This window comes from Reyranella sp. CPCC 100927 (assembly GCF_007859315.1).
Taxonomy (GTDB): Bacteria; Pseudomonadota; Alphaproteobacteria; order Reyranellales; family Reyranellaceae; genus Vineibacter.
In genome coordinates this window covers 112540-167524 of sequence record NZ_VOHA01000014.1, presented here as the reverse complement: position 1 = coordinate 167524, position 54985 = coordinate 112540, and the positions used below count along the sequence as shown (strand labels likewise).

The window sequence follows — 54985 nt, the reverse complement described above, 5'->3', positions numbered from 1 at the left end:
TAGATCGCGAGCTGCACGTCATCGCGCAGGATCTCATAGCGGCGGCGCAGGCCAGCGCCGCCACGCTGGGCGCCCATGCCGAAGGAGTCCGGCTCCAGGGTGTAACCGGCGACGCGGAACCAGTCGTAGTCGAGATCCAGCGACTCGACGGGCGCGTTGGAGCAGTTGCTGAGCGGCCCGTCGACCGCATCGCAGCCGTCGGCCGATTTCGAGCCGCCGTAGCCGCCGCCGAAGATCTCGAGATAGACCGAGTAGCCCGCCTCGCTCAGCCGCGACAGGCAGAGCGCCGTCGTGGTGTCGAAGCCGCAGGCGATCACGCGCTCCGGCATGGCCTGGGCCAGCGCCTTCATGACGGCGTTGAAGGCGCGGAAGGCCGGCACCATGCGGGCGCGCACCGGCGCCGGCGGCCTGGGGTTCATCAGGCTGCCGTACGGCACCTTGACCTTGATCGGCCGCGCCATGCCTTCGTTGTAGGGAATGTCGGGGCTGGTCAGCACCGACTTCACGCACGACAGCACGGCGCTCAGGGTCGACGAATACGGGCAGTTGAGGTTGCGCTTGACCTGGGCACAGGTGCCCTCGAAATCGACCTCGACACCATCGTCGGCGATGGTGACCTTGGTCTTGATCACCAGCGGCGTGTCGCTGAGCCCATCATCGTCGACGGCGTCCTCGCCGTAGTAGACGCCCTTGGGGGCCTGGGCGATGGCGGCACGCACGCGACGCTCGCTGTAGTCCTGCATCTCGCGCATCACGTCCATCACGACGGCGGCGCCGTAGCGCGCGCAGAGCTGCTTCACGCGTGCCGCGCCGATGTGGTTGGCGGCGAACTGGGCGTTGAAGTCGCCGATCGTGAGGTCGGGCACGCGCACATTGGCGGTCACCAGGCGCTCGAAAGCGCCGCCGCTCCAGTCGCGATCGAAATTGTACTTCGAGGGCGGGATGCGCAGGCCCTCCTGATAGACGTCGCTGGCATGGATGTTGAGCCCCGGCGCGCCGCCACCGAGATCGAGGTGGTGCGCCACGCTGGCGCCGAAGCCCACGACCTGGCCGTCGACGAAGATCGGCGTGAAGATGAAGACGTCGGGGATGTGCTGACCGCCCTCGAAGGGATCGTTGTTGATCAGGAAATCGCCTTCCTGCAGCGTCTCGACGGGATAACGCTTGAGGCAGGCACGCAGGGTCTCGCCGATCGGGCCCAGCTGCATGGGGATCAGCTCGGCCTGCGCCACGGTGTTGCCGTGGCGGTCCATCAGGCCGGCCGAGCCGTCGCGCGCCTCGCGCAGGATGGTCGAGTAGGCCGAGCGGATCAGCTTCACGCCCATCTCGCGCGCGCCCGCCACCAGCGCCTGGCTGATCACGGCATAGTCGATCGGGTTCATGGACATAGACGCACTCCGTTCAAACCGTCATCCCGAGCGCAGCGAGGGATCTTCTGACGCAGGCGCACAGTGCGCCGTTCGCCGAAGATCCCTCGCTGCGCTCGGGATGACAGTGTGTTCGTTGCGGGGGATCATGACTTCGTCACCACCATGTTGTCCGCGGCATCGATCGTGGCCGACCAGCCGGATGGAACGTACGTGGTGGCGGTGTAGCCTTCGACGACGGCGGGTCCGGCGATCGCCTGGCCGGCGGTCATCGCCTCGGCGGCGTAGCGCCGGCAGTCGACCCAGCGCTCGCCCTCGAAAATGCGTGCCGTCTCCGGCGCGCGATCGGGCTGGCGCTCGCGCTCCAGGGTCGGCAGCGATTCGATCGGCAGGGTGGCGCCGACGCGCAGCGCCACGATCTCGACCGGCCGGTCGAGCCCGGCGCCGTGCATGAAGACGCGATGATGCGCATCGGCGAAGCGCTCCGCGAGGTAGGCAGCGTCCAACGATTTGATGCGCGCCGGCTCGATCTCGACCGGCACCTCGAACGCCTGGCCGACGAACCGCATCTCCAGGGTATGCGTGTAGGTGAGATCGCCCGCCAGCCCCATGTCGCGGAACTGGGCCGCGAGCCGGATGCGCATCTCGCAGAAGCGGTCGCTGACATCCTCGGCCGCCGCCTCGTCCAGGCGCATCTTGCGGGTGATGGTGTCGTACTTGGTGTAGTCGGACGCCACCAGGCCGTAGGCCGAGATCACGCCGGGGTTGGGCGGCACCACGATGGTGGTGATGCCGAGATCCTCGGCCACCTTGGCAGCATGCAAAGGCCCCGCGCCGCCGAACGGCACCAGCACGAAATCGCGCGGATCACGCCCACGCTCGGTCGACACGAGCTGGATGGCGCGCACGATGTTGGCGTCGGCCAGACGCAGTACACTCGACGCCGCCTGCTCGATGCTCATGTCGTACTTGGTGGCGATGGGCTGGAACACGCCGTGCGCCGCCGTGGCGTCGAGCATCATGCGCCCACCCAGGAACGAGCCCGGCCGGATGGTGCCGATCACGACATGGGCGTCGGTGGTGGTCGCCTCGCGGCCGCCCTTGCCGTAGCAGGCCGGTCCGGGCTCGGCGCCGGCGCTCTGCGGGCCGACCCGCAGCATGCCGCCGTCATCGATCCAGGCGATGCTGCCACCGCCGGCGCCCACCGACACGATGTCGAGCACCGGCGTGCGGATCGGCAGGCCGTCGATCTCGGTCTCCGACGCAAGCGATGGCCGGCCGTTCTCGACCAGGCACACGTCGGTGCTGGTGCCGCCCATGTCGAAGGTGACGAGGTTGCGAAAGCCCGAGCGCTCGACCTGGCGCGTGGCGCCCACCACGCCGGCAGCCGGCCCGGAGTACAGCGCCGTGATCGCGCTCTTGCGCATGGCATCCGCCGGCAGGCGCCCGCCATTGGACTGCATCACCGTGAAGCGGCCGACGAAGCCGTCCCCGGCCAGGGTGCGGGCGAAGCGATCGAGGTAGCCGTCGATCACCGGCTGCACGTAGGCCGACAGCAGGGTGGTCGAGGCGCGTTCGTATTCGCGAAACTCGCGCACGACCTCGTGCGAGCAGGTCACCAGCACGTCGGGCAGTTCGGCGCGGATCAGCTCGGCGACACGCAGCTCATGCGCCGGGTTGGCATAGGCATTGAGCAGGCAGACGGCGACCGCGCGATAGCCGCCGGCCTTCAGCGCCGGCACCAGCTGCGCGCGGACGGCCGCATCGTCCAGCGCCGTCGCTGCCGTGCCGTCGGCCAGCGTGCGCTCGGCCACCTCGAAGCAATCGCGCCGATAGAGCGGCGGCGACGGCTTCTGGTAGGCGAGGTCGTAGATGTTGCGCCGGTCGTGGCGTTGCAGGAACAGCAGGTCGCGAAAGCCCGCCGTGGTGATGAACGCCACCTTGGCGCCCTTGCGCTCCAGCACGGCGTTGGTGGCCACGGTCGAGCCATGGCCGAGGTCGGCGATACTTTTGAGGTCGAGGCCGGAGGCCCGCAACGCGTCGAGCGCGCCGATGTCGGGACTGCGGGGCGTGCTGGGCACTTTGGTGACGACGACGCGACCGCCGCTGACCGCGACCAGATCGGTGAAGGTTCCGCCCACTTCGACGCCCACGCGCATGCCTGCCCCATCCCTGGTGTGAACCGCCGTTCAGTGTGGCCAAGGTCGGCAGCCGGTGCAAACGGTATCGGTGCCTGCAAAGCTGCCAGAAAACGCCGCCGCGACGGTATCAGTCCTGATGGCGTGGTGCGTCGGGGTAGTATTGCGGCGCCTCGCGGCGGTCGAACATCCCATAGTCGCGGATCACCCTGACATGGCGATGGCGCAGCGTACCGCCCGGCGGCACGCGTGGAGTCCATCGGCTGGCCGCCGCGGCATTCGCCCACGACACCAGCAGCAGGATCTTGCCAGGCGTATAGATGCTCTCGAACACCTCGCGATCGACGACGCCCTGCGTCGGCAGGCCCAGTTGGACCGCCTGATCAGCATCACCGAGGCTCCCGTCCGTCGGCGGCGACAGCTCGCTCAGCGTGATGACCTTGGCCGCACCGACCTCGGTTTCATCCAGACGCTGCTGCACGAGCTGATGGCCCTGCGGGACCCGGTCGTCGGCGGTGATCTCGCCGACGCGCAGATGATAATCCGCGAACACCTCGAAGCGGCCTTTCTCCTGCACGCCGTGATGGATGGCCAGCGTGCGCCAGCGGACGACCGCCTTCTCGTCACGCCAGGTCGACAGCGACACCAGCCGGCCTTCGGTACGCCGGCTGGCGAAGCGCTCGTTGTCGATGAAGCCGTCGATTTTCTCGAGCTCCGGCTTCAGGAGCTTGGCGAGATCGAGATAGTCGTCCCAACGTTCCTTATGGGGCTGAACCTCAAAGATGACGGCGAACATGGGTGCCTCCATCGTATCAAGCGGCCGTCCGTGGCCGGTCGTCACCGCGTAGAAAGGTCTCCGCTTCGCGATAGAGCGCGACACGGTTTTCCTCCAGATGCATCAGATGGGTGGCCCGCGCGATCTTGATATCGCGCCGCACCGGCGACGCCGTCAGGGCGTCGAACAACCACCGCGCATCGGCATCCGTCACCAGACTGTCCCATTCGCCGCGAATGATCGCCAGCGGCGCCTGGATCAACGCCGGATCATAGGCAAGATGGCCGGCCCAGGCATTGGCTATATCCTGCGACGGACCGCCGGGAATCTTTACATTGGGCGGTGTGCGATCGCGGCCATGTGGATCGCTGTCGAGATAGAGCGGCGCCCACGCATCGAAGTGACGCCGGGACAGCACGGCCGGCTCGCCCCCAGGGACATCCTCGACGAAGCGTTTCCATTGATCCTCGATCGATACGAGGCGCCAGGCAGGGGCGCGCGGCGGATCAGCCTGGTGTGGCCGCCAGGTGACCGGCCCGAAGAAGACCAGGCGATCGACCAGTTCGGGGCACTGCGTGGCAAACCGGCCCGCCGCGATCGTGCCCCAGGAATGCGCGATAATGCTGACGCGCGCCACCCGCTGGCGATCGCAGATGAAGCGCACGGCTTGCTCGATCTGGCGGCTCGCGGCCTCGGCGTCGCCCACGGCGGCATGCTGGTCCGCCGGATCGTCCATCTCCGGGTATCGATCCGAATTGCCGAAACCGAGGAAATCGAAGCCCCAGACATCGAAGCCGGCATCGTTCAGATCATCACGCCAGGCGTGTCCGTCAAAGCGATGCGCGATGGAGAGCGCCGACGGAAAAGTCGCACCGTGCACATAGAGCACGACCTTCGGTGCATCGGCCCGCGCTCGCGCAGTCGGCAGGAAGCGCAGGAACAGTTGCAAGCCATCCAGAGGGCTCGCGATCCGGAACTGTTCTTCCCGCGGATCGAGAGGATGGGTTGACCTCGGCATAATATCTCCATCGTGTCGGTACGACGTCGCGACCCTGGATATGGACCGCACGAGCGCGGACGACGACGACCGATGGTTCGGGCTTGATCGAAGGGTGCAGCTTGGCTGTCGCGGCCATGGAGGGTCGGCGGATCAAGCTGAAGCATGCGGCGACTCAGGGGCGCCGCAGCACGTCGCTCACCTGGCGCAACGCCTCAATAGTGCGGTGGGGTGATGACCCAGACCACTTTGGTCGCCAGCTCTCCGGGATTACTGCAGCGATGAACACTGGTGCTGTCGAAGGCGAAACTGTCGCCTTCCTCCAACCGGAAGGAACGGCCACCCACGACCAGATCAAGCGTCCCCGAGATCACGATGCCTGCCTCCGCCCCGTCGTGACTGTAGTCACCACTGTCGGCGCCAGGCGCGATCGTGCTGAGCAGCAACTCCAGCGGGCCACTGAGGTTCGGCGACAAAAGTTCCTCGACGATGCCAAGACCCGTGAACGTCAGCTGGCGACGATTGCCCTTGCGCACGATGATGTCCCGCTCCTCGGGCGTGCTGGTCGCATTGGCCTGGAAGAACCAGTTCATGTGCACGCCGAATACGTCGCTCAATCTCTTCAGGACTCCGATGGGGAGCCTGGATCGATTTCGTTCGATCTGACTGAGATAGCTCACCGAGATCCCGGCCCGGCTCGCGACCTCGTTCAACGTCAGGCGCTTGAGTTTCCTCAGTTCACGGATCTGGCCGCCGATGGCCTCCTCCGGGTCAGGGGCGTTCTCGCCTGCAGCGTTGACTGACCACTCTTTGGCGTTTCGCAGCGCACGTACGGGCATGCAGCGGCACATTCCTGGTTCGCAGTCCTCATGGGCAGTATCACGATACCCGCGCTACCGCCCAGAAAAGACTTCATTGGCGAAAAGTGCCTTGACAGTACATTTGTTTGTGAAGAAATTACAGAAAATTACACAAATAGAAAATTCCGGGATGAAAACGTGCCAGCGAGCCTTCCCACATCGCTCATCTGCGGTTTTCTTGGCGCGGGCAAGACCACGCTGATCAACCGCCTGATCAACAGCCCTTCTGGCGAGCGTTTGGGGATTCTGGTCAACGATTTTGGTGCCCTGAACATCGATAGCGATCTGATCGACGCGCGGACGGAGTCGAAGATTGCACTGAGCAATGGGTGCATTTGTTGCTCGATCCAGGATGACTTTGCAGCAGCCATCGTCCGCATGTGCGAATCAGGGGACGCCTTGAGCCGCCTTGTCGTCGAATGCAGTGGCGTTTCGCACCCTGCCGGTTTCCTGTCTGCTTTCGACTCGCCCCGCGTGGCTGCATGCGCCCATGTCGATGGTGTGTTTTGCGTCGTCGATACCGTCGGTTTCATGGATTTGGACTACCCATCGACCGAATTGGCCATCGACCAGGCTGCCATGTCCGACCTCGTTCTTCTGAACAAGATGGACATGGCTTCGGATACAGCAGCAACCGACGTTGAGCGGGTCTTGCTTGGTGCACAGCCTCACATGAGGCTACTGCGCGTTGCCAATGCGTCCCTTCCAGCGACCGTGTTGCTCGGCCCGCGCGCAGGAGCCCGCCGCAGCAGCGTGCGCCATCCGACCGACCATCGTCACGATGACGTTTTTGACACCTGGTCGTATGTGTCAGAGACGACGATTGAACTTCAGGATTTTCAGGCCCTCGACGCGGCGCTGCCCGTCGGCATCCTCCGAGCAAAAGGCCTGCTGCGGATACGTTCGCCGAGAAACGGTTCAGCCGAGCGCGCCGTCTATCAGCGCGTGGGCAAGCGTGCCGATCTCGCCTGCGATCAGCGGCAACCGCCCGCGTTGAGCGAGTTGGTTTTTATCGCGCGCGCCGGCGATGTTGATCGTGCGGCGATGCACACTGCACTGGCGCATTGTCCAGGGTTTGTGCCTTTCGGGCAGAGCGACGGCGAACGGCCGACAGACGTGCTCGCGGTGTCCTGATCCACCGCCATCGAGATGAGGTAGACGATGGATCGGATTTTTTTCGGCGGCACGATCCGGACCATGGATCCCAAGCGCCCCCACGTCGACGCCGTGGGCATCAGGGATGGGCGTATCGAAGCTCTCGGCTCGCTGGATGAGGTCAGCCGGGCACTCGCCGCGGATGCTGAACGGACAAACCTGCAGGGCAGGACGCTTTTGCCGGGTTTCGTCGAAGCCCACAGTCATCCTTTCATGAGTGCCGTGGCCTGGGGCGATCCCGTCGTTGACGTACGCGCTGTCCACGTTCCCACCTACCAAGCCGTCTTGGAGAAGATCAGACGGCGCGCAACCAAGGCCGACGCTGGGGAATTTCTCTGGTTCATGGGGCTGGATCCACAGCTCCATACGGGAATGAAAGAGCCGTCCCGCGAGAGCCTCGACGACCTCGCGCCGAACAATCCCGTCGCAATCCAGACCGCCAACTTTCATGGCGTCTATATCAACACGCAGGCGCTCGCCGCACTCGGTATCGACCGAACGTACAAGGCACCGCTGGGAGGAAGAGTTGCAGACGGCGCCGATGGGCTTCCGTGGAAATTCTCCGAGACCGCCGCTTGGGAGATCGGCGAACGCTTTTATAGTTTGCGCAGCCCGGAGAAGGTGAAGAATTCCTTCGAGGAGTGGATCGGCAAGTTCGTCGCCGCCGGCTACACCACGACCTCCGAGATCATGGTCCAGCCGGGTGCCTCTCAAACGCTGTACGCGGCAATCAAGTCGCGTCCCAATCCGTTGCGCATCGTGGGATATGAAGCGAAGCACTTAGGCGGAGAGGTATCCGTACCGCTCAATTTCGGCGACGACGACTATCGCGTCATCGGCACCAAACTCCATGCCGATGGATCGGTTCTGCTCGGCAATGTCTGGACGAGCAAGCCGTATCTCAACAACGAGATGACACTCAAGGGAATGGGACTTCCGCCGGACAGCACGGGGCACGCCAACCTGTCCGAAGAAAAACTGTACGAGCTCGTCGCCAAGTATGTCAGCGAAGGCTGGCAGATGTCCGTGCACGCACACGGCGATCGAACGATCGACATGGTCCTCGATGCTTACGAACGTGTCCTGCGGGAACAGACGGCCGTGAACGGCCCGCTTCGTATCGAGCATTGTGGCCTCATGCGCGAAGACCAGATCGACAGGGCCATCGACCTCGGCGTGGTCTGCAGCTTCTTCCTCCCCTACATCTACTTCTGGGGCGAAGCGTTGCGGGACCACTTGCTGGGAGAGGAAGCGGCGGCCCGGTTCGTTCCCTCGGGCTCGGCGACCCGGAAAGGTATGCGCACGTCATACCATTGCGACTCGCCGATGACCTGGCCCGATGCTCTCGTCTGCCTCAGTGTTGCCACCACACGACGCACATTGAAGGGCGCCGTTATCGGACAGGAGCAGGTCGTCGGCATCGATGAAGCCCTTCGCGCCCTCACCATCGACGCCGCCTATCAACTCAGAATGGACGACAGGATCGGCAGTATTGAAATCGGCAAGTTTGCCGACTTTACGATCTTGAGCGCTGACCCCAAGCAGTGCGACCCCGATCGCCTGCTTGAGCTGAAGGTGCTCGGCACGGTCGTCGGCGGTCGAAACACCACGGCTTTTGAACTCTCCTGAGCTGGGAAACGAACGGTGAGCGATACCATCCTGCCGACACAGGCCCGCGTTGTGATCGTGGGCGGTGGCATCGCCGGGCTGAGCCTGGCCTATCACCTTACGAAGCTGGGCTGGCGCGACGTGCTGGTGCTGGAGCGGCACAAGCTCACCAGTGGCACGACGTGGCACGCCGCCGGCCTGGTCGGCCAGCTGCGCGCGACGCACAACCTCACCCGGCTGGCCAAGTACACCGCCGAGCTTTTTGCGCGCCTGGAAGCGGAGACCGAGGTCGCCACCGGCTTCCGGCAGCGCGGCTCGCTCGCCGTGGCGGCCACGGAAGGCCGCTGGATCGAGCTGAAGCGCGGTGCCTCGATGGCACGCCATTTCGGGCTGGACGCCCACCTGCTGACTCCGGCCGAGGCCAGGCAGGCGTGGCCGCTGCTCAACGCTGATGACCTTGTCGGCGGCCTGTTCATCCCCAAGGACGGCCAGACCAATCCGGTCGACACGGCGATGGCGTTGGCGCGCGGTGCCCGCAACGGCGGCGCGCGCATCATCGAAGGCGTACGCGTAACCGGCATTACCACCCGCAACGGCGCCGTCGCCGGCGTACGCACGACGGCGGGCGACGTCGCCGCCGAGTTCGTCGTCAACTGCGCCGGCCTGTGGGGCCACGCCGTCGGCCGCATGGCCGGCGTCGCCGTGCCGCTGCATGCGGCGGAGCATTTCTATGTCGTCACCGAGCCCATCGCCGGCCTGTCGCCCGACACGCCGGTGCTGCGCGATCCCGACAACGCCAATTATTTCAAGGAGGATGCCGGCAAATTGCTGGTCGGCTGGTTCGAGCCGGTGGCGCGGCCGTGGGACGAGCGCGCCGCGCCCGACGATTTCGCCTTCGGCACCCTGCCGGTCGACATGGACCACATCCAGCCGCAGCTCGAGCTGGCCGCGACCCGGGTACCGCGCTTCGGCGAGGCTGGCATTCGCACGTTCTTCAACGGACCCGAAAGCTTCACGCCCGACGACCGCTACCTGCTGGGCGAAGCGCCTGAGCTGCGCAACTTCTTTGTCGCCTGCGGCTTCAATTCCATCGGCATCCAGTCATCCGGTGGCGCCGGCATGGTACTGGCACAGTGGATCGTCGACGGTCACCCGCCGATGGATCTGTGGGACGTCGACATCCGCCGTGTCCTGCCGTTCCAGGCCAACCGCGCTTACCTGCGTGAACGCACCGAGGAAACGCTGGGCCTGCTCTACGCCATGCACTGGCCGTACCGCCAGGTCGAGACGGCGCGCGGCGTGCGCCGCTCGCCGCTGTACGACCGGCTGGCGGTGCTGGGAGCCTGCTTCGGCGAAACGGCCGGCTGGGAGCGCGCCAACTGGTTCTCGGCCCCCGACGCGGTTGCCGAATATGAATACAGCTACGGACGGCAGAACTGGCACGACGCCTCGGGCAGCGAGCACCGCGCCGCGCGCGAGGCCGTGGCGCTGTTCGACCAGACCTCGTTCGGCAAGTTCCTGGTCCAGGGCCGCGACGCCGAAGCGGTGTTGAACCGCATCTGCGCCAATGATGTCGCGGTGGCGCCGGGCAAGGTGGTCTACACGCAATGGCTCAACCCGCGCGGCGGCATCGAAGCCGATGTCACGGTGACACGGCTGGACGAGGCGGCCTTCCTGGTCGTCACGTCGGCGATCTGCCAGACGCGCGATCTCGCATGGCTGAGGCGGCACATGCCGGGCGACGCGCATTGCACCGTCACGGACGTGACATCGGGCTACGCCGTTCTGGGTGTCATGGGACCACAGGCGCGCCGGCTGCTGTCCAGCGTGTCACCTGAGGATTTCGGCGCCGAAGCCTTCCCGTTCATGACATCACGCGAGATCGATCTCGCCCATGCCCGCGTTCGCGCATCGCGCGTCACCTATGTCGGTACCCTGGGCTGGGAGCTGTACGTCCCCACCGAGTTCGCCGCCCAGGTGTTCGACACGCTGCTGGAGGCCGGCGAAGCGGTCGAGCTGAAGCTCGCCGGCTATCATGCCCTGAACTCGCTGCGGCTGGAGTGCGGCTACCGTCATTTCGGCCACGACATCACCGACGAGACGACACCGCTCGAAGCCGGCCTCGGCTTCGCCATTGCCTTCGACAAGGACTTCATCGGCCGCGAAGCGGTGCTGAAACAGCGCGGCCAACGCCTGGCGCGCCGTCTCGTCTCCATCACCGTCGATGACCCGGCACCGATCCTGCTGCATGACGAGCCGCTGTGGCGCGACGGCCAGCGTGTGGGCATCACGTCATCCGGCATGTTCGGCCATACGGTCGGCCGCAGCGTCGGCCTGGGCTACGTGCACCACGACGCCGGCGTCGACGCGGCCTGGCTGGCCGACGGGCGCTGGGAGGTCGAGATCGCCTGCGACCGTTTCCCCTGCCGGGTGTCGCTCAAGCCGCCGGTCGACACCAAGGCGGTGCGCGGCTGATCAAAAAACGAAACCGCGCCGGAGAGGGAGCCGGCGCGGAGTCGGGGACCTGACGTTTCTTTCTTATACTTCGTACTACGCGCACCATGCTCTGCTACGCGTACTACGCACCGACGTGAGGGGGCGTCGGATCCTGGTTGACCCCTAGGCTTCTCCCACGGTTTGCAGGATGGAGGCGGCCAGCGCCTCACCCGGGGTCTTGCCGGCCCAGACCACGTACTGGAAGGCCGGATAGAAGCGCTCGCACTCGCCGATCGCGACATCGACAAGATCTTCGAGCTGTTCGGCAGACAGTCCCGCCGTCCCGCGCAGCGGGATGGAATGGCGGAACATCGGCAGGTTCTCCTCCGACCACAGGTCGAAGTGTCCCAGCCAGAGCTTCTCGTTCATCAGCGCCAGCAAGCCGTAGACATCACGATGCCGCTCGGGCGGCACCCGGACGTCGAAGGCGCAGGTAAAATGCAGCGCGTGCACGTCATCGCGCCAGGCGAAGAACAGCCGATAGTCGCACCACCGCCCGGCGACCTCGGCCGCGATCTCGCGCTCGCTGGTGCGGTCGAACGGCCAGTCGTTGGCTTGCACGACCCGCTCGATCAGATCCAGCGGATTGACCGGCCTGGGTCGGGTACGCTCCCGCTGCGACAACGCCATGCAGCCGATCTCCCCGGAATCCCGATGGCGACCCTCACCCGCCGTATCCGGCGGTTCGAGGATCGGAGAAGGGCCCATCAGGATGGTTTGAATTCCCCGTATCTTGTGGACAACCAAGTCGGCGCCACTCGATATAGCGCCAGCCTGCCATGCTGGGATTCAGGGCGCAAGAATCTAGGCTGTGGATTCTGTCGTTTTCTGATGGGGACAAAATACGGTCTACGAGTCCTCGCCCGCCGCCTCCCGCCGGATCCAGTCGCGAAAAGCGCGCGCTTCCGGCCGGGTCAGGCTCCAGCCGGGGTAGACGAGGTGATAAGCGAAATCGACCTTCAACCGCTGGGCGAACGGCTTCACCAACCGCCCCTCGACCAGTTCAGCCTGGGCAAACGACTCCCGTACCAGCGCCACACCCTTGCCCAGCAGCGCCGCCTGGATGGCGCCATTGCTGTCGGTGAACACTGGTCCTGACCGTACATCAACCGCCGTCGCTCCCACGGCCTCCAGCCACAGCCGCCAGTCGTCGCGATACTCGTCATGCAGCAGCGTGTATCGGGCGAGATCGTCGGGTATGGACAGAGGCGCCTGGGCGTCGAGGTACTGCGGACTGCAGACGGGCACCAGCTCATCGTCCAGCACCCGTTCGCTCTTCAGGCCCGGGTAGCGGCCCAGTCCGTGACGGACGGCAAAATCGACGCCGTCCTGCGCGAAGTCGACCAGGCGCTGGCTGGCGCTGATCCGCACATCGACCTGCGACCACAGGGCATGGAAGCGCGGCAGGCGCGGCACCAGCCATTGCACGGCAAAGCCCGTGGTGCAGCTCACCGTCAACGTGACAGGCCGGCTGCCGCACGCGACCTCCCGCGTCGCGTCCTCGAGCAGGCGGAATGCCGAGCGGGCGGCCCGAAAGTAGCGCGCGCCCTGCGGTGTCAGCGTGATGGTGCGCGGACGCCGCTCGAAAAGCGACACACCGAGCGCCCGCTCCAACGCCTTGATCTGAAGGCTCACGGCACCGGTCGTGACGCGCAGTTCGGCGGCACCCTGGGAGAAGCTCATGTGGCGCGCCGCCGCCTCGAAGGCGCGCAACGCCGCGAGCGGCGGCAGTGATCCACGCATAGTTTAATTTAATTAAACGCAAAGAGAGATGGAACTGGTTTGTCTGCCGCTCAAAGCGGCACTAACCCGGGAGAGAAGGCAACAGTTCGGCTAAACGGAGTTGGCCATAATGTCTACCCCTCGCGGAACGCCAACCCTGGCGTCGGCCGGCTGGATCGTGGTCGCGATCGGCTTCCTGGCGCTGAGCCTGTCGTTCTCGGCGCGCTCCGCCCTGGGCCTGGTGATGCCGGTGTGGGAGGACGCGTTCGGCTGGCCGCGCTCTTTCGTCTCGCTCGGCGGCGCCATCACCCTCACGGTCATGGCCGGTGTCGCCCCCTTGGCCGGCGGATTCATCGACCGGCACGGCCCGCGCTCGCTGCTGGCCGCCGGCATGGCGCTGACCGCGATCGGTCTGCTGGTGGTCGCCGGCATGGAGTCGCGGTGGATGTTCCTCGCCGGCTTCGCCGGCGTAGCGGCACTGGGCTTCGGCATGGTTGCCACGCACACGGTGGCGACGGCGGTGGCGCAACTCTTCGACCGCGGCCGTGGCCTGGCGATCGGCATCGCCACCGCGGGGGCGACAGCGGGCCAGCTGCTCGTGGTGCCCCTGCTGGCATTGATCATGGAGCAGGGCAGCTGGCGCGGCGGCTTTGTCGCCATTGCCATCGGCTGCGCCGCCATCGCGGTCACGACCCTGATCGTGCTGCGGCGGCGGAGCGGGGAAACCGTCACCGCCGCCCGGTCAGCGCCGTCGGCGCCGCTGCGCCAACGGCTGGGTTTCCTGCTGCGTCATCGTGTGTTCCAGGCGCTGTTCTGGAGCTTCACCATCTGCGGCTTCACGACCTCCGGCGTGATCGAGACGCATCTGCTGCCGTACGCCGCGGCCTGCGGGTTCCCGCCGCTGCCCAGCGCCGCCGCCTATGGCGTGCTGTCGGCGGTCAACCTGCTGGGCATGATCGGCGCCGGCTACCTGTGCGATCGCGTCAACCGACCGGCGCTGCTGGCCGCAATCTATGCCGGGCGCGCGCTGAGCTTCGTGCTGCTGCTGTTCGTCACCCAGGACATCGAACTACTGTTCGTGTTCGCGGTCGTCTTCGGTGTCGTGGACTATTCCACCATCCCGGCAACGGCCGGCCTCGCCGCCAGCCACCTGGGACTGAACCGCATGGGTCTGGCCATGGGCCTGATCGCGGCCGGACATGCGCTGGGCGGCGCCGCCGGCGCTTTCCTGGCCGGCTGGCTGTATGACCTCTTCGCGCAATATGCCTGGGTCTGGATCGCGTCGATCGCGCTCGCCGCCATCGCGGCGGCTCTGGTGCTGGTCATCCCCGAACGACGGGAGGCTGATGCCGCGCTTGCCGCTCAGCCGGCGTAGCGTCCACCGTCATCCCGAGCCTAGCGAGGGATCTCCTGGCAACGGCGTTCCTGGTCGCAGGAGATTCCTCGCTTCGCTCGGAATGACAATCTCACCGCTGCGCCAGCTTGGCCTCCAGTTCGGCGATGCGGGCACGCAGTTCCTCGTTCTCCTCGCGCGCCTTGGCGGCCATGGCCTTGACCACCTCGAATTCCTCGCGGTTGGGCAGGTTCATGCCGTCGAGCAGCTTGGCCATCTGATCGCGCACGCGCGACTCGATTTCGTCGCGCAGTCCACTGAAGGCACTGGCAGCACCGGTGGCGACCTTGGCGAGGTCGTCGAGGATCGGGTTTCGAGTCTGCATGGCGGGCACTCCGGGCTCGTCAACAGACGCTATATGGGGCGCCAACCGCACGCCGTCCATGGGGATCGTGCGGCGCTAGGCAGCATCGAGTGTCGTGCGGTATCGCTTCAGGGCAATGAACGCAACCAGCACCAGGAAGACACCCAGCGGCCAGACATCCTGCGCGATATCGCTCCAGCCCGTGCCCTTGAGCATGATGCCGCGCACCACGCGCAGGAAGTAGGTGAGCGGGATGATCTCGCCCAGGGCCTGGGCCCAGCCCGGCATGCCGCGGAACGGGAACATGAAGCCCGACAGCATGAGCGACGGCAGGAAGAAGAACACCGACATCTGCATCGCCTGCATCTGGGTGCGGGCGACGGTCGAGAACGTGTAGCCCAGCATGGTGAGCGCGGCGATGAACAGCAGGATCACCGCCAGCAGCAGCGACAGCGAACCCGCCATCGGCACGCCGAACACCAGCCAGGCCATCGACAGCACGATCACCACCTGCACGAAACCGACACCGATGTAAGGCGCGATCTTGCCCAGCATCACCTCGGCCGGCTTCACCGGCATGGCCAGCAGGTTCTCCATGGTCCCGCGTTCCAGTTCGCGGGTGAGCGCCACCGCGGTCATCATCACCAGGGTCAGGGTCAGGATCACACCCAGCAGGCCGGGCACGATGTTGTACTGGGTGATGCCTTCGGGATTGTAGCGGCGGTGCACCACCGTCTCGAACGAGGCCGGCCCGGCATTGAGCACCGCCAGCGGACCGATCAGGTCGCGCGCCAGAGCGCTCTCGCCGATCTGGACGGCGGCCGACACCGCATTGGATGCCGCCGCAGGGTCAGTGGCATCGGCCTCGATCAGAAGCTGCGGCCGCTGGCCACGCAGCAGGGTGCGGCCGAAGCCGTCGGGGATCGTGATCGCGAACGACACCGCGCCGGTGGCGATCAGGCGCTCGACCTCGGCGCGGCTGTCCACGACATGCGTGATGCCGAAGTAACCGGAATTCTGCAGCGCCGTGGTCAAGGTGCGCGCAAACCGGCTCTGGTCCGCCACCGCCAGCGCCGTCGGCAGGTTCTTGGGATCGGTGTTGATGGCGAAGCCGAACAGGAAGAGCTGCATCAGCGGCACGCCCAGCATCATGGCGAAGGTGAGCCGATCGCGCTTCATCTGGATCAGCTCTTTCACCAGCACGGCGCCGATGCGCGCCAGCGAGATGCCGGTCATCTTCACCTCCCCCCTTGTGGGGGAGGTCGGCGGCGCACAGCGCCGACGGGTGGGGGGTCTACAGACGAGGCGCCTCGTTTGAGGTACCCCCCTCCCCGACCCTCCCCCGCAAGGGGGGAGGGGGATATGACGTTCATCCTCACGGCCGGTCCTTTCCGCCCATGAGCTGGATGAAGACGTCCTCCAGGCTGGTTTCACCTCGGCTCCAGGTATGCGCCGGATCGTGGCGATAGGGTTCGATGGCGGCTTCCAGCTTGTCGATGTCGGCGCCGACGACATGCAGCGTGGTGCCGAACGGCGCCACCTGTTCGATACCGGCCAGCCCATCAAGCTTCGCCTGCAGCGCATGCAGATCACCGCCGCGCACGACGTACGTCACCAGGCCCGAGTTCGCGACCACTTCGTCGACCGTGCCGCGCGCGATCACCTTGCCGGCGGAGATGTAGACGATACGGTGGCAGCGCTCGGCCTCGTCCATGTAGTGGGTCGACACCAGCACCGTCACGCCCTTGCCGGCCAGGGTGTGGACCTGGTCCCAGAACTCGCGCCGCGCCTTGGGATCGACGCCGGCGGTGGGCTCGTCGAGCAGCAACAGCCGTGGGTGATGCATCACGCACGCGGCCAGCGCCAACCGCTGCTTCCAACCACCCGAGAGCGTACCAGCCAGCTGATCCTTGCGATGCGTCAGGCCGAGGTCATCGAGCGTGCGTTGCACGTGTTCCTGCCGCGGCCGCAGTTCATAGAGGCGTGCCACGAAGTCGAGATTCTCGGCGATCGTCAGGTCTTCGTAGAACGAGAAGCGTTGGGTCATGTAGCCCACCGCCTGCTTGATCTTCCACGATTGCTGGCGCACGTCGTAGCCCAGGCATGTGCCGCTGCCGGCGTCCGGCGTCAGCAGGCCGCACAGCATGCGGATGGTCGTGGTCTTGCCCGAGCCGTTGGGACCGAGGAAGCCGACGATCTCGCCGTCCTCCACCGTCAGCGACACATTGTCGACGACCGTGCGCGTACCGAAGCGCTTGGTCAGCCCCTCGACGGCGATGACGCTCACGGCTTGCGCCCGGCCGGCAGGCGCAGATCGACGATCTGTCCGGGTGCGAGCCGCGCCGCGTCGCCGTCCAGCGCCGCCTCGATCAGCACCACCAGCTTCTGCCGGGTCTCGACCGAATAGATCACCGGCGGCGTGTATTCGGGCGTATTGGCGATGTAGGTGACACGGGCGTCCAGGCCGGCCGCACAGCTGTCGCAGTGAAACGGCAGACGACCACCGATCTGCACCTGCGCCAGCAGCCGCTCGGGCACGTAGAGACGGATCTTGCGCGCGCCGTCGGGCAGAAACGAGATCACCGGCGCCGTCGGTCCGGCCGTCTCGCCCATATGGCGCACGACGTCATCGACGACACCATCGGAGGGCGCTTTCAGCGTGCGCTCGCCCAGGCGCCATTCGGTCTGGCTCAGCGCAGCGCGCGCCGCCTCGACGGCACGACGCGCCGCCTCGATCTCCTGCGGCCGAGCGCCGAGCCCGGATACCACGATCTCGGCTTCGATCTGGTCGACTCGCGCCTTGGCCTGGTTGCGCCGCGAGCGCGCCTGGTCGGCGACGGCTTCCGATACGACCTTGCGATCCACCAGTTCCATCTGGCGCCGGTAGTTGGCCTCGGCCTCGGCCAGGTCGGCGCGCGCGGCGGCCAGCGTCGCCTCGGTCACCGCGATCTCTTCCTTGCGCTTACCGACCAGCAGGTTCTCGAGCTTGGCTTCGGCTTCGCGCAATCTGCCGGCGGCTTCGGCGCGGGCGTTCACGACGTCATCCGTCACCAGCTCGACCAGCACCTCGCCGGCGACGACACGCTGTCCGCGGCGCACGGCGACGCGCGCAATGCGACCGCTCTCGACCGGCGCGACGAAGACATAGTCGCCCTCGACATAGCCGGTCACCGTCGGTGTGTTGGCGTCGCCGCAGCTCGAGAACAGCGACGCGACGAAGGCCCAGCCGCACAGGAAGGACATCATCTGGCATTCTCCGCCCGGGCGGCCAGCAGCATGGCGCGCACCGAATGCTGAATGATCTTGATGGCCGCCTGCACCTGCGCCGGGCCGACGTCGTGCCACGTCATCTGGCGCAGCACCGCGGCGCGCGCGACCCTGAAGACCAGGAATTGGCCCAGGATGGCGAAGGTCCGCAGGCCGACCTCCTCGCGCTGGGGATCGTCGTGCGTGGCGATGGCGACCAGACGGCGCACCAGCGGCAGCATGACGCCCATCATGCGGTCGTAGATCACCGCGAAGGCGTCACTGGGCTCCTGCTGCTCGCGCACGATGAAGCGGGCAATGGCCTCGCTCTCGGGCTCCGCCAGCAGGGTGATCGCGCGCGCGATCGCTACCTCCACGAGGCGGATGGCACCATCGGGATCGACGCTGCCGCTGGCCAGCGCCGCCTCGATCTGCATACGCACCGGCGCGATACGGCTGCCGAGGAAATCGGCGATGTGCTCGGCGACGGCCATGTACAGGCCCTGCTTGCCGCCGAAGTGATAGAGGATCGCCGAAATGTTGGCCTTTGCCTGCTGGGCGATGGCGCGGGTCGACGTCGCCTCGAAGCCCTGCCGGCCGAAGCTGTCGAGCGCCACCTGCACCAGCCGCTGTCGGGTCGCCTCGCCGTCGACACCGCCGCGGCTGCGTTCCGAAACCGGAGGTCGTTCACTTTTCCCTGTCGTCAATGCCCGGCATTCCTCGCCTATCGCCAGCCAGATCGTATCAATCATTCGATTGATTTACAAGAAAGGATGCGACATACTGGCCTGCGCCAACGGTCGGCGGGACGTTTGTGTTCCTCCGGCTAAACCCTTGCCGTCACACGGTTTGATGACAGCCGCCGAACGGCTCGTTAAACCCCTTGCCCATGAGTCCCCTGGTCATCCCCTATCCCGCCATCGATCCGGTCCTGTACGAAATCGGACCCTTCGCGATCCGCTGGTATGCGCTTGCCTACGTCGCCGGCCTGGTCTTCGCCTGGTGGCTGGCGCGGCGCGTCGTGGCGCAGCCGCCGGTGGTGATGAAGCCGGAACAGATCGATGACTTTCTGTTCTATGCGGCGCTCGGGGTCATCCTGGGTGGCCGGCTGGGCTACATCCTGTTCTACAAGCCCGGGTTCTACCTGGCGAACCCCGACCAGCTGCTCGCGATCTGGAAGGGCGGCATGTCATTCCATGGCGGATTGCTGGGCGTGTCGTTGGCCGTCGTGTGGTATGCGCGGCGGCACAAGATCGAATTCTTCTCTTTCGCCGACGTCATGGGCCTGGCGACACCCATCGGGTTGATGCTGGGCCGGATAGCCAACTTCATCAACGGCGAGCTGTGGGGCCGCGCCAGCGATGTCGCGTGGGCAATGGTGTTCCCGCACGACGAGAAGCAGGTGGCGCGCCATCCCAGCCAGCTCTACCAAGCCTTCCTCGAAGGCTTGGTGCTCTTCATCGTGCTGGTGGTGCTGTGGAAGGTGTTCGGCCTGCGCCGACGTCCCGGTTTCCTGTGCGGCGCCTTCTGGGCCGGTTACGGCGTGGCCCGCATCACCGGCGAGTTCTTTCGCGAGCCCGATGCACAGCTGGGCTACCTGTATGGTGGCTGGCTCACCATGGGCATGCTGCTGTCGCTGCCGCTGATCGCGCTCGGAGTCTGGCTGATGATGCGCGCGCTGCGCCGGCCACCGGTGGCCGCCACGGCATGAGCACCGCGCTCGCCGATCGGCTGCGACGGCGCATAGCGCTCACCGGACCGATCACCGTTGCCGATTTTATGCTCGAGGCGCTGGCGCATCCGGCGCTCGGCTATTATCGCCGCGCACCGGCGGTCGGCGCCGCCGGCGACTTCGTGACGGCGCCGGAGATCAGCCAGATGTTCGGCGAGCTGGTCGGCGCCTGGCTTGCCGAGCGCTGGATGGCGATCGGCCAGCCCGCGCGGATCCGGCTGGTCGAGCTTGGACCCGGTCGCGGCACGCTGCTGGTCGACGCGCTGCGCGCCACGCGCGGGGTGCCCGGTTTCCATGCCGCCCTTGATCTGCACCTGGTCGAGATCGACGACACCCTGCGGGCATTGCAGCACGCGGCGCTGGCGTCGTCGGGCCGGCAGGCGCACTCGCACACGCGCTTCGAGGACGTGCCCGACGATGCGCCCTTGCTGCTGATCGCCAACGAGTTCTTTGACGCCCTGCCGATCCGCCAGCTGGTGCGTGCGGCGCCCGGCTGGTGCGAGCGCATGATCGGGTTGGCGGACGATGAAGCGTTCGCCTTTGCCGTGGCGCCCGGCCCGTCGCCGCTGGCGCGCCTGCTCGACGCCTCGGTCCTTGCAGATCCACCCGATGGTGCCGTCATCGAAGTGTCACCTGCGGCGCTGTCCCTGGTGCACGCCATCACCGAGCGCATCATGCGACAACGCGGCGCGGCGTTGATCGTCGACTACGGCTACGACGACAGCAGTCATGGCGACACACTGCAGGCCATGTACCGCCACACCAAGATCGGCATCTTTGACCGCATCGGCGACAGCGACCTGACCGCCCATGTCGACATCGCCGCCCTGGCGCGGGCCGTCACGCAGGCCGGCGCCGCCGTCGACGGCCCGACGGGCCAGGGCGATTTCCTGCGCGCGCTGGGCATCGAGCAGCGCGCACAAGCGTTGCGCACGCGCGCCACGCCGCAGCAAGCGGCGGACATCGACTCCGCCATGGCCCGCTTGATCGCGCCCGATCGAATGGGCACCTTGTTTCGCGTGCTTGCCGTACGCGACCCGCTGACGCCGCCGGCGCCCGGCTTTGCCGTGGCCGGCATGACCTGCGACCCGAGTTCCGGACCCATGCCGTGATCACGCTGCCGACTCTCGCCCGCATCCCCCATATCCAGCACGCCTTCTTCACGCGCGAGGGCGGCGTCAGCAGCGGGCTGTTCGCGTCGCTGAACTGCGGCTACGGCTCGGCTGATTCACCCGACAACGTCGCCGAGAATCGTGCCCGCGCCGCGCAACAGTTCGGACTAGCGGCCGAACGGTTGCTGACCGTACACCAGATCCACTCGACCGAGGTTCTGACCGTCGACGGCACGCGCCTGTGGCGCTCACCGGGCGCGCCCAAAGCCGACGGCCTGGTGACCGACAAGCCCGGTATTGCGCTGGGCGTGCTCTCGGCCGATTGCGCGCCGGTCCTGTTCGCCGACACCGAGCATCGCGTCGTCGGTGCCGCGCATGCCGGCTGGCGCGGCGCCCTGGCCGGCATCGTCGATGCGACCGTCGCGGCCATGGAGCGCCTGGGCGCCCGACGCGAGCGCATCCATGCCGCGATCGGCCCGTGCATCGCGCGGCAGTCCTATGAGGTCGGTCCCGAATTCCCGGGGCCCTTCACGGCGCAGGATCCGGCCAACGCCGCCTTCTTCACGCCAGCGCAACGGGCCGGCCACCACATGTTCGACCTGCCCGGCTATCTGCTGCGGCGTCTGCAGCTGCTGGGCGTCGCCAGCGCCGAGGCCAGCGGTCACGACACGCTGTCAGACCAGCGACAATTCTTCAGCTTCCGCCACAACACGCTCAATGGTGTGCGCGACTACGGTCGTGGCCTGTCGGCCATCGCCTTGGTCGCGTGACACGCATGCCCTATCTGGTGATCTTCTGCTTTCTCTGCCTGCTCGGCCTGGTGGCAACCTGTGCGCTGGCCTGAGCTGACGCGCATCGCCGCGGCCGCCGGCGCCCTGATCGCGGCGCTGGCGGCGTGCGCCGACACGCCGAAGCCGTTCCAGCCCGACGCCAAGATCGACGCCGCATTGGCGGTGCCGCCGGGTGCCCATCCCGTCAGCGAAGAACCCGAGTTCGTCATCGCGCCACCCGTCGGGCCGCGCCCGGAAATGGCGAACAAAATCGCGACTTCGCTGGCCCTGGCGCTGCGCAACTACGGCATCGTCGCCACGCCGGCGCCGGCGCGTGCCCTGAAGCGCATCAGCGCCACGGTCGCCACGCGCGATGCCGGCGAGGATGTCCAGATCGACATCACCTGGACCGTGCATGACGAGGGCGGCAAGCGGATCGGCGGCAATGACCAGCGGCTGATCGGCAGGCCGCGGGACTGGTTCGAGGCCGACGATCGCCTGATTTCCCGCATCGCCACGCAGGCCGCATTCCGGATCGGCCGCCAGCTCGGCCGCGGCGATCTCGCCAACGTGCCGATCGACGCGTTGCCCGATGCTCTGGGACCGGCCACCTTGCCGCCGCTGCCCGCCAGCAGCGCCGATCCGGGCCCGGCCAGCGGCAATCCGCCCACGCCAACGACACCACCGGACTACCCCGGAGCCCCATCACCGCCGCCGTCCGTCACGCCACCGGCGCCGCCAGCGACAACACCGTCACCGCCTCCCACGACACCGGCGCCCGTCCTGACGGCGGCGAGCAACGCCCCGCGCGTGCGCGTGCTGGCAGTCACCGGCGTGCCGGAAGCCAGCAAGGCGATGACATCCGCCATGCGCCGCGCGCTCGGCGAAAGCCAGATGGTGCTGGTGGATCGTGCCGAGTCGGATGCGTTTCAGATCCAAGGCACTGTCGAACTGGCACCGCCGGTCGAAGGCCGGCAGCGTGTCGTCATCCGCTGGGTGATCCGTCGCGGCGACGGCACACAGATCGGCGATCTGGAGCAGGCCAATACGGTGCGGGCCGGCAGCCTCGACGGGAACTGGGAACGGCTGGCGCCGATCGTCGCCCTGGCCGCTTCCGACGGTATTGCCGACCTGATCGCCCGCGACCGCAACAAGGGCGGCAGCCGATAGCGCGATCAGCGCTGGCCAAATCCCAGGGCAAACGCATTCTGCCGCCGTCTACAGCGACAACGCCGCGTACTCAGTGCGCGACTTTGCTTTCAACCGCCTGCAAGCGCTTCTCGAGCGCGGCGCATTGCGTCGCCAACACGCCGATGGCAGCCGCCAATTGCTCCAACCCTGACCATGCAGATTCCTGCGCCGCGGCCGCCTGCTGGCCATTCTTGATCACGTCGGCGACGTCGATCAGTGCCTTGGCTACACGTTCGTCCATGTCACCCTCCCCTGTGCTCAACATTGAGCATGCGCCTGATGACAGCAGGCGGACACGCGATTCGAAGCAATCAAGCGCACGTTGCCGTGATCGAGAGCGGCAAACCTGCCCGTCACAGCGCAGTGATCATTCCGTGTTTTGACGTTTCGGCCTGCTGACCAACCCGTGCCTGGTCCATTACATCTGATGACAGCCTCACACCTGACCGTGCGGGGCTGCCTCTTTTTTTCCATCGCGGGGCAGTGAGACATGATGGCGAGCATGATGGTGCGTAATCCAGCGAAGGCCGTGGTCAAACGCGCAATGAGTTATTCGACGCTGGTGCTGCATCGCATGATCGGTGTCGTGCCCGCATGGCCGTTCGTCCTGCGCAACCTGCGCGCTCAGGGATTTGAGCCGCGGACGGTGTTCGACATCGGCGTCGCCCACGGGACGCCCGAGCTCTACGCGGCTTTTCCCGACGCCCGCTACTATCTGATCGATCCGACCCGCGAGTCGTTGCCGTACATGGAGAACATCTCACGGCGGCTGGACGCCAAGGTGCTCAACGTCGCGCTGGGCGACAAGGAGGGTGAGCTCGAAATCGGCGTGCGCACCAACGACATCGGCGGTTCGACCTTTTATGAAGAGATCGGCCCGCTGGGCCCGACGCGCCGCTATACCGTGCCGGTACGGCGCTTCGATCAGGCGATCGACGGTTTCGAGCGGCCCGCCCTGTGCAAGATCGACGTGCAGGGCGCCGAGATGAGCGTGCTGCGTGGCATGGGCGAGCGGATCCACGACGTTGATGCGATCCTGATCGAAGCCAGTGTGATTGCCACCATCAAGAACGGGCCGGAGATCGCCGAGGTGGTCGCCTATCTTCACCAGCAAGGTTTCGTCGTCTACGACGTCCTGGGTGGCGGTCGCCGCCCACTCGACCGGGCACTGGCACAACTCGACCTGTTGTTCGTAAAGGACGATTCGCCACTGCGCGCCGATCACCGATGGAGCGCTACGGCCTGACCATGGATCAACTGCCATGCCCGCCGTTATCAGGCCAGAGACTGTAACGGCCGACGCCCAGGCATCGCACGGCCTGACCACCGGGTCCAGGGCACCCACGTGTCCGCCTGCGCCCGTACGAGAAGGCCCCGCCCCCGGCATCACGCTGCATCTCCTGGATGAAGCTGGTGTGCTCTTCAACGCCAACACGCATCGGCTCTACAGTCTCAATACGGCGGCAACCTACATCTGGTGTTGTCTGGAAGAAGGATTCGACTTCGCGCAAATCGCGCACGGTTTGGAACGGACATTCGGTTTCGAAACCGCTGCTGCCCGCACACACCTGCACGACATTCTTGACCGCTGGCGCACACTGGGTTTGTTGCGTCAGCCTGCCGAGTGCGACGTCTCGCTGGATGCCGAAACGATCCATCTTCGGCTGCTCGATACCACCTTCAGACTGCGGGTTACGCCTGCGGCGCCGATGCACGATCTCAAGCCGTTGCTCGAGTCGTTGATTACGACCTCGACGGCGGACGCGCTCGTCCTGCATGTCACGCCGCACAGCGACGGGTTCGCCTTGCACGAACCGGACGGCACGGTCACCCGATGTCGCCGGAACGAAATCGCGCCTTTGGTGAAGATTGGCTTGGTCCGCCGCGCCCTGCAGCACAGCCAGGATGCCTTTGCCTTCCATGCCGCCGGCGTTGAGCACAGCGGCCGCTGCCTGTTGCTGCCGGGCATTTCAGGCAGCGGCAAGAGTACGCTGACTGCGGCCCTGGTCATGGCCGGCTTCGGTCTCCTCAGCGACGACACCATCGTCCTGGCACAGGACACGTTGGCCGCGCGCCCGTTGTCCTTTGCGATCTGCCTCAAACCAGGCGCCTGGCGACTGCTGCGCACCCAATCCCCCACGCTCTCTCGCCAACCGATCCACCATCGCCCCGACGGCAAGCGAGTCCGCTACCTGCAACCGGCACCGGGCACCGCGCGGATAGCGCCTGAGACGCATGCGCCCGTGGGGTGGATTGTCTTTCCACACCGCACGCACCAGGCCGCCGCCGAGTTGATCGAACTCACGCGTACGGAAGCGCTGACCCGTCTGTTGGGAGAATGCTGCCCGCTCGACAGTCTCGATGCCGCGAAGGTAACCCGGCTGGTGCAGTGGATCGCTGCAATTCCATGCTTTGAACTGCGCTATGGTTCCCTCGATTCGGCCGTGGAGCGGTTACGCCGCATCGATTCATGATCCGATCGCTGCGCGCCCTGGACATTGTCTGCAACGGTCTGCGACCGGATGGTCCGCCCTTGAACAGCGTCAGCGATGCCACCTGGCAGCAAGCGATGGCGCTGGCGAATGACCATCTTGTTGGCCCTACGCTTCACGCAGCCCTTGCCCGCGCCCGGCGCCTGGACGAACTCCCCGACGACGTACGCGACTATCTCGCGCTGCTGTATGAAAGCAATGCGAGCCGCAATGCCAGATTACGGCAGCAGGCACTGGAACTCATGGGCGCCCTGGCGCTGGCCGATATCCAAGGCATGCTGCTCAAGGGCGGTGCCACATTGTTTCAAGATCCCGAGCCGGAACGAAGCGGTCGCATGATTCGCGATCTTGATGTTCTGGTCCCGCGGCAGGCCGCCGACCGGGTCTTCGCCGTGCTGGATGAACTGGGCTACGGCATCATCGCCCGTTACGCCGACGGTCATCACGCCTATGGCGATTTCGCCCGACCGGGCGACCCCGGTGCGGTTGATCTCCATTTCGAGTTACTCGATACGCCGCACGTCTTGCCGGCACGCGACGTCTGGCGTCGTGCCGTCGAAATCAACGTACGGAATACGCCGTTCTTCGTACCATCACCGACCGATCGGGTTCTGCACAACGTACTGCATGCACAGATTCACTTCCTGGCGAACTACTATCGTGGCCTGTTCGAACTGCGCCAGCTCTATGAATTCACCATGCTGGCCCGCTCCGACGGACCGGCTATTGATTGGCCTTTTATCGATACCAGCCTGATGCAGCACCGACTGCGGGCACCGCTGCATGCCTACGCCTTGATGGCGCATCGCTGGCTGGGCGCACCATGGACATTACCTGAACCAGCCTCACCGGCAGTTCGCCGCTACGTTCAACATTGCCGGCTGCAGTGGCGCGTGCCGATGCTGGCGCCGCTAAGAACGCCGGTGGCCAACATCCGGTCAGCGTTCGCGCCCCATCGCATGGACGCGATCTACGGCGATCACGGCCCCTTGCTGCGCCGCCGACTGCGCCACGCGGCGCGCTACCTGCGAAAGGGCGGTGCCAAAGAGTGGATCGGTCGCCTTTTGCGAAGCCAGGCGCACCCGGGCGGCTGGCGTCAATAACTGTCGCCATCACGGGCACGGGCCGGCAGTCAGCCGGCCCGTGCTGCAATCCGAGATCCGAGAAGGTGATCAGCGCGTCGTGTCGTCGCGTTTACCACCGGCGTTCGGTGAATTGTTGTTGCCGGAGTTGCCCGGCACGCCGTCACCGCCACCGTTGCCGAAACCGTTGTTGCCTGGCGGCGAGAGCGAACCACCACCACCGCCCGACGCGGCGACAGCATAGTTCCGCTCGGCGGCCGACAGCATCAAGGCAACAGCGGGTGGCGTCGCCACCGCGAACTTGCCGCACGTGGCGAGAAAGTGGCGTCTGGCTTCGATCAACGCATCTGACTTGTCTGACTTCGGACGCATATCGTGGCTCCTTCCACCCAATGAGGCAGTGCCATAGCGATGGCCGCAGTATCGCGACCTGCCGCGCGCGTCGTGAAGTGTCCAAACAGTGACACTGATGCTGCGATGTATCAGTTGCGATGAAAATTCGTTATCCGCGGCGCTTCACGACGGCGGTGCCGGCGGCAAAATCGTGCAGGGCCCGCCGCTGCGGATCCCATAACATCGGGACGTAGCCCAGCAGCAGCAATGTGACCGACACCACTTTGGCGAAGTGTCGTCCCGAGGCGATCAGGAAATTGACGCGCGTCCGGGTGTCGGCATCCTCGACGCGCAGCCCGACAACCAGCTTGCCCAGCGTCGCCCGCGCGTTGGAGGACGTGAGGCCGGCGTCATAGAGCCATGCGACGCTCATCAGCAGCACGCTGCTGAAACGGTCGCCGCCCAACACCTCGCGCCCCACGGCCATGTTGAGGAGCTTGGCCCCCAGCAGAACGACGCCGACCAGGACGAACGTGGCGACCACATCGATCACGGCGGCCGCGAACCGCAGCCAGAAGCCGCCGTAGGCACTGCGGTCGGCTTGCGACCCGGCCGACGGCGGCGTGTGCGGCTGTGCCTGAACGACCATTGACGCGAGACCCTCTTAACGCAGGCGGCAATCCTACTATATCAAGCGGACGTCAGCCGAATTGACGGACAACCGCCGTTTGATTGTCAGACATGACTCCGCCGCCTTCGGCCACTTCAACCATGATGCGCACGGCGGCAATATTGTCGCTGGATGTCGTCGGCTATTCGTCCATGGCACGCCACGACGATCGCGGCACGGTGCGCGCCTGGAAAGCGCGCGAGTCCTATCTGTCGCCGGTCGTGACGCGCCATCGCGGTGTCATCTTCAATACCACGGGCGACGGCTTCCTGGCCGCCTTCGGTTCGGCGATCGAAGCAACGGCATGCGCCCTGGAAATCCAGTACCACGCCCGCGGTTATGATGCGCAGGCACCGGATAGCTACAGGATGCCGTTGCGCATCGGCGTGCACGCCGGTGCCGTGATCTCGCTCGGCAGCGACCTGCGCGGCGACGTGGTGAACACGGCGACGCGGGTGCAGAGCGCCGGCATTCCGGGTGAAGTCTGCGTGTCCGATGTCGTCGCGCAGCAACTGCAGCGAACCCAGGGTTTCACACTGGAGCTACACGGCGAGTTCGATCTCAAGAACATCGGTCGGGCGCCGGTTTACCGTGTGCTCAGCCCTTATCAGGACCCCGCTGGCGTGGCGCACCGGCGCCGGTTGCCGCCGGCACGGTTGATGCGGCATGCCGCGCTGGCCGCCCTGGCCGCGTTCGGAATCACGCTGGAGGTCTTTGTCTGGGCCGCACCCGTCGACTCGGCATCCGAGCCGGGCACGGCGGCCCAGGGCGAGGAGGAATTCCCCAAGCCCCGCTGGGCGCGTTGGCTGCCCTCGCCGGGTGGCCCTGCGACTCCGGCCCCCTCGTCCAATCCGCCGGCCGACGCGGCCAAACCCGACCCTGCGGCGGCGCGACCGCCATCACCCCCGGTGCGCGCATTTGACGGCAACTGGAAGGGGGTTTTCGGCTGCGACGCCCCGGGCCGTTTCGAATCCGTCGAGAACCTGACGGTGCGCTACGGCGACATCTGGTTCCAGGGCCAGGCATCCGATTCCCCGCGCCGCTTCCTGCTCACGGGCACCGTTGCGGCAGATGGCCGCGCCACGCTGCGGGGCGATGGCGTCGATGGCGCCGGCAAACCCTACGAAGCGACGTTCGATATTCAAATCGCGGACGGGCGCCTGGCAGGCCGTGGGCGCACCAATACCGGCCTGTCCTGCCATATCGACATGACCCGTCGCTGAAAGTGGTCACCCGAGCCGGTTGCGAGTTGACGCAAAGGCCGGTATGTTCCGCGCGCCGCCTCCGGCCGGGGGCAAAAAATCGTGGAATTCCAAGCCCTTACGCGAATTCGACGCGGCGCGCGTCGGGGGAAGCCGAGATGAAGATTCTGACCGGCAACAGTAATCGGCCCCTGGCCGAGGCGATATCGGCCGCGCTGGGGCTACCGCTGGTGCGGGCCAATATCCGGCGTTTCTCCGACATGGAGGTGTTCGTCGAGATCCTGGAGAACGTGCGCGGCGAGGACATGTTCGTCGTCCAGTCCACATCGTTCCCGACCAACGACAACCTGATGGAGCTGTTGATCATCATCGACGCGCTGCGCCGCAGTTCGGCTCGGCGCATCACGGCGGTGATCCCCTACTACGGCTATGCCCGCCAGGATCGCAAATCCGGCCCGCGCACGCCGATTTCGGCCAAGCTGGTGGCCAACCTGATCACCACGGCAGGCGCCAACCGGGTGCTGACCATGGATCTGCATGCCGGCCAGATCCAGGGCTTCTTCGACATCCCGCTCGACAACCTGTTCGCCGGCCCGACCTTCACCGACGATGTGGCCAAGCGCTACAATGGCGAGGGCCTGGTGATGGTGTCGCCCGACGTTGGCGGCGTGGTGCGTACCCGGGCGCTGGCCAAGAGGCTTGACGCCGACCTCGCGATCATCGACAAGCGCCGCGAACGCGCGGGCGTCTCCGAGGTGATGAACATCATCGGCGATGTACGCGACCGTACGTGCATTCTGGTTGACGACATCGTCGATTCGGCGGGCACCCTGTGCAACGCCGCCGTGGCACTGAAGAATGCCGGGGCAAAATCGGTGTCGGCCTACGTGACGCACGGTGTGTTGTCGGGTGGTGCCGTGGCGCGCGTCGCTGCGTCCCCGATCAAGGAGATGGTGACCACCGATAGCATTCCGCCGACCGAGGCGGTGCGGGTGTCGCCGAACATCCGCCAGATCAGCATCGCGCCCCTGCTGGCCGAAGCGATCCGGCGCATCAGCGAGGAGAGCTCGGTCTCGAGCCTGTTCGACTAGGGTTTGTGCAGCGTAGAGCATCGTGCGTAGTAACCTGGTGGCCGCCGGCTTGCGCCGGCGGCCGTCAGTCCCAGCGTCAGCGCGGGCGCGGCACCCCTGGAGGCCGGCTCGCGATGGATGGACCGGGACAGTCCCGGTCCGAATGAACGGCGTGACAGCGCCTCGAAGGAGAGACGGACAATGTCCGAGTTGACAACGATTGCCGCGAAGAAGCGGGACCGGGCCGGTAAAGGGGGCGCCCGGGCTGCGCGTCGCGACGGCCTGATCCCGGCCGTGATTTATGGTGACAAACAGCCCCCGCTGCCGATCTCGGTGGAGCCCAAGCAGTTGCTGCGCGTCATGATCCGCGAGGGGTTCCTGACCCATCGCATGGCCATCGACGTCGAGGGCACCAAGGTTGAAGTGCTGCCGCGCGACGTGCAGCTCGACCCGGTCACCGATCGCCCCGTGCATTTCGACTTCCTGCGCCTGGGCGCCGGCTCGATCATCACGGTCGACGTGCCGGTGCACTTCCGCAATGAAGCCGCATCGCCCGGCATCAAGCGCGGCGGCATCCTGAACGTCATCCGCCACGCCATCACGGTGCGCACGCGGGCCGACCAGATCCCCGAGTTCTTCGAGGTCGATCTGACCGGCCTGGAGATCGGGCATTCGGTCCATCTGTCGGCGCTGAACCTGCCCGAGGGCGTGCGTGTGGTCAGCCGCGAGAAGAATGCAACCATCGCATCGGTGGCACCGCCGACGGTCGGCCGCGAGGCTGAAACCGCAGCGGCCGCAGCACCGGCTGCCGGCGCGGCTCCCGCGTCGGGTGCGGCCGCACCGGCGGCGGGCGCTGCTGCAGCGGCACCGGCCAAGGCCGCCGCTGCACCGACCAAGAAGTAAGCGGCGCCACGCGGCGCCGGCGCTGTCATGCTTCTGCTCGTCGGGCTCGGCAATCCCGGGCCCAGGCACGCGGCGCAGCGCCACAATATCGGATTCATGGCGGCGGACCTCATCGTCCGCCGCCATGGCTTTTCAACGTGGCGCAAGCGCTTCCAGGGCGAGGTTGCCGAAGGCACGCTCGGCGGCGTGCGGGCGCTTGCGCTGAAGCCGATGACCTACATGAACGATTCCGGTCAGTCGGTCGGCGAGGCCGTGCGGTTCCACAAGCTCGACCTCAACGACGTGATCGTCTTCCACGACGAACTCGATCTGGCGCCGGGCAAGGTGCGGGTGAAGACCGGCGGCGGCGCCGGCGGGCACAACGGCATCCGCGACCTCGATGCGCATCTGGGCCCCGACTACCGCCGCGTGCGCATGGGCATCGGCCATCCCGGCCACAAGGACCTCGTGCACGGCTACGTGCTGCAGGACTTCAGCAAGGCCGAACGCGAGAGCTGGCTGCCCAAGGTGCTGGACGCGGTGGCATCCGAGGCCCCGCTGATGGCCGGCGGCACCAAGGTCGACGACGAGAAGTTCATGAGCCGCGTGGCGTACCTGATCAGTCCGCCACCGGAGAAGCCCGAGAAAAAGCAGCCGTGATCGACCGACGGCGCGGTGGTGGCTTCACCACGGCGTCGCGTAGCCGGTGAACGGCGTCGACAGTCTCTGGATGTCCTGCAGCACATCCGACGGCAGGTCCGACGGCATCGTGGGGGTGGCGCTGGCGTAGATCGTGTCGACCAGGCCGCCGAAGCGCTTGGCCACCTCGCCGGCGATCTCGCGGTGCGTGCCGACGGCGGCGAACAGCTGGACCACGTCATCGGCAATGGACGCCGTCATCTCGGCCCACTGGCCCTGCTTTGACATCGCGTTGAGCTTGCGCCCGAGATCGCCCAGGCCGTGCAATTCCAGGACCGGCCAATAGGCCGGTGTCGAGCCATAGAACGCAATGCGCGCCCGCACGAATTCGACCGCCTTGGCGACCGCCGCCGAATCGGCGCCCGTGGCAACGAAGCCGCCGCCGCTGATCTCGAGCTGCGCGCGGTTGCGATCCTTCCGGGCAAGCCCCTCGTTCAGGCGCAGCAGCACCACTTCCTCGAGGTAGCGGCGCGTGCAGAAGGAATGCAACCGCACACCGTCGGCCACTTCGCCGGCCAGGCGCAAGGTGTGCTCGCCCACCGCCGCCAATGTGATCGGCACCATGCGCAGGTGGTGCGACGGCGGCACGAAGTTGGGCGTCATCAGGGTGAAGGTATAGTGCGTGCCGTGGTAGTCGAGCTTGGTGCCCTTCTCCCAGGCGGTCCAGATCGCGCGCAGGGCGCCGACATAGTCGCGCATGCGCGGCGCCGGTGCGGTCCACGGTACGCTGAAGCGCTTCTCGTTGTGGGGGCGGATCTGCGGCCCCAGACCCAGCACGAAGCGCCCACGCGAGGCGACCTGCAGATCCCAGCTGGCGTTGGCCACCACCATCGGACTGCGCGGGAAAGCGATCGCGACCGCAGTCCCCAATTCGATGCGATCGGTCGTCGTGGCCGCCACGGCATGGGCCAGGAACGGCTCGTTGCGGTTTTCGAAGGTGATCAGGCTGTCGAACCCGGCCGCTTCCGCCCGGCGGGCAGCTGCGGCGGTCTGGCGCAGATCGTCTTGCGGCACGGTGGTGGCGACACGCATGCGAAAATCCTTTGGTGATCCAGGGACATCCAGCTGTAGCGCATTGTGCGCGCAAAACGTGACCGTCGGTAAGGGGCAAACCATGTATCGGAACGGGTTGACCGCAACCGTCGCGTCCTATATCGGCCTCACCACCCTCCCGATCCGGATCTTTTCCAGCCATGGGTTTCAATTGCGGCATCGTCGGCCTGCCCAATGTCGGCAAGTCGACGCTTTTCAATGCGCTGACCGCCACGCAGGCGGCCCAGGCGGCGAACTATCCGTTCTGCACCATCGAACCCAACGTCGGTCGCGTGGCGGTGCCTGACCCGCGCCTGGATGTCCTGGCCAGGATCGCGGAGTCCGCGAAGCTCGTGCCCACGCAGCTGGAATTCGTCGACATCGCCGGCCTGGTCAAAGGCGCCAGCAGGGGCGAAGGCCTGGGCAACCAGTTTCTCGGCAATATCCGGGAAGTCGATGCGATCGCCCAAGTGCTGCGCTGCTTCGAGGACGGCGACGTCACCCACGTCGCGGGCAACGTCGATCCGGTGCGCGATGCGGAGATCATCGAGACCGAACTGATGCTGGCCGACCTCGACAGTCTCGAGAAGCGCCTGCCCAACCTGCAGAAGAAGGCCAAGGGCGGCGACAAGGAAGCCGCCGCCGAAGTGCCGATCATGGAGCGCATCGTGGCGGCGCTGCGCGACGGCAAGTCCGCGCGCACGGTCGAGCTTTCGGCCGAAGAACTGCCGATCGTTCGCCGCATGCAGCTGCTGACCGCCAAACCGCAGATGTTCGTGCTGAACGTCGACGAGGGCTCGGCCGCTAGCGGCAACGCCATCAGCGCCAAGGCCGCCGACTACGCCACGTCGGTCGGCGCACCCTATGTCATCATCTCGGCCGCCATCGAGGCCGAGGTGGCACAGCTTCCGGCCGCGGACCAGGGCGACTATCTCGAGTCGCTGGGCCTGCACGACACCGGCCTCAACCGCGTGATCGCGGCCGGCTACGGCCTGCTCGATCTGGTGACGTTCTTCACGGTCGGCCCCAAGGAGGCACACGCCTGGACCGTGAAACGCGGCAGCAAGGCGCCGCAGGCCGCCGGCGCCATCCACACCGATTTCGAGAAGGGCTTCATCCGGGCCGAGACCATCGGCTACGACGAGTTCGTCGCCTGCAACGGCGAGCAGGGTGCCAAGGACGCCGGCAAGATGCGGCTGGAAGGCAAGGACTACGTCACCCAGGACGGCGACATCTTCCACTTCCGCTTCAACGTGTAGTCAGTTCGCCTCCTCCAGCGGGATCGCGTCCCGCTTGCGCCGCAGCACCGGCACGAGCGGCGCAATCAGCACGGCAGCGGCGATGACCAGGCAGACCACCGAGATCGGCCGGGTCACGAAGATCTCGAACGATCCCTGCGACAGGATCAGCGATTTGCGCAGGTTGTTCTCCAGCATCGGACCCAGCACGAAGGCCAGCACCAGCGGGGCGGCCTCGTAGCCGAACTTGCGCATCAGGTAGCCCACGATGCCGAACAGCACCATCACGCCGACATCGAACACGGCGTTGCTCGAGGCGTAGACGCCCACGATGCAGAACATGACGATCAGCGGGAACAGCACGTTGTAGGGCGCCTTCAGCAGCTGCACCCAGACGCCGATCAGCGGCATGTTGAGCACCAGCAGCATCACGTTGCCGATATACATGCTGGCGACGATGCCCCAGAAGACGTTGGGATTCTGCGTCATCATCAGCGGGCCGGGCTGCAGCCCGTGCACCACGAAGGCGCCCAGCAGCAACGCCATCACCACGTTGGGCGGAATGCCCAAGGTCATCAGCGGGATGAACGCACCACCGGCGGCGGCGTTGTTGGCGGCCTCGGGGCCGGCGACGCCTTCGATGGCACCCTTGCCGAAGCGTTCGGGCGTCTTGGACAGCTTCTTCTCGATGGCGTAGCTGGCGAACGATCCGATCACGGCGCCGCCGCCCGGCAGGATACCGAGGAAGAAGCCGAGCACGGTGCCGCGATAGATCGCCTTCTGGCTGGCCAGCCAGTCGGACCACGACGGCCAGATGCCTTTGATCCGCTGTTCGACCAGGTCGCGGCGCATCGCGTGCTCGAGGTTCGTCAGGATCTCGGCGATGCCGAACAGGCCCATCACGATGGGCACCAGACCGATGCCGTCGACCAGCTCCAGCCGGTCGAAGGTCAGGCGCGGCATGGCGTTGATCGAGTCCAGCCCGATCAGGCCGATGATGACCCCGACGCAGGCCATCATCAGCGACTTCAGCATCGAGCCCTGGGTCAGGAACGTCAGCACCGTCAGACCCAGCACCATAAGGCTGAAATACTCCGGCGGCCCGAACTTGACGGCGACGCGCGCCAGGGTGGGTGCCACCAGCATCAGCGCCACCAGGGCGAACGTGCCGGCGACGAACGACCCCAGCGCCGCGATGCCCAGCGCCGGGCCGGCGCGGCCTTGCCTGGCCATCTGATGACCATCGATCGCGGTGACGATCGAGGCCGCCTCGCCCGGGATGTTGACCAGGATCGAGGTCGTGGAGCCGCCGTACATCGAGCCGTAGTAGATCCCCGCCATCATGATGATGCCGGACTCCGGCGTGCCGGACAGCGTGACCGGCAGCAGCAGCGACATGGCGGAGACCGGCCCGATGCCGGGCAGCACGCCGACCAGCGTGCCGATGAAGACACCGATGAAGCAGTAGAGCAGGTTGACGGGTTGCAGCGCGACGAAGAAGCCGTGGCCCAGGCCGGCAAGGATATCCATCCGTGGCGCTCCTCAGACCAGGCCCAGCTGATCCCAGAGCGTTCCCGCCGGGAGCTGGATCTTCAGCCATTTTTCCATCACGGCCCAGATGCCGAACGAGCCGATCAGCGCCACCGGGATGGCGATCTTCCAGTCGACCGGATCGATGGCGCGCATCAGCAGGATCAGCAGCGGCAGCGTGCAGACCAGGAACCCCAGGCGCTCGAACAGCACGGCATAGAGGGCCAAGGCGACAATCACGATCATGATCTTGCGCCAGCGGGTGCCGGCCCACAGGGAGGCCAGCGTCGGGCCACCCGCCAGCACGGCCTTGCCCACGATGACGGCGGCGAACGCACTGAGCAGCAGGCCGAGCCAGAAGATCATGAAGCCGGTGCCGGGTTCGCTGAGCGTGCCGAGTTCCAGATCGTATCCTGACCACACGACGAAGAGCCCGCCGGCCAGCCAGACCAGGCCGCCCCAGAGCTCGGCACTGCGGATCATGCGATCACCTCAGGTCTTCTTCGCCAGGCCCAGCTGCTCCAGCGCGGCTTTTTCATCGGCGTAGAGCTGGCGCGCCGCCTTGTCGTATGCCGCGGGATCCATGTACGTGACCGGCATATCGAACTTGTCGTGCGTCTCGATCACGCCCTTGTCCTGGGCCGCGATTTTGAAAGCCTCGTCGATTTTCTTGACGATGGCCGGATCCATGCCCTTCGGACCGCCGACGCCGTAAGGTGATTCGAACGCCAGGTCGAAGCCCACCTCTTTCAGGGTCGGCACATCGGGCCAGCTCTTGGCGCGTTTGGCGGTCCACACGCAAAGTAGGCGCAGCTGGCCGGAATCGACCAGGCCCTTCCAGCCGGTCGAATCGGCTTGCAGCATGGTGTGGCCGCCCAGCACCGCGGCATTGGTCTCGGCGCCGCCCTTGAAGGGCACCTGCGTGAACTTCACGCCGGCCTTGGCCGCGATCTGCTCCATGCCCAGGTGCAACGACGTGCCGGCGCCCGGCGTGGCATATGTCACCTTGCCGGGGTTCGCCTTGGCGAAATCGATGACGTCCTTGAAGGTCTTGAACGGGCTGTCGGCCTTGGTGGTGACGCCGAAGGTATAGCCGCTGAGGTGCGAGATGTAGGTGAAGTCCTTCAGCGGATCCCACACCACCTTCTGCATCACGGGCAGGCGGAAGACACTGATCGGCAACTGCGCGATCGTATAGCCATCCGGTCTGGCCGTCGTTGCCAGCGTTGCCGCGCCCAACGTACCGCTCGCGCCGGCCTTGTTGTCGATCACCAGCGGCTGGCCCAGCACCTTCGAGGCCGCCTCGCCATAGGCGCGCAGCGTGATGTCGCTGGAGCCGCCGGCCGGCCATGGCACGATGAAGTTGATCGGCTTGCTGGGGAAGGCCTGCGCGCGAGCACCAGGCAGATAGAGCGGCATGCCCAAACCGGCCGCCGCCACGCTGGCAGTGGCCTTGATGACGTGTCTACGACGCATTGATCGACTCTCCTCACGATCCCCTTTGGTCACCCCGGCGGTACGCTCTTGCGGCGTATCAGCCCGACTTCTTGGCAAGGCCGAGCTTGTCGACGATCTCCTTCTGCTCGGCAAACTGCTGATGCACGAACTTGATGTAGTCCTCGGTGTTCATGTAGCGCTTGGGATAGTCGTACTTGGCCATCAGCTCCTGGACCTTGGGGTCATCGAGCGCAGCCTTGAATGCATCATGCAGCTTCTTGACGACGCCCGCGTCCATCCCTTTGGGGCCCGCCAATCCGAACGGCGAATCGAGCACCATGTTGAAGCCCAGTTCGCGCAACGTCGGAGCGTCGGGCCAGCGCGGGCTGCGCTTCTCCGTCCAGATGCACAACAGGCGGAACTTGCCGGCATCCACCATGGGCGCCCATCCCGTGGCATCGGCGTCCGCCATCACGTGGCCGCCTTCCAGCGCCGCCCATCCCTCGGGACCGCCCTTGAACGGCACATGGGTGAACTTCACGCCGGCCTGCAGCGCGATCTGCTCCATGCCAATGTGCAGCGAGGAGCCGGCACCCGGCGTCGCATAGGTGAACTTGCCGGGATTGGCCTTGGCGAACGCGATGACGTGCTTGAATTCCTTGAACTCCGAATCCGCCCGCACCACGACACCGAAGGTGTAGCCCGACGTGTGGAGGATGTAGCTGAAGTCCTTCAGCGGATCGTACGGCGCCTTCTGCATGTGCGGCAGGCGGAACAAGGTCACCGGCATCTGCGCGATGGTATAGCCGTCCGGCCGCGCGCTGGCCGCCATGGCCGCCGGCCCGCTGGTGCCCGAGCCGCCGGTCTTGTTGTCGACGATGACCGGCTGCCCCAGCAGCTTGCCGGCCGCCTCGGCCATGGCGCGATGCCACAGGTCGACGCCGCTGCCGGCCGGCCACGGCATGATCAAGGTGATCGGCTTGCTGGGAAAGTCCTTGGCTTGTGCCAGTGCCGGTACCGGCAAAAGCGTTGTCGCGGCGCCCATACCAAGCTGCACAAACTGCCTGCGCTGCATCCGTTGCCTCCACGTCACCCGAACGGTCTTGTTGAACTTGCCGTTAATCGCAACAAGTGGACAACCACGTTTGCACAGGTCAGTCAACCAACACGAAGCGGCCGCTGTCATCGCTGACAGCGGCCGGCTCTTGCAACACGTCAATCAGGCTACTTGCGGCGCAGAGCGGCGATCACGCCCTCGGCGTAGGCCGGGGCGGCACGGCGGAAGTGCTCGATCTGGCGATCCTGGATGTCGGCCGGCACCGAGCCGATCGACCGCGCGATGTTGTCGAACAGCCGTTGCCGCTGGGCGGCATCGAACAGACGGAACAAGGCACCGGGCTGGCTGTAGTAGTCGTCGTCGACCCGATGATCGTAGCGCGCCGCGGCGCCGTCGAGGGCCAGCGGCGGTTCGGCTGCCGCGGCGGTCTGTGCGAACGAGCCGAAACGGTTGGGCTCGTAATTCTCGGTGGCGCCGAGATTGCCGTCGACGCGGCCGGCGCCGTCGCGATGGAAGCTGTGGAACGGGCAGCGCGGCGCGTTGACAGGAATCTGGTGATGGTTGATCCCGAGCCGATAGCGGTGCGTGTCGCCATACGAAAACAGGCGACCTTGCAGCATCTTGTCCGGCGAGAAGCCGATGCCGGGCACGATGTTGGCCGGCGTGAAGGCGGCCTGTTCGACCTCGGCGAAGTAGTTCTGCGGGTTGCGGTTGAGTTCCATGACGCCGACGTCGATCAGCGGATAATCGGCATGCGGCCACACCTTGGTGAGGTCGAACGGATTATAGCGATAGGTGGCCGCGTCCTTCTCCGGCATGACCTGAACGCACATCCGCCACCGCGGGAAGTCGCCACGCTCAATGCTGTCGAACAGGTCGCGCTGGGCACTCTCACGATCGCCGCCGACAACGCCTGTCGCCTCGGTGTCCGTGTAGTGCGCGTGACCTTGCATGGTCTTGAAGTGGAACTTCACCCAGAAGCGTTCGTTGGCGGCGTTGATGAAGCTGAAGGTATGGCTGCCGAAGCCGTCGATCTGGCGATAGTTGCGCGGCAGACCGCGGTCGCTCATCAGGATGGTGACCTGATGCAGGCTCTCGGGATGGCGTGACCAGAAGTCCCAGGCTGCCGTGGGATTACGCAGGTTGGTGCGCGGATCGCGCTTCTGGGTGTGAATGAAGTCCGGGAACTTCAGCGGATCGCGCACGAAGAACACCGGCGTGTTGTTGCCGACCAGATCCCAGTTGCCGTCGTCGGTATAGAACTTGATGGCAAACCCACGCACGTCGCGTTCGGCATCGGCCGCGCCGCGCTCGCCCGCCACCGTCGAGAAGCGCAGGAACAGGTCGGTCTTCTTGCCCACGCTTTCAAAGATCCGCGCCTTGCTGTAGCGCGTTATGTCATGGGTGATCGTGAGCGTGCCGTAGGCGCCCGACCCCTTGGCGTGCACCACGCGCTCGGGAATGCGCTCGCGATCGAAGTGCGCCAGCTTCTCGATCAGCCAGAAATCCTCCAGCAGCAGCGGGCCGCGCGGACCCGCCGAGAGGGAGTTCTGGTTGTCGGCCACCGGCGCCCCGGCGGCGGTGGTCAGCTTGGTCTGGCTCGGCGACGACATGGCTGGCTCCTCTGTTGGCTTGCTACTGTCGATGTGTTTACGCCGCGGCTGACAGCGTCGAGGTGTCGGCGGTCAAGGCCTGCTCGCCCTCCAGCGTCGCGGCCACCGCATGCACGGTCGCGGCAATGCGGACTGCAGCCTGGATCTGCTCGGCGCCCAGGCCCGCCTTGCGCAGTTCATGCTCGTGCGCTTCCAGGCACATGCCGCAGCCGTTCACCGCCGAGACTGCCAGCGACCACAATTCGAAGTCGGCCTTGTCGACACCGGGCTTGGCCATGGCATTCATGCGCAGCTTGGCGGGCAACGTCTTGTAGTCGCCGCCGACAAGATGCACGAAGCGGTAGTAGACGTTGTTCATCGCCATGATCGCGGCAGCGGTCTTGGCCGCATTCAACGCCTCGGCCGACAGTTGCGGCGCGAACTCGGCGACGATGGCGCGCAGCGTCGCGTCGTGCCGGCTTGCCAAGGCAGCGGCCACGAAGGTGCCGGCGCGCTGCTGAACCGACAGCGACGATTCGGCCGCCAGGCTCGACAGGTTCAGCTTCAGGTCGCGCGCGTAGTCCGGCAGCGCGGTCTTCAGAGCTTCTAGGGACATGGGAGCACTCCGAGAAATCGAGCAAGAGGTGGACGCCGGCCCGCGAAGGAGATCGGAGCCGGCGTCCGGGGCATCAGGCGGCGGGCTTCAGCACCGCGTCGCCCTTCTGCCAGTTGCACGGGCAGAGTTCGTCGGTCTGCAATGCGTCGAGCACACGCAACACCTCCGCCGGGTTACGCCCGACGCTGAGGTCGTTGACCGACACGAAGCGGATCACGCCCTCGGGATCGACCACGAACGTCGCACGCAGCGCCACACCTTCCTGCTTGTCCAGGATGCCGAACGCCGATGACAGTTCGCGCTTGATGTCGGCCAGCATCGGGAACGGCAGTGCCTTCAGGTCGGCATGGTTCTGCCGCCATGCCAGGTGCACGAACTCGCTGTCGGTGCTGACGCCGTAGAGGACCGCGTCACGGTCGGCGAAGTCGCTGTTGAGCTTGCCGAAGGCCGCGATCTCGGTCGGACAGACGAACGTGAAGTCCTTCGGCCAGAAGAAGATCACGCGCCATTTGCCGCTGTTGCTGCGGTCGGTGACGTCGGTGAAAGCCGTCTTCGGATCGGTCGAAACGACGGCCTTGAGGTCGAAAGCGGGAAGCTTGTCGCCAACAGTCAGCATGATTCAGTCTCCTTCGATGTGAGGTGTGTCCACCGGCGGTGTCCACCGGGGACACTTGATAATTAATCGCAATCCAATATATCATCCAATGAATTGAATTGGATGACATGATCGGAATTTTCGATGAAAGGACTGCCCAGCCTGCGCCAGCTGCGCTACCTCGTCGCGGTGGCCGACACCGGCCATTTCGGCCGCGCGGCGGAACGCTGTGCCGTCACCCAGTCGACGTTGAGCGCCGGGCTAAAGGAGCTCGAAATGTCGCTGGGAATGCCCCTGATCGAGCGTGACCGGCGGTCGGCCACGCCGACGCCGATCGGCGGCGAGATCGTGGTGCGCGCCCGCCGCCTGCTGGCCGAAGCCGAGGACCTGGTCGATCTGGCGCGCGGCGCGGCGGCACCGCTGAGCGGGCCGCTGCAGATCGGCGTCATCCCCACCATCGCGCCTTATCTGCTGCCCGACCTCGTGCCGGCCCTGCGCGCGCGCTACCCGGCGCTGCAGCCGTTTCTGGTCGAGGACCAGACAGCGCGGCTGGTCGAACGGCTGTCGGCCGGCGCGCTCGACGTGGCGGTGCTGGCCCTGCCCTACGACCTGCCGCGGCTCACGACGCTGGCGCTGTTCGATGATCCGTTCCTGGTCGCAGCCCCCGCGGGCCATGCGCTGCTACAGCAGGCGACCATCGCCCCATCGGCACTGAAAGGCGAAACGCTGCTGCTGCTGGCTGACGGCCACTGCCTGCGCGAGCATGCGCTGTCGGCGTGCGGGCTGGGCCGTAACACAACCGGCCGCGCTGTCGAAGCCACCAGCCTGTCGACCTTGATCCACATGGTCGACTCCGGCCTGGGCGTCACCTTGCTGCCGGCAATGGCGGCGCGTGCCGGCGCGCTGCGCGGCACCCGCATCGAGACCCGGCCGCTCGCCGGCCCCGACGCCAGCCGCACCGTCGGTCTCGCCTGGCGCGCCAGTTCCGCCCAGGAAGAAAGCTACCGCCTGCTGGGTGACGTCATCCGGGCGTCCAATCGCGCATGAGCGCGGCGATCGCGACATTGTCCTCGCCGCCCTGCGCGTCGAGCGCGGTGGCGGCGGACTGTCGATCGGTGGCCTGACGGTTCTGGCCGACTTTTGATTTTGCCTGCAGCCGATCGATCGGCATGTCGAAGGCGACGATGCCTTTCATCTGCGCCAGCGCATTGCCCGCCGGCAGCCGCGCCGTGCTCCAGGGCTGCGGCAACGAGGCTTCGAAATATGCCGACAGTCGCTCGACCACCGTCAGCGCCACGGCATTGTCGGTGATGAGGTGCGGCGTGCCGTAAGCGTGCACGGTGGTGTAGTTCCACGTCGGCACGAGATTGGGACTGGCGTACCAGTTGGGCGAGATATAGGCGTGCGGTCCGTGGAAGACGGCCAACGTCGGCACACCGCGCCCGAACAAGGTCCAGTGCGGGTTGGGCCGCGCCACGTGGCCGATCAGTTTGCCGTGCGGCGAGCCGTCGTCCTCGAACAGCAGCGGCAGGTGGGTGACGAACGGCGCACCGTCCTCGCCTGTGGTCACCAGGGTCGCGAACGACCGCGCGCGCATCAGGTTCCGCGCCGCCTCGATATCCTTCAAGTCGAAATGCGAAGGTATGTACATGGCGCCCTTTTGCGAGCCAGCCCTGCCCGGCTCAAATGGATTCGCGCGTTGCGGGACAAGATTCTTGTCCTATTGTCGGCGTCCCTTTTCGAGGAGGAACGTATGGCTGAGACCATTCGCCTGAAGGCCAAGGACGGTGTCGAGATCGGCGGCTACCTCGCCACGCCATCAGGCACGCCCAAGGGCCATGTGATCGTGGTGATGGAGATCTTCGGCGTCAACCACCACATCAAGGCCGTCACCGACCGCCTCGCCGCCGACGGTTATGTCGCACTGGCACCGCAGTTCTTCGATCGCATCAAACCCGGCATCGAACTGGGCTACACCGCCGAGACCATCGCCGAAGGCCGCAACCACGTGATGGGCCTGGGCGTCGACCGACCGCTCAGCGACGTGCAGTCCGCCATCGACGCGCTCAAGGCACGCGGCGCCAAGAAGGTCGGCATCACCGGCTTCTGCTGGGGCGGCACCATCACCTGGCTCAGCGCCTGCCGGCTGCCAGTCGACGTCGCGGTCGGCTACTACGGCGGCGGCATCCATGGCGCCAAGGCCGAGAATCCGAAATGCCCGACCATGCTGCATTTCGGTGACAAGGACGCGCACATCCCGATGACGCACGTCAACGAACTGCGCGAACTGCACAAGGACGTGACGATCTACGACTACCCGGCCGACCACGGCTTCCATTGCGACGAGCGCGGCAGCTACGACGCCAGCGCCGCCAAGATCGCCTATGGCCGTACGCTGGAGTTCTTCAGCAAGCACCTGCCGTGAATTTCCTCCCCACGCAGTGGGAAGGTGCCCCGCAGGGGCGGAGGGGATCCGACGTGATCTCGGTCATGAAGATCTCGTCGGGTCCCCTTCTGGCTCAGGCACTTCGCCGCAAAGCGTCGAAGTGCCGAAATGGCCACCTTCTCCAGCTTCGCTAGGGGAAGCTAAGCATCGCTCATGTTTTCACGGGCGCGGCGGCGCTCGTAGGCCTGCAGATGGGCGTAGGCGAAGCGCAGATTGGGGGCAGCGATGCCAGCGGTACGGGCGCCTGCCAGCAGGCCGCCGATGATATGATCGGCTTCGACCTGGCCGCCGCGTTCCAGATCGTAGAGCATCGATGCGGCGAACATCGAGCCGCGTGCCAGCAGGATACTCTCGACCGTCTTGATGCCGCCGGCGGACGGCTCATAACCGGCCGCAGCCGCGATCCGGCGGCACTCCTCGATGGTCTCGCGCACGATCGCTTCACCGTCGTTGGCGGCCAGGATGTCGCCGACCGGTCCACGCATCACGCATGTCATCGATGCCAGGGTGCCCAGCATCACCCACTTGTCCCACATGTCCTGCACGATGTCGGTGTGCAGGCCGCCGTCGATACCGGCGCGCGTCAGCGCCTCGGCGAAGGCAGCCACCACCGGGCGCGGTGCGCGGCCCTTGTCGCGTTCGCCCAGGCTGACCGCCGCGAACGGGCTGGTGTGCACCACCGTGCCGTCGGGCGCCAGCGTCGCGCCGATGCGCGCCACGCCGCCCACGACATGGTCGCGGCCGAAACGCGCATCGAGCGCATCGAGATGTTGCATGCCGTTGAGCACCGGCACGACCACGGTATCGCCACCGACCGCCGGTGCAATGGCGTCCATCGCCGAGTCGAGGTCGTAGGCCTTGCACGACAGCAGCACGAGATCGTAAGGCCCGCCCTGCGCGCCATCGCCCACCGCCTTCACGGTCAGCGCCGCATCGCCCTTGGGACTTTTGATGCGTAGGCCGTCGGCCCGCAGTTTCTCGGCCCGCGCCGCACGCACCAGGAAGGTGACATCGGTGCCGGCCTGGTGCAGGCGTCCGCCGAAATAGCCGCCCAGCGCCCCGGCGCCGAGAATCAGGACCTTCATGAACCGCCTCCGACTTGGGTCGCTGTCACTTGCCCTGAATCCCGCGCTACGCTCGGGATGACGGCGTTACCGGACCGTCCAGCCACTCGTGTAACCACTCGAGCAGATCGTCGGTCTGGTGGTGGATGTGGTCCAGCGTCTGGCCCTCCACCCGCCGCATGCTCTCGGGCGTGCGAATCCATACCGTGCGCATGCCGAGTTCATGCGCGGGCTTGAGGTTCACCGTCATGTCGTCGAGCATGACGGCCCGAGTCGGCTCCAGCCCGTAGCGCCCGACCACGTCGCGATACACCGACATCTCCGGCTTGGGCACATAGTTCGCCGCCACGATGTCGTAAATATCCTCGAAATGATGCGTCACGCCCAGCCGCTCCAGCACGCTTGTCGCGTGCCGCACCGTGCCGTTGGTGAAGACGATCTTGCGGCCCGGCAGGCGGCCCAGCACCGTGTCCAGCCGCGGACTCACCTCGACCGGCGAATAGTCGATATCGTGCACATAATCGAGGAACGCGGTCGGTTCGACCTTGTGTTCCATCATCAGGCCGCGCAGCGAGGTGCCGTACTTGCGCCAATAGCCCTTCTGGATGAGCTTGGCTTCGTCGTAGTGCACCTCGAGCAGGCGCGAGATGTAGTCACCCATGCGCCGGTCGGTCTGCGCGAAAAGATCGCAGCGCGAATGGTAGAGCGTGTTGTCGAGATCGAACAGCCAGACCGCGGGCTGTCGCTGGGGCTCGGTTGTCATGGTGGCCCCTGTAGCGCCGAAGGCCCCGGTTGTCGAGCGTATCGGCTCACGTCGCCGCCCGCCGGCCGGTGAAGCGGCGGAACAGGCCCACCAGCAGGCGGATCATCTTGGGCAGCAGCCAGGCCATGATGACGAGGCCGATGGCCAGCACCACGAAGAACACCAGCGCATATTTGATCGCCACCCACACGATACCGACGGCCAGCACGTCATCGAGGAACGACAGCCCGATGTTGCTGAATGGTTCGGGCGAGGCGTTGGCCATCACCCGCACGCCGGTCTTGGTGGTGTGCGCACCCGCCGCCAGGGTGCCGCCGACCAGGCCGGCGATGACCATGACCGCGGGGTCGAGGTTGCCGGCGGCGCCGGCCGCCAGCACGGCGCCCGCCGGTATGCGCAGGAAGGTATGGATGAAGTCGTTGACCGAATCGATTGCCGGGACCTTGTCGGCGAAGAAGTTGATGGCATAGAGCACACCGGCGGCGCCCAGCACCCAGGGCGACTGCAGCACCTGCAGGTCGGCCGGCAGCTGCACGGCGCCCGACAGGCCGGCGATCCCCAGCACCAGCACAGCGGCATAGGGATTGAGGCCGCTCGCCCAGCCCGTACCCAGGCTCAGGGCCAGCGTCGAGAGCGTGTCCATGCCGGCCCTCCGGTCGCGCGACGGCTGCTAATGTAGGGAGCCCGCCATGGCGATACCATGGCGATCTCTGTCCTTCCCCCGGAGGGGGAAAAGGCAACGGGAGTGAGGACGCTGTGATCAAGAGCATTTCGCTGCTGACCCGCAAGGACGGCTGGACGCACGAGGCGTTCGTGAAGCACTGGGTCGAGATCCACGCGCCGCTGGCGCACGCCGTGCCCGGCCTGCGCCGCTACGTGCAGTCGCACATCCAGGGTGAGCGGGTGCGGCCCGACATCCCGGCCACCGATGTCGCCGTCGATGGCATCGCGGAGCTCTGGTACGACGACATGGAGGCCATGCAGCACGCACTGGCGTCGCCCGAGGCCAAGCGCCTGCACGCCGATGGCGCGCTGTTCATCGGCCGCATCAAGACGTTCATCGTCGAGGAGAAGGTGATTGTCGGTTGATCCCTCCCCACGCAGTGGGGAGATGCCCCGAAGGGGCGGAGGGGAGCCGACGTGGTTTATGTAACCGAGACCACGAGATCTCCCCCTCCGGCCTTCGGCCACCTCCCCCACTGCGTGGGGGAGGGTCATGGCTTCAAGCTCTCCACCGCGCGCAACACCATTGGATCGAGGCCGGTGTCGCCGCCTGACGCGACATGGGCCTGGATGGCAGCGCGCATGCGCGGATCCCAGAACTTCGCGAGATGATCGGCGATCGCGGGCACCGCCTTGGCCTCGCCCTGATGGGCGAAGAACTTGCCGATCTGGTTGGCCATGTACACGAGCTTGTCAGGCGACACTGGCGGTGGCCTCCGTCGTGATGCGCGCGGGGTGGGTGAAGACCTCGAAGCCGTCGGCGCGCGCCACCGCCACCAAGGTGATGCCGGCCGCTTCGGCGACACGGGCTGCCAGCGCCGTCGGCGCCGACACCGCCACGATGACGGGCGCACCCATGGCGGCCGCCTTCTGCACCATCTCGACCGACACGCGGCTGGTCAGCAGCACGAGGCCCTGCGTGGCCGGTATCGCAACACGCGCCAGCGCACCGGCGAGCTTGTCGAGCGCATTGTGGCGGCCGACATCCTCGCGCACCGCCACCAGGCCGTCGCGCGCGGTCCAGAAACCCGCGGCGTGCACGGCGCCGGTCTGCCGGTTGAGCACCTGTGCCGCCGGCAGCGCCGCGACCGCTGCCATGATCCCGGTTTCGCTCACGCGCAGATCGCTCATCACGCTGCGCGGCGTACGTACGGCTTCATCCAGGCTCTCGATGCCGCACAGGCCGCAACCGGTGGGACCGGCGAGGTAGCGCCGCCGATCGAGGAAGGCATCGGCCTGCCGGTCGGCCAGGGTCATGCGCAGCTCGATGCCGTTGTCGAGCGTGATGACCTCGAGCTCGCTGATCTCGCCGGGGCTGGTGATGACGCCTTCGTTGAGGCTGAAACCGATGGCGAAGTCCTCGAGATCCGACGGCGTCGCCATCATCACGGCGTGCGCCGTGCGATTGTAGGTAAAGGCAATCGCCGTTTCCTCGGGAATGACGCGCTCGCCCGCCGACGCACGACCGCCACGCCACTGGGCGCGCGCAACAGGACGCACGGCAGATGGGAGAGTCATGGTTCTTCACCTCTCCCGCAAGCGGGAGAGGTCGGCGGGCGTGCCGCGCCCGACGGGTGAGGGGCTGCACACACGGCACCTGGTCCTTGGGCCCTCACCTTCCCCTTGCGCTGCGCGCAACGGGCCCCTTCCTCTCCCGCGCGGCGGGAGGGGAAATGAAGGCTGCTACTCCGCGGCATCGACGGGCAGAGCAATGCGGGTGTTCTGTTCCGACATCTCGCGGTACTCGATCTGCCATTGCGAGGGGCCGTTGGAGGGGCTCACCTGCACCGCGGTCACCTTGTACTCGGGACAGTCCGTGGCCCAGTCGGAGTACTGCGTGGTGACCACGTTGGTCTGCGACAGCGGATGATGGAAGGTCGTATAGACCACGCCAGGCGCCACGCGGTCGGTGACCTTGGCCTTGAGAGTGGTCTCGCCGACGCGGCTAGCCAGCCGCACCCAGTCGCCGTCGCGCACGCCGCGCTGTTCGGCATCGTGCGGGTGGATCTCCAGCACATCCTCGTCATGCCAGATCACATTGGCGGTGCGCCGCGTCTGAGCGCCGACATTGTACTGGCTGAGGATGCGGCCCGAGGTCAGCAGCAGCGGGAAGCGGGGGCCGGTGCGTTCGTCGGTCGGCACGTACTCGGTGACGATGAACCTGCCGCGCCCGCGCACGAAGCCATTCATGTGCATCACGGGCGTGCCTTCAGGCGCCGTCTCGTTGCACGGCCACTGGACCGAGCCCAGTGCGTCGAGCTTGTCGTAGGACACACCGGTGAACGTCGGTGTCGTGCGTGCGATCTCGTCCATGATCTGCGACGGATGATCGTACCGCATGTCGATGCCCATCGCCTGCGCGATGGCGATCGTGATTTCCCAGTCGGCAAGGCCGTTGCGCGGCGGCATCACCTTGCGGACCCGGTTGATCCGGCGCTCGGCGTTGGTGAACGTCCCGTCCTTCTCCAGGAAGCTGGAACCCGGCAGGAAGACATGCGCGAAGGTCGCGGTCTCATTGAGGAACAGGTCCTGCACGACCACGCATTCCATCGCCTTGAGGCCGTCGACCACATGCCGCGTGTCGGGGTCGGACTGCACGATGTCCTCGCCCTGGATATAGACGCCCTTGAAGGTACCGTCGACGGCGGCGTCCAGCATGTTGGGAATGCGCAGGCCGGGCTCGTGGTCCAGCGAGACGCCCCACAGCTGCTCGAACATCTGCCGCACCGCATCGTCCGAGACGTGGCGGTAGCCGGAGAACTCGTGCGGGAACGAGCCCATGTCGCACGAACCCTGGACGTTGTTCTGGCCGCGCAGCGGGTTCACGCCGACGCCGGGGCGACCGATATTGCCGGTCGCCATCGCGAGGTTGGCGATCGCCATCACCGCCGTGGTGCCCTGGCTGTGCTCGGTGACGCCCAGGCCATAGTAGATGGCCGCGTTGCCGCCGGTGGCGTAGAGCCGTGCCGCCTGCCGGATCAGATCAGCCGGCACGCCCGAGACCGCCTCGATGGCCTCCGGGCTATTGCGCGGCTCGGCCACGAAGGCAGCCCACGCCGAGAAGTCCTCCGGCTCGCAGCGCTCGCGCACGAAGGCCTCGTTGATCAAGCCTTCGGTGACGATCACATGGGCGAGCGCCGTCAGCACCGCGACGTTGGTGCCGGGCCGCAGCGGCAGGTGATAGGCCGCCTCGACATGCGGCATGCGCACCAGGTCGATGCGGCGCGGGTCGATCACGATCAGCCTGGCGCCCTCGCGCAGGCGCTTCTTCATGCGCGAGGCGAAGACGGGATGGCCGTCGGTCGGATTGGCGCCGATCACGACGATGACGTCGCTGTGCGCCACCGAGTCGAAATCCTGCGTGCCGGCCGAGGTGCCGAATGTGGTCTTCAGGCCATAGCCGGTCGGCGAGTGGCAGACGCGGGCGCAGGTGTCGACGTTGTTGTTGCCGAAGCCGGCGCGCACCAGCTTCTGCACCAGGAACGTCTCCTCATTGGTGCAGCGCGAGGACGTGATCCCGCCGATGGCGCCGCGGCCATACTGCGCCTGGATGCGGCGGAACTCCGACGCCACGCGGCCGATCGCCTCCTCCCACGACACCTCGCGCCAGGGATCGGAGATCTTCTCGCGGATCATCGGCTTGAGGATGCGATCGCGGTGCGTGGTGTAGCCCCAGGCGAAGCGGCCCTTCACACACGAGTGGCCGCGATTGGCCTGGCCGTCCTTGTAGGGCACCATGCGCACCACCTCGGTGCCGCGCATCTCGGCCTTGAAGCTGCAGCCGACGCCGCAATATGCGCAGGTGGTGACCACCGAATGCTCGGGCTGCCCGATATCGATGACCGACTTCTCCATCAGGGTGGCGGTCGGGCAGGCCTGCACGCAGGCACCGCACGACACGCATTCGGAGTCGAGGAACGGCTGGTCCATGCCGGCCGAGACCTTGGACTCGAAGCCGCGGCCGTCGATGGTCAGCGCGAACGTGCCCTGTACCTCCTCGCAGGCGCGCACGCAGCGCGAGCACACGATGCATTTCGACGGATCGAAGGTGAAATACGGGTTCGACTCGTCCTTCACCGCGTCGAGATGGTTCTCGCCATCGTAACCGTAGCGCACCTCGCGCAGGCCGACGGCGCCAGCCATGTCCTGCAGTTCGCAATCGCCGTTGGCGGCGCAGGTCAGGCAGTCCAGCGGGTGATCGGAGATGTAGAGTTCCATCACGCCGCGGCGCAGTTTTTTCAGCCGCTCGGTCTGGGTCGAGACCACCATGCCGGCCGCCACCGGCGTGGTGCACGATGCCGGCGTGCCGGGCCGGCCCTGGATCTCGACCAGGCACAACCGGCATGAGCCGAAGGCGTCGAGCGAATCGGTGGCGCAGAGCTTGGGCACCTTGATGCCGGCGTCCATGGCGGCCCGCATCACCGACGTGCCCTCGGGCACCGTGACCGCGAAGCCATCGATGCTGAGCGTGACGCTCGTTTCGGCCCGCGACGGCGGCGTGCCGTAGTCGGTTTCGTGGATCAGGGACATGGCCTCATCTTATCCCCCTCCCCGCTCGAACGTACAGGTAGGCCGCGTCTGACCGGCGGCCTAGTACCCGAAAGTACAATATTTGGGTCAGGGGTAGTCACGGGGACGGCAGCAGACCCTTCTTCCCATGATTTCAAAAACTTAGCGCTTCAAGCGCGGCGCTGGGCGCGATGGACGCTACGCACCTGCTCTTCAGGCGCATTGGTGCAGCAGCCGCCAGAGCCGCAAGCGCCAGTCAAGGACCTTGCCTTTCGGGCCAACGCTTACAGTACTGGCTCCTGCCAATTCAGTCCCGGGAAGCGGGCATAATCGCGATCGTATGTGATCCAAGTGCACGCGTGCTCGATCGCCAGGGCAGCAAACCATGCATCGGTGATACGCGGTCCGCGCGTTCCCGTTTGCACGCACAGGCGCTCGAAGAGTGCCCAGTGCTGCTCACCCGGCTCGACCGTCTCGCAATGAGGCTGGTTCAGAATGCTGTTACAGTATGCGAAGACTTCAGCGATCGTGCTCGGATGCTTGAAAATCCGGGGGTTGGTCGCAATCCGCGCTACCGCACTCAACACCAATGGCGATATGCCAAAATGGGCGTCGCCGGTGATGATCTTGTCGAGCCACGGCTTGCATACGGCATGATGCACAGAGTCGCTGCGAAATGCGTAAATCAAGACATTAACGTCAGCCAGGATCACTTGAGCCGCCTGGCGTTATCGAGGTCCTCCATTTCCTGCAGTGCAGCGGTATCGTTCAAATCGATCCCTGGCATCAGGCCGCCGGTCGCGGTGCTGACGGGTGGCAGGATCCTGTCGCTTTTACCGGGCGCCCGTTCGTTCAGAACACGCCGCAGCCCCTCCTCGATCAGGGCGGTCAGCGAGCGGCCTTCAACGGCAGCCTTACGCTTGGCGCGCCGGATGAGATCATCGGGAAGTCGGACGGTCGTTCGTTCAGTCATATGTCATGACATACATCATGTGCATCAATATGTCAAATCCTTCATCCACCTGTTACGTCTCGAACAGACGGGCGAGATCGGCCAAGGCTTCCGCAGGCATGGCCGCGGTATTCCGATCCATCACGGCGGCCTGGCCAAGATAGGCCCAGTACAAGAAAGCGGCACGGTGGTTCGCCTGCGCGCGGCCGACGCCGGCGTCAACCAGCAGGCGGGCGAGATGGGCGATCCGGCGCTTGTCGACCGACGCCACGGCCGCAGCCACGGCGGCGTCGTGGGCGGCCCAGGCCCGCACGGCCAGGTCCAGGCGTCGACGCCCCTTGAAGGCCCGCCGCATCAGCCGGAGCAGACGGCCGGGCTCGCCTTCGTGCGCGTCGAGGTCCTGGATGATCTGGTCGGTGGTGGTCTGCCGCCAACTCTGGAGCAGCTGGCCACGGAAGTCGGCGATGTCCTGGAAATGCCAGTAGAAGCTGCCGCGCGACACGTCCAGCGCCGCTGCCATCGGTCCCACCTTCAGGGCGCCCGGCCCATCGATGGCGAGCGTGCGCAACCCGTGCCGGATCCAGTCGGCCCGGGTCAGCCGATCATGCGTCGCATCGTCGCTCATCCGCCTACCATACACATGTGTATTGACGGGCCAAGCCCGCTCAGCCTACGGTTTCCATACAGAGGTGTATGGTCATGGATTGGCACAACGCGGCTCTCGCCGTGGCCGGGATCATCGGCAGCACCGTCGCGATCATTCACGGCGTCCTCACCCAGCGGCTGATGGTGCAGCCGCTGCAGGCGCGCACGGCGCCGCCGCTGGCCGCGCCGATCCGGAAACTCGTGGGACTGCTGCTGCAGTTCAGCACGTTCAACTGGTTCGTGGGCGGCCTTGCCCTGATCATCGCCGCCTGGACGTTCGGGCGCGAGGCGCAACTCGCCACGGGCGTGCTGGTGGGCAGTTCCTACCTGTTCGGCGCGCTGGGCAATCTGTGGGCGACGCGCGGCCGCCATCCCGGCTGGGCGCTCTATGGCGCGGCGCTGATCCTGATCGCCTACGGCCTCGCACGGCCCGGCGGCTGAAGCGCAACACGATGATCCAGGAGTAACCGCCATGCCGATGACCGCGCTCGAACGCTGGCACGACTACCTGAAGTCGCATGATTCGGCGGCGCTGTGGGACCTGCTGCACCCCGATGTCGTCTTCGAAAGTCCCGTGGTGCACACGCCGCAGCGCGGTCGCGAGATCGCGTTCAAGTACCTGGTGGGTGCCAGCCAGGTCCTGGGTGGCACCCAGTTCCGCTATCTCGACGAATGGCGCAACGCGCGCGGCGCCGTGCTGGAGTTCGAGAGCGAGATCGACGGCATCAGGATCAACGGCATCGACATCATCACCGTCAGCGACAATGGAAGCCTGATCACGCATTTCAAGGTGATGGTCCGTCCCTTGAAAGCGATCAACCTGCTGCATCGCCTGATGGGCGAGCAGTTGGCGCGATCCCTCCCGCCGTCCTGAGTGGCGCAAGGACGACGGCGCTACCAGACGAGTGGGATGAAGCGGTAGCGCACGCGGGCGGCGTAGGCGTCATAACCCTGCAGTTCGGCGCGCAGGGTGCGCTCCTCGTGTACGGTCCGCCACGCAAGCGCGAGGATGAAGACGGCGGACAACGCCAGCCCCAGCCACGATCCCAGCAGCAGCGGCATGCCGATGAACAGCAGGAGCGTGCTGGCGTACATCGGATGGCGCACGATGCGGTAGGGACCGGTGTCGATCGCCGTCTGGCCTGCCTGGATCTTCACGACGGGCGCGGCGAAGGCGTTCTCGCGAAACGTCCACCAGGTGCCGAGCCCGTTGGCCACGATCGCAAAGCCGCCCAGCACCTGCAGCCACGGCGGCACCGCCGCGAAACCACCGCGCGCGGCGTCCCACGGCATGAACGCCGTCCAGGCACAGAAGGCGACGACGAACAGCCCCAGCCAGACGCGGTCCCACGGTTTCTGCGCCCGCTGCAGCGGCGAGGCCATCCGCTCGCGCAGCAGGCTCGGGCTGTGCCGGGCCAGCCACAGCACCATCGCCAGGCCGCCGACGGCAAACAGCGCGATCAGCGCCCAACCGCCGGCGTAGGCCCAGGTACCCGCCGGCCACAAGATCAGGACCGCCATGAGAAGCGTCCACACCAGAAGCTGCAACAGATAGACAGCCATGGAAGCACTCCTTGTCGCCTGGTTCGGGGAACTTGTGCGCCCATGGCCGAAGGATCCTTCGCCACGGGCGGGACGACAGTCTCAGGTAGACATGGTTTTCATGTATGGCATATTCGGAATATGCCGAATTTGTCAAACAAGACTCTGACTGGAACGAAGGGGCGATTTGTCGAGGACGTGGCACGATTGCTGGTGCCGTGGGGTGTGCCGCAGACGGCGGCCCGCCTGTACGGCTACCTGCTGCTGAGCGCCGAGCCGGTCAGCCTCGAGCGCATCGAACGGGATCTCCAGATCAGCAAAAGCAGCGCCAGTGTTGCAGCCCGACTGCTGGAGCAATACATGCTGGTCGACCGCCACCGCGAACGCGGCAGCAAGCGGGCGCTCTATGCCGTATCCGACAACTACGAAGGGATGCTGGATGCGCAGAACCGGTTGCTCGACGCGCTCGCCCAGCGACTGAAGCAAGGCGCTGCGACCGCCGCGAGCGGGCCTGCACGCGATCGACTGGCGGGTATGGCCGCGTTCTACCTGGCCATTCGCGACGCGCTGGACCTGGCACTCAAACGCTGGCGCCCGCGCCGGACGTAAGGCGCGCGGACACACCAAAAGCAAGCCCCAGCGGCTGGGCTTGAACGGCAGAAGGCAGTACAATCACGCGACAGAGGTAATTGGAATACCATGACCTACGACGAAGCCGCCGTCCTTGATGCGATGCGCAGTTTTCCACGTGGCAGGCGCGTTCCGCGCCAGGATGTGCTGAACAAAGTGCACCTGCCGCTCGATCGTCTGAACAAGGCGCTGGTGGGGCTGGAGGCCGACGGCCACATCCGGCTGGACGGCGACCTGGTCAGACTTGAATCGGGCGGCACAACGTTCAACACGTGACGCTGCGCCCGCCGGCAGCGGCAGGGCGTTCAATCTCTGCTCACGACGGCGCCTGCATGTGGAACCCTCCCTGGGCGACAGCGGGCTCCGCCAGCGCTCAGGGTATCATGCCGCGCACGGCCTGCGCCTGCTGCGTGGCCGCCGAGAGCAGGAAGGCGAGGTCGCTGCCGGTCGAGATGTAGCGCACGCCCTTGGACACCAGGCGCTGCAGCAGTGCCTGTTTACCGGCGACGCCGCCGGCGCCCACGGTCTTGCCGTGCGCGCGTGCCGCCGCCAGCACCTGGTCGAACGCGCCCTCGACCGCCGCATCGCGCCCCGCATCCGGCCATCCCATCGCGCCCGCGAGGTCATGGGCGCCGACGAACAGCATGTCGATGCCGTCGACGGCGGCGATCGGGCCGGCGTGTGCCAGGGCCTGCGGCGTCTCGACCATCACGGCCACGAAGACCGCGGCATTGAGCGCCGCGCAGGCCTCCTGCGTCGGGAAGCTGCGGTGGTGCAGCAGCGGCAGGCCGGTGGCGATCGACCGCTCGCCCTGCGGCGGATAGCGACAGCAGCTGACCGCGCGTTGCGCGTCGGCGGCGGACTGGATCTGCGGCGCGATGATGCCCATGGCGCCAACATCGAGCACGCGGCCGATCAGGGCGGCGTCGAGCGCCGGCACCCGCACCAGCGGCGCCACGCCGGCCTCGCGCGCCACGGTGCAGACCAGCGCCGTGGTCTCCAGCGACAGCGCGCTGTGCTCGAGATCGATATAGAGCGTATCGAAGCCGGCGCTGGCGGCGATCCGCCCGATCTCCGGACCGCGCGCCATGCGCACCGTCATCGATGCGACAAGCTCGCCGCGCGACAGCTTCTCCTTCAGCGGGTTGCGCACGATATCGGCGAGCGACGGGAGTGCGGGTGGCATGGCGAGCGCCTCAGACGTAGTTGGGGCAGAACGGTGCGCCCACCATCACCTTGACGTCCTGGGCCACGAACGTCCCGCGGTTGCGCTTCTTGAAGGCCGTCCAGTCGGGATCGGACTCCATCGCGGCACGGC

At 66.2% G+C, this 54985-nt stretch carries 59 protein-coding genes (2 of these 59 running past the window's edge); 23 read left to right on the top strand and 36 right to left on the bottom strand.

Annotated elements, in window-relative coordinates; genetic code table 11:
* The 5 genes from FQU96_RS29110 to FQU96_RS29090 form a co-directional block, all read right to left on the bottom strand.
* Nucleotides 1–1388: the 5' portion of a hydantoinase B/oxoprolinase family protein gene (locus FQU96_RS29110; protein ID WP_146544887.1), read on the bottom strand. 277 nt of this gene lie to the left of the window's left edge; 1388 of the gene's 1665 nt are visible here — the first part of the coding sequence; its start codon is at nt 1386–1388; its stop codon lies beyond the left edge, outside the window.
* A 125-nt stretch (nt 1389–1513) separates the two neighbouring features.
* Complete coding sequence (locus FQU96_RS29105; protein WP_146544886.1) at nt 1514–3526, bottom strand: hydantoinase/oxoprolinase family protein; 2013 nt, start codon at nt 3524–3526, stop codon at nt 1514–1516.
* Between the two features lie 109 nt (nt 3527–3635).
* Nucleotides 3636–4301, bottom strand: a complete 666-nt coding sequence (locus tag FQU96_RS29100; protein WP_146544885.1) for an antibiotic biosynthesis monooxygenase — start codon at nt 4299–4301, stop codon at nt 3636–3638.
* A gap of 16 nt (nt 4302–4317) precedes the next feature.
* Nucleotides 4318–5298 carry an alpha/beta hydrolase gene (locus FQU96_RS29095; RefSeq protein ID WP_146544884.1) on the bottom strand — a complete coding sequence of 327 codons (981 nt, stop codon included), beginning with the start codon at nt 5296–5298 and terminating at the stop codon, nt 4318–4320.
* Nucleotides 5299–5492: 194 nt separating this feature from the next.
* Nucleotides 5493–6116 (bottom strand): helix-turn-helix domain-containing protein, encoded by a 624-nt coding sequence (locus FQU96_RS29090; protein WP_146544883.1) that lies wholly within the window; start codon nt 6114–6116, stop codon nt 5493–5495.
* A 30-nt stretch (nt 6117–6146) separates the two neighbouring features.
* On the opposite strand from FQU96_RS29090, the gene FQU96_RS29085 reads away from it, so the two are divergent.
* The 3 genes from FQU96_RS29085 to FQU96_RS29075 are packed head-to-tail and all read left to right on the top strand — an operon-like array spanning nt 6147 to nt 11375.
* The gene (locus FQU96_RS29085; protein WP_146544882.1) at nt 6147–7271 is read left to right on the top strand and encodes a GTP-binding protein; all 1125 of its coding nucleotides are present in this window, start codon (nt 6147–6149) and stop codon (nt 7269–7271) included.
* Nucleotides 7272–7298: 27 nt separating this feature from the next.
* Complete coding sequence (locus FQU96_RS29080) at nt 7299–8921, top strand: amidohydrolase (RefSeq protein ID WP_146544881.1); 1623 nt, start codon at nt 7299–7301, stop codon at nt 8919–8921.
* Between the two features lie 15 nt (nt 8922–8936).
* Nucleotides 8937–11375: an FAD-dependent oxidoreductase gene (locus FQU96_RS29075; RefSeq protein ID WP_146544880.1), complete on the top strand. Its 2439-nt coding sequence runs from the start codon at nt 8937–8939 to the stop codon at nt 11373–11375.
* A 144-nt stretch (nt 11376–11519) separates the two neighbouring features.
* Here the strand turns inward: FQU96_RS29075 and FQU96_RS29070 are convergent, their stop codons facing one another.
* Nucleotides 11520–12026, bottom strand: a complete 507-nt coding sequence (locus FQU96_RS29070; protein WP_146544879.1) for a YbjN domain-containing protein — start codon at nt 12024–12026, stop codon at nt 11520–11522.
* Nucleotides 12027–12245: 219 nt separating this feature from the next.
* Complete coding sequence (gene gcvA / locus FQU96_RS29065; RefSeq protein ID WP_146544878.1) at nt 12246–13139, bottom strand: transcriptional regulator GcvA; 894 nt, start codon at nt 13137–13139, stop codon at nt 12246–12248.
* A gap of 109 nt (nt 13140–13248) precedes the next feature.
* On the opposite strand from gcvA, the gene FQU96_RS29060 reads away from it, so the two are divergent.
* On the top strand, nt 13249–14493 hold the full coding sequence (locus FQU96_RS29060; RefSeq protein WP_146544877.1) for an MFS transporter: 1245 nt from the start codon (nt 13249–13251) through the stop codon (nt 14491–14493).
* 91 nt (nt 14494–14584) lie between these two features.
* Here FQU96_RS29060 and FQU96_RS29055 read toward each other — a convergent pair whose 3' ends face one another.
* The 5 genes from FQU96_RS29055 to FQU96_RS29035 form a co-directional block, all read right to left on the bottom strand.
* The gene (locus FQU96_RS29055) at nt 14585–14836 is read right to left on the bottom strand and encodes an accessory factor UbiK family protein (RefSeq protein ID WP_146544876.1); all 252 of its coding nucleotides are present in this window, start codon (nt 14834–14836) and stop codon (nt 14585–14587) included.
* A gap of 75 nt (nt 14837–14911) precedes the next feature.
* Nucleotides 14912–16057 carry an ABC transporter permease gene (locus FQU96_RS29050; RefSeq protein ID WP_370461396.1) on the bottom strand — a complete coding sequence of 382 codons (1146 nt, stop codon included), beginning with the start codon at nt 16055–16057 and terminating at the stop codon, nt 14912–14914.
* A 133-nt stretch (nt 16058–16190) separates the two neighbouring features.
* Nucleotides 16191–17102, bottom strand: coding sequence for an ABC transporter ATP-binding protein (locus FQU96_RS29045; protein WP_146544874.1), 912 nt, complete (start codon nt 17100–17102; stop codon nt 16191–16193).
* A complete protein-coding gene (locus FQU96_RS29040) occupies nt 17099–18061 on the bottom strand; it encodes an HlyD family secretion protein (RefSeq protein WP_146544873.1) in 963 nt (320 codons plus the stop codon). Before FQU96_RS29040 ends, FQU96_RS29045 begins: the two co-directional genes overlap by 4 nt.
* The gene (locus FQU96_RS29035; protein ID WP_146544872.1) at nt 18058–18813 is read right to left on the bottom strand and encodes a CerR family C-terminal domain-containing protein; all 756 of its coding nucleotides are present in this window, start codon (nt 18811–18813) and stop codon (nt 18058–18060) included. The genes FQU96_RS29040 and FQU96_RS29035 overlap by 4 nt, the downstream gene beginning before the upstream one ends.
* Before the next feature lie 137 nt (nt 18814–18950).
* Between FQU96_RS29035 and lgt the strand changes: the two genes are divergently transcribed.
* The 4 genes from lgt to FQU96_RS42290 are packed head-to-tail and all read left to right on the top strand — an operon-like array spanning nt 18951 to nt 22845.
* Complete coding sequence (gene lgt, locus FQU96_RS29030; RefSeq protein ID WP_146544871.1) at nt 18951–19772, top strand: prolipoprotein diacylglyceryl transferase; 822 nt, start codon at nt 18951–18953, stop codon at nt 19770–19772.
* On the top strand, nt 19769–20905 hold the full coding sequence (locus FQU96_RS29025) for a class I SAM-dependent methyltransferase (RefSeq protein WP_146544870.1): 1137 nt from the start codon (nt 19769–19771) through the stop codon (nt 20903–20905). Before lgt ends, FQU96_RS29025 begins: the two co-directional genes overlap by 4 nt.
* Nucleotides 20902–21675, top strand: coding sequence for a peptidoglycan editing factor PgeF (pgeF, locus tag FQU96_RS29020; protein WP_146544869.1), 774 nt, complete (start codon nt 20902–20904; stop codon nt 21673–21675). Before FQU96_RS29025 ends, pgeF begins: the two co-directional genes overlap by 4 nt.
* 60 nt (nt 21676–21735) lie before the next feature.
* Entirely contained in the window at nt 21736–22845 is a 1110-nt protein-coding gene (locus tag FQU96_RS42290; RefSeq protein ID WP_178130762.1) for a hypothetical protein, read from the top strand.
* Nucleotides 22846–22915: 70 nt separating this feature from the next.
* On the opposite strand, the gene FQU96_RS28995 is transcribed toward FQU96_RS42290, so the two are convergent.
* The gene (locus FQU96_RS28995; RefSeq protein ID WP_146544864.1) at nt 22916–23107 is read right to left on the bottom strand and encodes a hypothetical protein; all 192 of its coding nucleotides are present in this window, start codon (nt 23105–23107) and stop codon (nt 22916–22918) included.
* A 303-nt stretch (nt 23108–23410) separates the two neighbouring features.
* On the opposite strand from FQU96_RS28995, the gene FQU96_RS28990 reads away from it, so the two are divergent.
* Genes FQU96_RS28990 through FQU96_RS28980 form a run of 3 tightly spaced genes read left to right on the top strand, consistent with a single transcriptional unit; the run spans nt 23411 to nt 26461 of the window.
* On the top strand, nt 23411–24112 hold the full coding sequence (locus FQU96_RS28990; RefSeq protein WP_178130761.1) for an FkbM family methyltransferase: 702 nt from the start codon (nt 23411–23413) through the stop codon (nt 24110–24112).
* Nucleotides 24113–24128: 16 nt separating this feature from the next.
* The gene (locus FQU96_RS28985) at nt 24129–25340 is read left to right on the top strand and encodes a PqqD family peptide modification chaperone (protein WP_146544862.1); all 1212 of its coding nucleotides are present in this window, start codon (nt 24129–24131) and stop codon (nt 25338–25340) included.
* Nucleotides 25337–26461 (top strand): nucleotidyltransferase family protein, encoded by a 1125-nt coding sequence (locus FQU96_RS28980; RefSeq protein ID WP_146544861.1) that lies wholly within the window; start codon nt 25337–25339, stop codon nt 26459–26461. The genes FQU96_RS28985 and FQU96_RS28980 overlap by 4 nt, the downstream gene beginning before the upstream one ends.
* Nucleotides 26462–26530: 69 nt before the next feature.
* Here the strand turns inward: FQU96_RS28980 and FQU96_RS28975 are convergent, their stop codons facing one another.
* A complete protein-coding gene (locus FQU96_RS28975; protein WP_178130760.1) occupies nt 26531–26812 on the bottom strand; it encodes a hypothetical protein in 282 nt (93 codons plus the stop codon).
* A 130-nt stretch (nt 26813–26942) separates the two neighbouring features.
* Nucleotides 26943–27422, bottom strand: a complete 480-nt coding sequence (locus FQU96_RS28970; RefSeq protein ID WP_146544860.1) for an RDD family protein — start codon at nt 27420–27422, stop codon at nt 26943–26945.
* Between the two features lie 92 nt (nt 27423–27514).
* Between FQU96_RS28970 and FQU96_RS28965 the strand changes: the two genes are divergently transcribed.
* From FQU96_RS28965 to pth, 4 genes are all read left to right on the top strand, one after another.
* Nucleotides 27515–28666, top strand: a complete 1152-nt coding sequence (locus FQU96_RS28965) for an adenylate/guanylate cyclase domain-containing protein (RefSeq protein ID WP_146544859.1) — start codon at nt 27515–27517, stop codon at nt 28664–28666.
* 137 nt (nt 28667–28803) lie between these two features.
* Nucleotides 28804–29736, top strand: coding sequence for a ribose-phosphate pyrophosphokinase (locus FQU96_RS28960; protein WP_146544858.1), 933 nt, complete (start codon nt 28804–28806; stop codon nt 29734–29736).
* A gap of 180 nt (nt 29737–29916) precedes the next feature.
* On the top strand, nt 29917–30618 hold the full coding sequence (locus FQU96_RS28955; protein WP_146544857.1) for a 50S ribosomal protein L25/general stress protein Ctc: 702 nt from the start codon (nt 29917–29919) through the stop codon (nt 30616–30618).
* 27 nt (nt 30619–30645) lie between these two features.
* Nucleotides 30646–31257, top strand: coding sequence for an aminoacyl-tRNA hydrolase (gene pth / locus FQU96_RS28950; protein ID WP_146544856.1), 612 nt, complete (start codon nt 30646–30648; stop codon nt 31255–31257).
* Between the two features lie 24 nt (nt 31258–31281).
* On the opposite strand, the gene FQU96_RS28945 is transcribed toward pth, so the two are convergent.
* A complete protein-coding gene (locus tag FQU96_RS28945) occupies nt 31282–32328 on the bottom strand; it encodes a TIGR03617 family F420-dependent LLM class oxidoreductase (RefSeq protein ID WP_178130759.1) in 1047 nt (348 codons plus the stop codon).
* A gap of 161 nt (nt 32329–32489) precedes the next feature.
* On the opposite strand from FQU96_RS28945, the gene ychF reads away from it, so the two are divergent.
* The gene (gene ychF, locus FQU96_RS28940) at nt 32490–33587 is read left to right on the top strand and encodes a redox-regulated ATPase YchF (RefSeq protein ID WP_146544854.1); all 1098 of its coding nucleotides are present in this window, start codon (nt 32490–32492) and stop codon (nt 33585–33587) included.
* Here the strand turns inward: ychF and FQU96_RS28935 are convergent, their stop codons facing one another.
* From FQU96_RS28935 to FQU96_RS28905, 7 genes are all read right to left on the bottom strand, one after another.
* Entirely contained in the window at nt 33588–35096 is a 1509-nt protein-coding gene (locus tag FQU96_RS28935; protein WP_146544853.1) for a tripartite tricarboxylate transporter permease, read from the bottom strand.
* A gap of 12 nt (nt 35097–35108) precedes the next feature.
* Entirely contained in the window at nt 35109–35579 is a 471-nt protein-coding gene (locus FQU96_RS28930) for a tripartite tricarboxylate transporter TctB family protein (protein ID WP_146544852.1), read from the bottom strand.
* Nucleotides 35580–35588: 9 nt separating this feature from the next.
* The gene (locus FQU96_RS28925) at nt 35589–36515 is read right to left on the bottom strand and encodes a tripartite tricarboxylate transporter substrate binding protein (RefSeq protein WP_146544915.1); all 927 of its coding nucleotides are present in this window, start codon (nt 36513–36515) and stop codon (nt 35589–35591) included.
* Between the two features lie 115 nt (nt 36516–36630).
* Nucleotides 36631–37578: a tripartite tricarboxylate transporter substrate binding protein gene (locus FQU96_RS28920; protein ID WP_255468613.1), complete on the bottom strand. Its 948-nt coding sequence runs from the start codon at nt 37576–37578 to the stop codon at nt 36631–36633.
* Nucleotides 37579–37757: 179 nt separating this feature from the next.
* Nucleotides 37758–39203, bottom strand: coding sequence for a catalase (locus tag FQU96_RS28915; protein ID WP_146544850.1), 1446 nt, complete (start codon nt 39201–39203; stop codon nt 37758–37760).
* Nucleotides 39204–39240: 37 nt separating this feature from the next.
* Nucleotides 39241–39798, bottom strand: a complete 558-nt coding sequence (locus FQU96_RS28910) for a carboxymuconolactone decarboxylase family protein (RefSeq protein WP_146544849.1) — start codon at nt 39796–39798, stop codon at nt 39241–39243.
* 73 nt (nt 39799–39871) lie between these two features.
* On the bottom strand, nt 39872–40414 hold the full coding sequence (locus FQU96_RS28905; RefSeq protein ID WP_146544848.1) for a peroxiredoxin: 543 nt from the start codon (nt 40412–40414) through the stop codon (nt 39872–39874).
* Nucleotides 40415–40537: 123 nt separating this feature from the next.
* Between FQU96_RS28905 and FQU96_RS28900 the strand changes: the two genes are divergently transcribed.
* A complete protein-coding gene (locus FQU96_RS28900; protein ID WP_146544847.1) occupies nt 40538–41440 on the top strand; it encodes a hydrogen peroxide-inducible genes activator in 903 nt (300 codons plus the stop codon).
* Here the strand turns inward: FQU96_RS28900 and FQU96_RS28895 are convergent.
* Nucleotides 41415–42044 (bottom strand): FMN-binding negative transcriptional regulator, encoded by a 630-nt coding sequence (locus FQU96_RS28895; RefSeq protein WP_146544846.1) that lies wholly within the window; start codon nt 42042–42044, stop codon nt 41415–41417. The genes FQU96_RS28900 and FQU96_RS28895 overlap by 26 nt on opposite strands.
* A gap of 102 nt (nt 42045–42146) precedes the next feature.
* Here FQU96_RS28895 and FQU96_RS28890 point away from each other — a divergent pair, with 102 nt between their 5' ends.
* Entirely contained in the window at nt 42147–42818 is a 672-nt protein-coding gene (locus tag FQU96_RS28890; RefSeq protein WP_146544845.1) for a dienelactone hydrolase family protein, read from the top strand.
* A 161-nt stretch (nt 42819–42979) separates the two neighbouring features.
* Here the strand turns inward: FQU96_RS28890 and panE are convergent, their stop codons facing one another.
* From panE to FQU96_RS28875, 3 genes are read right to left on the bottom strand one after another with little or no spacing between them, the layout of a single operon-like run.
* Complete coding sequence (gene panE / locus FQU96_RS28885) at nt 42980–43924, bottom strand: 2-dehydropantoate 2-reductase (RefSeq protein WP_146544844.1); 945 nt, start codon at nt 43922–43924, stop codon at nt 42980–42982.
* 46 nt (nt 43925–43970) lie between these two features.
* Nucleotides 43971–44666, bottom strand: coding sequence for a pyrimidine 5'-nucleotidase (locus FQU96_RS28880; protein ID WP_146544843.1), 696 nt, complete (start codon nt 44664–44666; stop codon nt 43971–43973).
* A 46-nt stretch (nt 44667–44712) separates the two neighbouring features.
* On the bottom strand, nt 44713–45309 hold the full coding sequence (locus FQU96_RS28875; RefSeq protein ID WP_146544842.1) for a DUF4126 domain-containing protein: 597 nt from the start codon (nt 45307–45309) through the stop codon (nt 44713–44715).
* A 113-nt stretch (nt 45310–45422) separates the two neighbouring features.
* Between FQU96_RS28875 and FQU96_RS28870 the strand changes: the two genes are divergently transcribed.
* Nucleotides 45423–45755, top strand: coding sequence for an EthD family reductase (locus tag FQU96_RS28870; protein ID WP_146544841.1), 333 nt, complete (start codon nt 45423–45425; stop codon nt 45753–45755).
* A 125-nt stretch (nt 45756–45880) separates the two neighbouring features.
* Here the strand turns inward: FQU96_RS28870 and FQU96_RS28865 are convergent, their stop codons facing one another.
* From FQU96_RS28865 to FQU96_RS28840, 6 genes are all read right to left on the bottom strand, one after another.
* Nucleotides 45881–46093, bottom strand: coding sequence for a formate dehydrogenase subunit delta (locus FQU96_RS28865; protein WP_178130758.1), 213 nt, complete (start codon nt 46091–46093; stop codon nt 45881–45883).
* Complete coding sequence (gene fdhD / locus FQU96_RS28860) at nt 46083–46907, bottom strand: formate dehydrogenase accessory sulfurtransferase FdhD (RefSeq protein WP_146544840.1); 825 nt, start codon at nt 46905–46907, stop codon at nt 46083–46085. The genes FQU96_RS28865 and fdhD overlap by 11 nt, the downstream gene beginning before the upstream one ends.
* Before the next feature lie 165 nt (nt 46908–47072).
* Nucleotides 47073–49919, bottom strand: a complete 2847-nt coding sequence (gene fdhF, locus FQU96_RS28855; protein WP_146544839.1) for a formate dehydrogenase subunit alpha — start codon at nt 49917–49919, stop codon at nt 47073–47075.
* Nucleotides 49920–50182: 263 nt separating this feature from the next.
* Entirely contained in the window at nt 50183–50611 is a 429-nt protein-coding gene (locus FQU96_RS28850) for a type II toxin-antitoxin system VapC family toxin (protein ID WP_146544838.1), read from the bottom strand.
* The gene (locus FQU96_RS28845; RefSeq protein ID WP_146544837.1) at nt 50608–50871 is read right to left on the bottom strand and encodes a DUF6364 family protein; all 264 of its coding nucleotides are present in this window, start codon (nt 50869–50871) and stop codon (nt 50608–50610) included. The genes FQU96_RS28850 and FQU96_RS28845 overlap by 4 nt, the downstream gene beginning before the upstream one ends.
* Nucleotides 50872–50923: 52 nt before the next feature.
* The gene (locus FQU96_RS28840) at nt 50924–51475 is read right to left on the bottom strand and encodes a TetR/AcrR family transcriptional regulator (protein WP_146544836.1); all 552 of its coding nucleotides are present in this window, start codon (nt 51473–51475) and stop codon (nt 50924–50926) included.
* 74 nt (nt 51476–51549) lie between these two features.
* On the opposite strand from FQU96_RS28840, the gene FQU96_RS28835 reads away from it, so the two are divergent.
* Nucleotides 51550–51936: a hypothetical protein gene (locus FQU96_RS28835; RefSeq protein WP_146544835.1), complete on the top strand. Its 387-nt coding sequence runs from the start codon at nt 51550–51552 to the stop codon at nt 51934–51936.
* Nucleotides 51937–51967: 31 nt separating this feature from the next.
* Complete coding sequence (locus tag FQU96_RS28830; RefSeq protein WP_146544834.1) at nt 51968–52369, top strand: nuclear transport factor 2 family protein; 402 nt, start codon at nt 51968–51970, stop codon at nt 52367–52369.
* Between the two features lie 20 nt (nt 52370–52389).
* Here the strand turns inward: FQU96_RS28830 and FQU96_RS28825 are convergent, their stop codons facing one another.
* Nucleotides 52390–53058: an isoprenylcysteine carboxylmethyltransferase family protein gene (locus FQU96_RS28825; RefSeq protein ID WP_146544833.1), complete on the bottom strand. Its 669-nt coding sequence runs from the start codon at nt 53056–53058 to the stop codon at nt 52390–52392.
* 42 nt (nt 53059–53100) lie between these two features.
* Here FQU96_RS28825 and FQU96_RS28820 point away from each other — a divergent pair, with 42 nt between their 5' ends.
* A complete protein-coding gene (locus FQU96_RS28820; RefSeq protein ID WP_255468607.1) occupies nt 53101–53646 on the top strand; it encodes a GbsR/MarR family transcriptional regulator in 546 nt (181 codons plus the stop codon).
* Nucleotides 53647–53736: 90 nt separating this feature from the next.
* The gene (locus tag FQU96_RS28815) at nt 53737–53943 is read left to right on the top strand and encodes a hypothetical protein (protein WP_146544832.1); all 207 of its coding nucleotides are present in this window, start codon (nt 53737–53739) and stop codon (nt 53941–53943) included.
* Nucleotides 53944–54040: 97 nt separating this feature from the next.
* Here the strand turns inward: FQU96_RS28815 and FQU96_RS28810 are convergent, their stop codons facing one another.
* On the bottom strand, nt 54041–54853 hold the full coding sequence (locus tag FQU96_RS28810) for an HpcH/HpaI aldolase/citrate lyase family protein (RefSeq protein ID WP_146544831.1): 813 nt from the start codon (nt 54851–54853) through the stop codon (nt 54041–54043).
* Nucleotides 54854–54863: 10 nt separating this feature from the next.
* A protein-coding gene (locus FQU96_RS28805; protein WP_146544830.1) for an NIPSNAP family protein crosses the window boundary here: on the bottom strand, nt 54864–54985 show its final stretch. The gene runs 196 nt beyond the window's last position; only the last 122 of its 318 coding nucleotides appear in the window; the start codon falls outside the window, past its right edge; it ends in the stop codon at nt 54864–54866.

What these genes read in the sequence shown, in the direction of transcription:
- FQU96_RS29040 (WP_146544873.1), bottom strand. Translation starts at nt 18,061, where the DNA reads ATGATGTCCTTCCTGTGCGGCTGGGCCTTCGTCGCGTCGCTGTTCTCG.
- fdhD (WP_146544840.1), bottom strand. Translation starts at nt 46,907, where the DNA reads ATGACTCTCCCATCTGCCGTGCGTCCTGTTGCGCGCGCCCAGTGGCGT.
- FQU96_RS28945 (WP_178130759.1), bottom strand. Translation starts at nt 32,328, where the DNA reads ATGCGTGTCGCCACCACCGTGCCGCAAGACGATCTGCGCCAGACCGCC.
- FQU96_RS28840 (WP_146544836.1), bottom strand. Translation starts at nt 51,475, where the DNA reads ATGAGCGACGATGCGACGCATGATCGGCTGACCCGGGCCGACTGGATC.
- FQU96_RS28810 (WP_146544831.1), bottom strand. Translation starts at nt 54,853, where the DNA reads ATGCCACCCGCACTCCCGTCGCTCGCCGATATCGTGCGCAACCCGCTG.
- FQU96_RS29085 (WP_146544882.1), top strand. Translation starts at nt 6,147, where the DNA reads ATGGGCAGTATCACGATACCCGCGCTACCGCCCAGAAAAGACTTCATT.
- FQU96_RS29060 (WP_146544877.1), top strand. Translation starts at nt 13,249, where the DNA reads ATGTCTACCCCTCGCGGAACGCCAACCCTGGCGTCGGCCGGCTGGATC.
- FQU96_RS28845 (WP_146544837.1), bottom strand. Translation starts at nt 50,871, where the DNA reads ATGACTGAACGAACGACCGTCCGACTTCCCGATGATCTCATCCGGCGC.
- FQU96_RS29055 (WP_146544876.1), bottom strand. Translation starts at nt 14,836, where the DNA reads ATGCAGACTCGAAACCCGATCCTCGACGACCTCGCCAAGGTCGCCACC.
- lgt (WP_146544871.1), top strand. Translation starts at nt 18,951, where the DNA reads ATGAGTCCCCTGGTCATCCCCTATCCCGCCATCGATCCGGTCCTGTAC.
- FQU96_RS28975 (WP_178130760.1), bottom strand. Translation starts at nt 26,812, where the DNA reads ATGCGTCCGAAGTCAGACAAGTCAGATGCGTTGATCGAAGCCAGACGC.
- pth (WP_146544856.1), top strand. Translation starts at nt 30,646, where the DNA reads ATGCTTCTGCTCGTCGGGCTCGGCAATCCCGGGCCCAGGCACGCGGCG.
- FQU96_RS28960 (WP_146544858.1), top strand. Translation starts at nt 28,804, where the DNA reads ATGAAGATTCTGACCGGCAACAGTAATCGGCCCCTGGCCGAGGCGATA.
- FQU96_RS28930 (WP_146544852.1), bottom strand. Translation starts at nt 35,579, where the DNA reads ATGATCCGCAGTGCCGAGCTCTGGGGCGGCCTGGTCTGGCTGGCCGGC.
- ychF (WP_146544854.1), top strand. Translation starts at nt 32,490, where the DNA reads ATGGGTTTCAATTGCGGCATCGTCGGCCTGCCCAATGTCGGCAAGTCG.
- FQU96_RS28910 (WP_146544849.1), bottom strand. Translation starts at nt 39,798, where the DNA reads ATGTCCCTAGAAGCTCTGAAGACCGCGCTGCCGGACTACGCGCGCGAC.
- FQU96_RS28980 (WP_146544861.1), top strand. Translation starts at nt 25,337, where the DNA reads ATGATCCGATCGCTGCGCGCCCTGGACATTGTCTGCAACGGTCTGCGA.
- FQU96_RS28965 (WP_146544859.1), top strand. Translation starts at nt 27,515, where the DNA reads ATGACTCCGCCGCCTTCGGCCACTTCAACCATGATGCGCACGGCGGCA.
- FQU96_RS28880 (WP_146544843.1), bottom strand. Translation starts at nt 44,666, where the DNA reads ATGACAACCGAGCCCCAGCGACAGCCCGCGGTCTGGCTGTTCGATCTC.
- FQU96_RS28995 (WP_146544864.1), bottom strand. Translation starts at nt 23,107, where the DNA reads ATGGACGAACGTGTAGCCAAGGCACTGATCGACGTCGCCGACGTGATC.
- FQU96_RS28875 (WP_146544842.1), bottom strand. Translation starts at nt 45,309, where the DNA reads ATGGACACGCTCTCGACGCTGGCCCTGAGCCTGGGTACGGGCTGGGCG.
- FQU96_RS28890 (WP_146544845.1), top strand. Translation starts at nt 42,147, where the DNA reads ATGGCTGAGACCATTCGCCTGAAGGCCAAGGACGGTGTCGAGATCGGC.
- FQU96_RS28925 (WP_146544915.1), bottom strand. Translation starts at nt 36,515, where the DNA reads ATGCCGCTCTATCTGCCTGGTGCTCGCGCGCAGGCCTTCCCCAGCAAG.
- FQU96_RS28905 (WP_146544848.1), bottom strand. Translation starts at nt 40,414, where the DNA reads ATGCTGACTGTTGGCGACAAGCTTCCCGCTTTCGACCTCAAGGCCGTC.
- FQU96_RS28990 (WP_178130761.1), top strand. Translation starts at nt 23,411, where the DNA reads ATGAGTTATTCGACGCTGGTGCTGCATCGCATGATCGGTGTCGTGCCC.
- fdhF (WP_146544839.1), bottom strand. Translation starts at nt 49,919, where the DNA reads ATGTCCCTGATCCACGAAACCGACTACGGCACGCCGCCGTCGCGGGCC.
- FQU96_RS29100 (WP_146544885.1), bottom strand. Translation starts at nt 4,301, where the DNA reads ATGTTCGCCGTCATCTTTGAGGTTCAGCCCCATAAGGAACGTTGGGAC.
- FQU96_RS29105 (WP_146544886.1), bottom strand. Translation starts at nt 3,526, where the DNA reads ATGCGCGTGGGCGTCGAAGTGGGCGGAACCTTCACCGATCTGGTCGCG.
- gcvA (WP_146544878.1), bottom strand. Translation starts at nt 13,139, where the DNA reads ATGCGTGGATCACTGCCGCCGCTCGCGGCGTTGCGCGCCTTCGAGGCG.
- FQU96_RS28830 (WP_146544834.1), top strand. Translation starts at nt 51,968, where the DNA reads ATGCCGATGACCGCGCTCGAACGCTGGCACGACTACCTGAAGTCGCAT.
- FQU96_RS29080 (WP_146544881.1), top strand. Translation starts at nt 7,299, where the DNA reads ATGGATCGGATTTTTTTCGGCGGCACGATCCGGACCATGGATCCCAAG.
- FQU96_RS29035 (WP_146544872.1), bottom strand. Translation starts at nt 18,813, where the DNA reads ATGATTGATACGATCTGGCTGGCGATAGGCGAGGAATGCCGGGCATTG.
- FQU96_RS28900 (WP_146544847.1), top strand. Translation starts at nt 40,538, where the DNA reads ATGAAAGGACTGCCCAGCCTGCGCCAGCTGCGCTACCTCGTCGCGGTG.
- FQU96_RS28835 (WP_146544835.1), top strand. Translation starts at nt 51,550, where the DNA reads ATGGATTGGCACAACGCGGCTCTCGCCGTGGCCGGGATCATCGGCAGC.
- FQU96_RS28820 (WP_255468607.1), top strand. Translation starts at nt 53,101, where the DNA reads ATGGCCGAAGGATCCTTCGCCACGGGCGGGACGACAGTCTCAGGTAGA.
- FQU96_RS28935 (WP_146544853.1), bottom strand. Translation starts at nt 35,096, where the DNA reads ATGGATATCCTTGCCGGCCTGGGCCACGGCTTCTTCGTCGCGCTGCAA.
- FQU96_RS28920 (WP_255468613.1), bottom strand. Translation starts at nt 37,578, where the DNA reads ATGGGCGCCGCGACAACGCTTTTGCCGGTACCGGCACTGGCACAAGCC.
- FQU96_RS28915 (WP_146544850.1), bottom strand. Translation starts at nt 39,203, where the DNA reads ATGTCGTCGCCGAGCCAGACCAAGCTGACCACCGCCGCCGGGGCGCCG.
- FQU96_RS29095 (WP_146544884.1), bottom strand. Translation starts at nt 5,298, where the DNA reads ATGCCGAGGTCAACCCATCCTCTCGATCCGCGGGAAGAACAGTTCCGG.
- FQU96_RS28815 (WP_146544832.1), top strand. Translation starts at nt 53,737, where the DNA reads ATGACCTACGACGAAGCCGCCGTCCTTGATGCGATGCGCAGTTTTCCA.
- FQU96_RS29025 (WP_146544870.1), top strand. Translation starts at nt 19,769, where the DNA reads ATGAGCACCGCGCTCGCCGATCGGCTGCGACGGCGCATAGCGCTCACC.
- FQU96_RS29090 (WP_146544883.1), bottom strand. Translation starts at nt 6,116, where the DNA reads ATGCCCGTACGTGCGCTGCGAAACGCCAAAGAGTGGTCAGTCAACGCT.
- FQU96_RS28970 (WP_146544860.1), bottom strand. Translation starts at nt 27,422, where the DNA reads ATGGTCGTTCAGGCACAGCCGCACACGCCGCCGTCGGCCGGGTCGCAA.
- FQU96_RS28985 (WP_146544862.1), top strand. Translation starts at nt 24,129, where the DNA reads ATGCCCGCCGTTATCAGGCCAGAGACTGTAACGGCCGACGCCCAGGCA.
- FQU96_RS28825 (WP_146544833.1), bottom strand. Translation starts at nt 53,058, where the DNA reads ATGGCTGTCTATCTGTTGCAGCTTCTGGTGTGGACGCTTCTCATGGCG.
- panE (WP_146544844.1), bottom strand. Translation starts at nt 43,924, where the DNA reads ATGAAGGTCCTGATTCTCGGCGCCGGGGCGCTGGGCGGCTATTTCGGC.
- FQU96_RS28895 (WP_146544846.1), bottom strand. Translation starts at nt 42,044, where the DNA reads ATGTACATACCTTCGCATTTCGACTTGAAGGATATCGAGGCGGCGCGG.
- FQU96_RS29070 (WP_146544879.1), bottom strand. Translation starts at nt 12,026, where the DNA reads ATGGCGTTGTCGCAGCGGGAGCGTACCCGACCCAGGCCGGTCAATCCG.
- FQU96_RS28955 (WP_146544857.1), top strand. Translation starts at nt 29,917, where the DNA reads ATGTCCGAGTTGACAACGATTGCCGCGAAGAAGCGGGACCGGGCCGGT.